The sequence below is a fragment of the Photobacterium sp. DNB22_13_2 genome (genome assembly GCF_052873915.1).
The window spans coordinates 1-57671 of the sequence record NZ_JBNNXU010000008.1; the positions used below are offsets into that span (position 1 = coordinate 1).

The 57671-nt window shown below is 44.2% G+C and carries 55 protein-coding genes and 1 tRNA gene (1 of these 56 running past the window's edge); 31 read left to right on the forward strand and 25 right to left on the reverse strand.

Annotated elements, in window-relative coordinates; translation table 11 throughout:
* Positions 1 to 129: 129 nt before the first annotated feature.
* A complete protein-coding gene (locus tag ACVA58_RS13590; protein WP_446510985.1) occupies positions 130 to 921 on the reverse strand; it encodes an oxalate:formate antiporter in 792 nt (263 codons plus the stop codon).
* A gap of 339 nt (positions 922 to 1260) precedes the next feature.
* Here ACVA58_RS13590 and ACVA58_RS13595 point away from each other — a divergent pair, with 339 nt between their 5' ends.
* The 3 genes from ACVA58_RS13595 (at position 1261) to ACVA58_RS13605 (ending at position 2464) form a co-directional block, all read left to right on the forward strand.
* A complete protein-coding gene (locus ACVA58_RS13595) occupies positions 1261 to 1446 on the forward strand; it encodes a hypothetical protein (RefSeq protein ID WP_446510986.1) in 186 nt (61 codons plus the stop codon).
* Positions 1447 to 1654: 208 nt separating this feature from the next.
* Positions 1655 to 1912 (forward strand): YdcH family protein, encoded by a 258-nt coding sequence (locus ACVA58_RS13600; protein ID WP_446510987.1) that lies wholly within the window; start codon positions 1655 to 1657, stop codon positions 1910 to 1912.
* A 261-nt stretch (positions 1913 to 2173) separates the two neighbouring features.
* A complete protein-coding gene (locus ACVA58_RS13605; protein WP_446510988.1) occupies positions 2174 to 2464 on the forward strand; it encodes a carboxymuconolactone decarboxylase family protein in 291 nt (96 codons plus the stop codon).
* Positions 2465 to 2780: 316 nt separating this feature from the next.
* Here ACVA58_RS13605 and ACVA58_RS13610 read toward each other — a convergent pair whose 3' ends face one another.
* On the reverse strand, positions 2781 to 4127 hold the full coding sequence (locus ACVA58_RS13610) for an endonuclease/exonuclease/phosphatase family protein (protein WP_446510989.1): 1347 nt from the start codon (positions 4125 to 4127) through the stop codon (positions 2781 to 2783).
* A 976-nt stretch (positions 4128 to 5103) separates the two neighbouring features.
* Here ACVA58_RS13610 and ACVA58_RS13615 point away from each other — a divergent pair.
* Positions 5104 to 6819, forward strand: coding sequence for an NAD-dependent malic enzyme (locus ACVA58_RS13615; protein ID WP_446510990.1), 1716 nt, complete (start codon positions 5104 to 5106; stop codon positions 6817 to 6819).
* 327 nt (positions 6820 to 7146) lie between these two features.
* Here ACVA58_RS13615 and ACVA58_RS13620 read toward each other — a convergent pair whose 3' ends face one another.
* Positions 7147 to 7473: a DUF3392 domain-containing protein gene (locus ACVA58_RS13620; protein ID WP_446510991.1), complete on the reverse strand. Its 327-nt coding sequence runs from the start codon at positions 7471 to 7473 to the stop codon at positions 7147 to 7149.
* A 113-nt stretch (positions 7474 to 7586) separates the two neighbouring features.
* Here ACVA58_RS13620 and ACVA58_RS13625 point away from each other — a divergent pair, with 113 nt between their 5' ends.
* The 5 genes from ACVA58_RS13625 to ACVA58_RS13645 all read left to right on the forward strand — a co-directional run bounded on the left by ACVA58_RS13625 (position 7587) and on the right by ACVA58_RS13645 (position 10707).
* Complete coding sequence (locus ACVA58_RS13625) at positions 7587 to 7724, forward strand: DUF2256 domain-containing protein (protein WP_446510992.1); 138 nt, start codon at positions 7587 to 7589, stop codon at positions 7722 to 7724.
* A gap of 39 nt (positions 7725 to 7763) precedes the next feature.
* Complete coding sequence (gene arfB / locus ACVA58_RS13630) at positions 7764 to 8177, forward strand: alternative ribosome rescue aminoacyl-tRNA hydrolase ArfB (protein WP_446510993.1); 414 nt, start codon at positions 7764 to 7766, stop codon at positions 8175 to 8177.
* 88 nt (positions 8178 to 8265) lie between these two features.
* On the forward strand, positions 8266 to 8706 hold the full coding sequence (locus tag ACVA58_RS13635) for a hypothetical protein (RefSeq protein ID WP_446510994.1): 441 nt from the start codon (positions 8266 to 8268) through the stop codon (positions 8704 to 8706).
* Between the two features lie 138 nt (positions 8707 to 8844).
* Positions 8845 to 9741 carry an aspartoacylase gene (locus ACVA58_RS13640; protein ID WP_446510995.1) on the forward strand — a complete coding sequence of 299 codons (897 nt, stop codon included), beginning with the start codon at positions 8845 to 8847 and terminating at the stop codon, positions 9739 to 9741.
* Between the two features lie 168 nt (positions 9742 to 9909).
* Positions 9910 to 10707: a PAS domain-containing protein gene (locus ACVA58_RS13645; RefSeq protein ID WP_446510996.1), complete on the forward strand. Its 798-nt coding sequence runs from the start codon at positions 9910 to 9912 to the stop codon at positions 10705 to 10707.
* A 492-nt stretch (positions 10708 to 11199) separates the two neighbouring features.
* On the opposite strand, the gene dcuC is transcribed toward ACVA58_RS13645, so the two are convergent.
* Positions 11200 to 12663 (reverse strand): C4-dicarboxylate transporter DcuC, encoded by a 1464-nt coding sequence (gene dcuC, locus ACVA58_RS13650; protein WP_446510997.1) that lies wholly within the window; start codon positions 12661 to 12663, stop codon positions 11200 to 11202.
* 11 nt (positions 12664 to 12674) lie between these two features.
* Positions 12675 to 13811, reverse strand: coding sequence for a beta-aspartyl-peptidase (gene iadA / locus ACVA58_RS13655; protein ID WP_446510998.1), 1137 nt, complete (start codon positions 13809 to 13811; stop codon positions 12675 to 12677).
* Between the two features lie 197 nt (positions 13812 to 14008).
* Here iadA and ACVA58_RS13660 point away from each other — a divergent pair, with 197 nt between their 5' ends.
* On the forward strand, positions 14009 to 14905 hold the full coding sequence (locus tag ACVA58_RS13660; RefSeq protein ID WP_446510999.1) for a LysR family transcriptional regulator: 897 nt from the start codon (positions 14009 to 14011) through the stop codon (positions 14903 to 14905).
* Between the two features lie 104 nt (positions 14906 to 15009).
* Here ACVA58_RS13660 and ACVA58_RS13665 read toward each other — a convergent pair whose 3' ends face one another.
* The 6 genes from ACVA58_RS13665 to ACVA58_RS13690 form a co-directional block, all read right to left on the reverse strand.
* Positions 15010 to 16605, reverse strand: a complete 1596-nt coding sequence (locus ACVA58_RS13665; RefSeq protein ID WP_446511000.1) for a BCCT family transporter — start codon at positions 16603 to 16605, stop codon at positions 15010 to 15012.
* Positions 16606 to 16744: 139 nt separating this feature from the next.
* Complete coding sequence (locus tag ACVA58_RS13670) at positions 16745 to 17059, reverse strand: DOPA 4,5-dioxygenase family protein (RefSeq protein WP_446511001.1); 315 nt, start codon at positions 17057 to 17059, stop codon at positions 16745 to 16747.
* Positions 17060 to 17145: 86 nt separating this feature from the next.
* On the reverse strand, positions 17146 to 17901 hold the full coding sequence (locus ACVA58_RS13675) for a glutamine amidotransferase-related protein (protein WP_446511002.1): 756 nt from the start codon (positions 17899 to 17901) through the stop codon (positions 17146 to 17148).
* An 8-nt stretch (positions 17902 to 17909) separates the two neighbouring features.
* A complete protein-coding gene (locus tag ACVA58_RS13680) occupies positions 17910 to 19073 on the reverse strand; it encodes an iron-containing alcohol dehydrogenase (RefSeq protein ID WP_446511003.1) in 1164 nt (387 codons plus the stop codon).
* A gap of 30 nt (positions 19074 to 19103) precedes the next feature.
* Positions 19104 to 20528, reverse strand: a complete 1425-nt coding sequence (locus tag ACVA58_RS13685; protein ID WP_446511004.1) for an aldehyde dehydrogenase family protein — start codon at positions 20526 to 20528, stop codon at positions 19104 to 19106.
* A 15-nt stretch (positions 20529 to 20543) separates the two neighbouring features.
* Positions 20544 to 21911: a glutamine synthetase family protein gene (locus ACVA58_RS13690; protein ID WP_446511005.1), complete on the reverse strand. Its 1368-nt coding sequence runs from the start codon at positions 21909 to 21911 to the stop codon at positions 20544 to 20546.
* A 492-nt stretch (positions 21912 to 22403) separates the two neighbouring features.
* On the opposite strand from ACVA58_RS13690, the gene ACVA58_RS13695 reads away from it, so the two are divergent.
* The 3 genes from ACVA58_RS13695 (at position 22404) to ACVA58_RS13705 (ending at position 24039) form a co-directional block, all read left to right on the forward strand.
* A complete protein-coding gene (locus ACVA58_RS13695; RefSeq protein ID WP_446511006.1) occupies positions 22404 to 23081 on the forward strand; it encodes a DNA alkylation repair protein in 678 nt (225 codons plus the stop codon).
* Positions 23082 to 23255: 174 nt separating this feature from the next.
* Entirely contained in the window at positions 23256 to 23606 is a 351-nt protein-coding gene (locus ACVA58_RS13700; protein WP_446511007.1) for a RidA family protein, read from the forward strand.
* Positions 23607 to 23721: 115 nt separating this feature from the next.
* Positions 23722 to 24039 (forward strand): DUF1496 domain-containing protein, encoded by a 318-nt coding sequence (locus ACVA58_RS13705; protein WP_446511008.1) that lies wholly within the window; start codon positions 23722 to 23724, stop codon positions 24037 to 24039.
* A gap of 126 nt (positions 24040 to 24165) precedes the next feature.
* On the opposite strand, the gene ACVA58_RS13710 is transcribed toward ACVA58_RS13705, so the two are convergent.
* The 4 genes from ACVA58_RS13710 to ACVA58_RS13725 form a co-directional block, all read right to left on the reverse strand.
* The gene (locus tag ACVA58_RS13710; RefSeq protein WP_166645346.1) at positions 24166 to 24330 is read right to left on the reverse strand and encodes a hypothetical protein; all 165 of its coding nucleotides are present in this window, start codon (positions 24328 to 24330) and stop codon (positions 24166 to 24168) included.
* A 347-nt stretch (positions 24331 to 24677) separates the two neighbouring features.
* Positions 24678 to 24977: a YfcZ/YiiS family protein gene (locus ACVA58_RS13715; RefSeq protein WP_446511009.1), complete on the reverse strand. Its 300-nt coding sequence runs from the start codon at positions 24975 to 24977 to the stop codon at positions 24678 to 24680.
* 264 nt (positions 24978 to 25241) lie between these two features.
* On the reverse strand, positions 25242 to 27167 hold the full coding sequence (locus ACVA58_RS13720) for a RecQ family ATP-dependent DNA helicase (protein WP_446511134.1): 1926 nt from the start codon (positions 27165 to 27167) through the stop codon (positions 25242 to 25244).
* A 140-nt stretch (positions 27168 to 27307) separates the two neighbouring features.
* Positions 27308 to 28891, reverse strand: coding sequence for a methyl-accepting chemotaxis protein (locus ACVA58_RS13725; RefSeq protein ID WP_446511010.1), 1584 nt, complete (start codon positions 28889 to 28891; stop codon positions 27308 to 27310).
* Between the two features lie 393 nt (positions 28892 to 29284).
* Here ACVA58_RS13725 and ACVA58_RS13730 point away from each other — a divergent pair, with 393 nt between their 5' ends.
* The 5 genes from ACVA58_RS13730 (at position 29285) to ACVA58_RS13750 (ending at position 34241) form a co-directional block, all read left to right on the forward strand.
* On the forward strand, positions 29285 to 30928 hold the full coding sequence (locus ACVA58_RS13730; RefSeq protein WP_446511011.1) for a methyl-accepting chemotaxis protein: 1644 nt from the start codon (positions 29285 to 29287) through the stop codon (positions 30926 to 30928).
* A gap of 135 nt (positions 30929 to 31063) precedes the next feature.
* Entirely contained in the window at positions 31064 to 32008 is a 945-nt protein-coding gene (locus tag ACVA58_RS13735; protein ID WP_446511012.1) for an SPFH domain-containing protein, read from the forward strand.
* The gene (locus ACVA58_RS13740; RefSeq protein ID WP_446511013.1) at positions 32005 to 32463 is read left to right on the forward strand and encodes an NfeD family protein; all 459 of its coding nucleotides are present in this window, start codon (positions 32005 to 32007) and stop codon (positions 32461 to 32463) included. The genes ACVA58_RS13735 and ACVA58_RS13740 overlap by 4 nt, the downstream gene beginning before the upstream one ends.
* Positions 32464 to 32767: 304 nt before the next feature.
* On the forward strand, positions 32768 to 33607 hold the full coding sequence (locus tag ACVA58_RS13745) for a 2OG-Fe(II) oxygenase family protein (RefSeq protein WP_446511014.1): 840 nt from the start codon (positions 32768 to 32770) through the stop codon (positions 33605 to 33607).
* Positions 33608 to 33782: 175 nt separating this feature from the next.
* Entirely contained in the window at positions 33783 to 34241 is a 459-nt protein-coding gene (locus ACVA58_RS13750) for a cytochrome C (protein ID WP_446511015.1), read from the forward strand.
* Between the two features lie 63 nt (positions 34242 to 34304).
* Here the strand turns inward: ACVA58_RS13750 and ACVA58_RS13755 are convergent, their stop codons facing one another.
* The gene (locus ACVA58_RS13755; protein WP_446511016.1) at positions 34305 to 35303 is read right to left on the reverse strand and encodes a YdcF family protein; all 999 of its coding nucleotides are present in this window, start codon (positions 35301 to 35303) and stop codon (positions 34305 to 34307) included.
* 235 nt (positions 35304 to 35538) lie between these two features.
* Between ACVA58_RS13755 and ACVA58_RS13760 the strand changes: the two genes are divergently transcribed.
* The gene (locus ACVA58_RS13760; RefSeq protein WP_446511017.1) at positions 35539 to 35934 is read left to right on the forward strand and encodes a VOC family protein; all 396 of its coding nucleotides are present in this window, start codon (positions 35539 to 35541) and stop codon (positions 35932 to 35934) included.
* A 61-nt stretch (positions 35935 to 35995) separates the two neighbouring features.
* On the opposite strand, the gene ACVA58_RS13765 is transcribed toward ACVA58_RS13760, so the two are convergent.
* The 3 genes from ACVA58_RS13765 to maoP form a co-directional block, all read right to left on the reverse strand.
* Positions 35996 to 37978 (reverse strand): flavohemoglobin expression-modulating QEGLA motif protein, encoded by a 1983-nt coding sequence (locus ACVA58_RS13765; RefSeq protein WP_446511018.1) that lies wholly within the window; start codon positions 37976 to 37978, stop codon positions 35996 to 35998.
* Positions 37962 to 38990 carry a glutathione synthase gene (gshB, locus tag ACVA58_RS13770; protein WP_446511019.1) on the reverse strand — a complete coding sequence of 343 codons (1029 nt, stop codon included), beginning with the start codon at positions 38988 to 38990 and terminating at the stop codon, positions 37962 to 37964. The genes ACVA58_RS13765 and gshB overlap by 17 nt, the downstream gene beginning before the upstream one ends.
* Positions 38991 to 39107: 117 nt before the next feature.
* The gene (maoP, locus tag ACVA58_RS13775) at positions 39108 to 39449 is read right to left on the reverse strand and encodes a DUF413 domain-containing protein (protein ID WP_446511020.1); all 342 of its coding nucleotides are present in this window, start codon (positions 39447 to 39449) and stop codon (positions 39108 to 39110) included.
* A gap of 164 nt (positions 39450 to 39613) precedes the next feature.
* Between maoP and hdfR the strand changes: the two genes are divergently transcribed.
* From hdfR to ribA, 5 genes are all read left to right on the forward strand, one after another.
* Complete coding sequence (gene hdfR / locus ACVA58_RS13780; protein WP_446511021.1) at positions 39614 to 40474, forward strand: HTH-type transcriptional regulator HdfR; 861 nt, start codon at positions 39614 to 39616, stop codon at positions 40472 to 40474.
* 339 nt (positions 40475 to 40813) lie between these two features.
* Complete coding sequence (locus ACVA58_RS13785; RefSeq protein WP_446511022.1) at positions 40814 to 40972, forward strand: hypothetical protein; 159 nt, start codon at positions 40814 to 40816, stop codon at positions 40970 to 40972.
* A 124-nt stretch (positions 40973 to 41096) separates the two neighbouring features.
* Positions 41097 to 41420, forward strand: a complete 324-nt coding sequence (locus ACVA58_RS13790; protein ID WP_446511023.1) for a DUF6916 family protein — start codon at positions 41097 to 41099, stop codon at positions 41418 to 41420.
* 84 nt (positions 41421 to 41504) lie between these two features.
* Positions 41505 to 41687 carry an ATPase gene (locus ACVA58_RS13795; RefSeq protein ID WP_446511135.1) on the forward strand — a complete coding sequence of 61 codons (183 nt, stop codon included), beginning with the start codon at positions 41505 to 41507 and terminating at the stop codon, positions 41685 to 41687.
* Between the two features lie 405 nt (positions 41688 to 42092).
* The gene (gene ribA, locus ACVA58_RS13800; protein WP_446511024.1) at positions 42093 to 43145 is read left to right on the forward strand and encodes a GTP cyclohydrolase II; all 1053 of its coding nucleotides are present in this window, start codon (positions 42093 to 42095) and stop codon (positions 43143 to 43145) included.
* 91 nt (positions 43146 to 43236) lie between these two features.
* On the opposite strand, the gene ACVA58_RS13805 is transcribed toward ribA, so the two are convergent.
* A complete protein-coding gene (locus tag ACVA58_RS13805) occupies positions 43237 to 43998 on the reverse strand; it encodes a substrate-binding periplasmic protein (protein WP_446511025.1) in 762 nt (253 codons plus the stop codon).
* A 79-nt stretch (positions 43999 to 44077) separates the two neighbouring features.
* Here ACVA58_RS13805 and ACVA58_RS13810 point away from each other — a divergent pair, with 79 nt between their 5' ends.
* Entirely contained in the window at positions 44078 to 46534 is a 2457-nt protein-coding gene (locus tag ACVA58_RS13810) for a response regulator (RefSeq protein ID WP_446511026.1), read from the forward strand.
* 78 nt (positions 46535 to 46612) lie between these two features.
* Here the strand turns inward: ACVA58_RS13810 and ACVA58_RS13815 are convergent, their stop codons facing one another.
* The 3 genes from ACVA58_RS13815 to ACVA58_RS13825 form a co-directional block, all read right to left on the reverse strand.
* Positions 46613 to 46921 (reverse strand): hypothetical protein, encoded by a 309-nt coding sequence (locus ACVA58_RS13815; protein WP_446511027.1) that lies wholly within the window; start codon positions 46919 to 46921, stop codon positions 46613 to 46615.
* A gap of 258 nt (positions 46922 to 47179) precedes the next feature.
* Complete coding sequence (locus ACVA58_RS13820; RefSeq protein WP_446511028.1) at positions 47180 to 48661, reverse strand: FMN-binding glutamate synthase family protein; 1482 nt, start codon at positions 48659 to 48661, stop codon at positions 47180 to 47182.
* 205 nt (positions 48662 to 48866) lie between these two features.
* Complete coding sequence (locus tag ACVA58_RS13825; protein ID WP_446511029.1) at positions 48867 to 49772, reverse strand: chemotaxis protein; 906 nt, start codon at positions 49770 to 49772, stop codon at positions 48867 to 48869.
* A gap of 387 nt (positions 49773 to 50159) precedes the next feature.
* On the opposite strand from ACVA58_RS13825, the gene ACVA58_RS13830 reads away from it, so the two are divergent.
* From ACVA58_RS13830 to ACVA58_RS13840, 3 genes are all read left to right on the forward strand, one after another.
* Entirely contained in the window at positions 50160 to 52511 is a 2352-nt protein-coding gene (locus ACVA58_RS13830) for a glycosyl hydrolase family 18 protein (RefSeq protein ID WP_446511030.1), read from the forward strand.
* Positions 52512 to 52669: 158 nt separating this feature from the next.
* Positions 52670 to 52849, forward strand: a complete 180-nt coding sequence (locus tag ACVA58_RS13835; protein WP_446511031.1) for a hypothetical protein — start codon at positions 52670 to 52672, stop codon at positions 52847 to 52849.
* 254 nt (positions 52850 to 53103) lie between these two features.
* Positions 53104 to 53178: transfer RNA gene (locus tag ACVA58_RS13840), tRNA-Gly, on the forward strand.
* A 244-nt stretch (positions 53179 to 53422) separates the two neighbouring features.
* On the opposite strand, the gene ACVA58_RS13845 is transcribed toward ACVA58_RS13840, so the two are convergent.
* Complete coding sequence (locus ACVA58_RS13845) at positions 53423 to 53641, reverse strand: helix-turn-helix domain-containing protein (protein WP_255045270.1); 219 nt, start codon at positions 53639 to 53641, stop codon at positions 53423 to 53425.
* 194 nt (positions 53642 to 53835) lie between these two features.
* Between ACVA58_RS13845 and ACVA58_RS13850 the strand changes: the two genes are divergently transcribed.
* Both ACVA58_RS13850 and ACVA58_RS13855 read left to right on the forward strand, forming a co-directional pair.
* Positions 53836 to 54048: a hypothetical protein gene (locus ACVA58_RS13850; protein ID WP_446511032.1), complete on the forward strand. Its 213-nt coding sequence runs from the start codon at positions 53836 to 53838 to the stop codon at positions 54046 to 54048.
* A 10-nt stretch (positions 54049 to 54058) separates the two neighbouring features.
* Positions 54059 to 55237 carry an Arm DNA-binding domain-containing protein gene (locus tag ACVA58_RS13855; protein WP_446511033.1) on the forward strand — a complete coding sequence of 393 codons (1179 nt, stop codon included), beginning with the start codon at positions 54059 to 54061 and terminating at the stop codon, positions 55235 to 55237.
* Positions 55238 to 55602: 365 nt separating this feature from the next.
* On the opposite strand, the gene xylA is transcribed toward ACVA58_RS13855, so the two are convergent.
* Positions 55603 to 56922, reverse strand: a complete 1320-nt coding sequence (gene xylA, locus ACVA58_RS13860; protein ID WP_446511034.1) for a xylose isomerase — start codon at positions 56920 to 56922, stop codon at positions 55603 to 55605.
* A 320-nt stretch (positions 56923 to 57242) separates the two neighbouring features.
* On the opposite strand from xylA, the gene ACVA58_RS13865 reads away from it, so the two are divergent.
* Positions 57243 to 57671: the start of a glycoside-pentoside-hexuronide (GPH):cation symporter gene (locus tag ACVA58_RS13865; RefSeq protein ID WP_446511035.1), read on the forward strand. 960 nt of this gene lie beyond the right edge of the window; the window shows 429 of its 1389 coding nt (coding positions 1–429); it begins with the start codon at positions 57243 to 57245; its stop codon lies off the right edge, out of view.

Genomic DNA, 57671 nt, shown 5'->3' on the forward strand with positions numbered 1-57671 from the left:
AGGGTCATCTGGTGATACAGATGGTTCACTCTTGTCGTGGTGAACAACGCTTCATACGACTTCAGGTCGCACGGACAGAAATGGGTTAAAGCATTCACTCTAACCCACTACACAACACGAAGTACTTTCCTACTTTAGGGCTTCAAGGTAAATAATGCTGGTTTGTTTAGTCTTATCATTTATTACAACGTCTTCTTTTTCTCTCAGTTCCAAATAGATAGCGATGCATTGCTCAAGTGCTGAAATCAAAGATGTTTTCTCTGGCATGGCGACAGTCTTTACTAGTTTTTTAGCAAACTCTGGTAGACGTTTCTCAATTGTACGCACCCCCGATGGCGTTAAGCCTGCTTGCTGTAATGCTAACGGAGAGAGTGCTGTCATACGTAGGAAAGAGATAAACTCTAGGGTTTCAAAGTATTCGCCACGAGCGATCTTGGTTGCTGCATAGTGCACCCAAATCCAGAATCGGTCTTCGATCCATTGAGCATCAGGCTGTGGGTAGTATGGTTGCTGAGTCGCAAATACATCACTTAAGCAATCACCCCGCTGCCAAAGTACCTGAGTATCATCAACTCGTACAGCAGCGTCAGGCAAAGAAACAAACTTGAAGTCTACATGTACAGGTTCACTCCCCTCAAATAAAGAAACAATCAGTCTTGGTTCTCCAACATGTTCACCAGTAAAAGCCGCAAGTAAACCCTCAAACTGATTTAAAATCTCAAAACGCTGCTCCATAACCTGTGAGTGATACTCAGGCTCAATAGCAATAACAAAATCCAAATCACTATATTGATCCATAGAATCTGTGGCATAAGAACCGCTACAGCCAATACCACAAATACGCGGGTCTTTAGCTAGCACCGCTACAATGTGCTCAAGTACAGTTTGATGAGAAGTAGGAAGGGATTTTGGAAACTTCATGGTTTTACCTATAAATTTGGTTGACTAGTTGCAACTGCTGGTGCGGTAAAATTTGCGCAGCATTGTAGAATCTCCAAAATCTCTGCAAAAAGCAATAGGAAATTTGATAACCCATAAAGGGGCATAAATGAGCCAGCTTGGGACTTCCCAACCAGATGTTGGACATAAAACATTAGTAATTCTTATAGAACAATAGAATACGAATCATTAGAAATATAAAAAATTGTGGCGTATTACCGAAAGCTAATGTTTCTTTATCGGCTGAAGCGCGTCTAGTTTGTTGGTTGCTATTTAGTCCTCTCACGCACAGAGACGCCTAAACCATTTTCGCCGCTTAATGTGACCATCAAAATTGATGGTGAAGTTTTGGCTGAAGGACAGGTTCCGAAAACAGCGCCAGCGATGTTCTCGTTCCATGATAGCACGGACTTAAGTTCTGCGGTTTCCGAAGCCTATTTCCATGATGCACCATTCGAATTTGAAGGGGGTATCGAGAAGGTTAATGCTAAGTACATTAGCCACTAATAGCTGAAAAACGCTGCCCATCCAACGAAAATGCGATGGAAGAGTTTTGATGAACACCTACCCCCAAAGAAAAGGCAAAGGAAACTCAGGTAATCGCGACTCGATTTTTCTTTGCAACGTTATTCCACTCGCGATAACGGCTAGGCCACAGTTTTTAACCTAAGTTGCCCCTATACTAGGTTGTAAGCCAACAAATGAGGGAATGCCGATGCTAAATGAAAACCATGCGTTTATTTTAGATTTTCCAGAACTCAAATTAGATATTGTTCAGCTCAACCACGATGATCCTGTGTTCAAAGCCGACCTCCAACGTTACCATGAACTTGATTATGACATTCGTCAGTTGGAAATCTCAGGTAGCCCGATTGATGACACCAGTATGCATGACTTAAAGCAACAGCGTATGGTTTTAAAAGACGTGCTCTATAAACAACTCACCCAACACCATGAGCAGGCTAATAACTAATATTAATTGAATCAGCTTGATTAAAGCCTCGTGATATAGCCGAGAACCTTTAAGTTACTTGGGGATATAGCGAGGCACCTCATGGCCATTCCAATCAGTAGTTATAAATGCTTTATCAGCATAGTTTGATTTGTTATTTAAATTAATGATAAACAAATAATAAATAAATATTTTGTCAATGATGTTGATCTGAAGTCTTCTTCGTTTGTTATGCTACTGTACACCTATTTTCAACAGACCTTAAACGACCAAGGAGGGGATATGTTAGGAAAACATCAGGAAGTTTATGGTGCGTTCTATCGTTCGACCCACGACAATGAGCACCTAGATACTAAAACAGAGTTACTAGTAGGTCTCGCGGCGGCAATGGCAATGAATTGTCTACCTTGCACCAACTATTATCTCAAGCAAGCCAAAAAGGCAGGGATCACTCAAGGGGAGATCTCAGATGTGACAGCCAAGGTCATGGCGGTATCGGCTGGGCAAAAAAAGCTGCAGATGCAGGAGGTGTTAGAGCGATACGAGATCGACTTGAGTACTTTTTCGAAGTAGACGTACTTGTAATACCGAGCAACAGGCGAATTAATAATTTGCCTGTTGCTCAATTTACTCATCATCCGTCCAGACATTCTTGAAGTCAGGCCATGAACAATCGGTCATCGAGACACCTTGTAAAACCCCTTGCCACCGCAGTGTTTGTCGGTGATGAAACAGGGGCGCTAACCAATTTTCGTATTGCATAGTTGTGGCTATTCACTCTTTGAAGTAAGGCGCAATTAGCTAGATTCCAATACAACAAAGCCTCACCATTTGGTGAGGCTTTGTTTTGATAGTTGATAGTTGATAGTTGATAGTTGAGAGTTGAGAGTTACTTATTCAAATCTAAGTCTACCCATACCATGCGGTGGTCAGAAGAAACGCCTTTGCTATTGCCTAACTCTTCATCAAAAACAAGGTTATAACCATCTTCGTTACCAGCTGGCCAGAACACACCAGAGTCTTTGATATCGAGTGTTGCGGACGGGATTACGTAATCAAGGCGCAGTCCACTTGTGCTAGTAATATTCTCAACATGAGGGGTATCTGGGTTGCGGGTACAGATACCTTCATTTAGACAGTACTCGCCACCATTGCTAGCAGGAGCATAGCTACCCAACGTGCCTTCAACATTCACCATGGAGTGGCTAATAAGGTTGGCGATCGTCTCACGATCACCATCGCCCATTTGATGATCAGCGTTCAAATCTCCTGCAACAACAAAGTTGCTGCCAGCTGTTAGGCCGCCATATACACCTTTGTCATCGTACATGTAGTTTTTGGAGTCGATGTAATCGTTCCAGAATTGTAATTCGGCACGGTTACGCTCGGTGTTGTGCTTCGCTGGATTGTCAAAAATCGGTGGTGCAGGGTGCGAAACTAAAAAGTGCACAACCTCTTTATCGCCATTGGCTTTAGGAATGATGACTGGAATATCGGCATGGTTTTTAGAAGACAGTGGGAATTGTGCCCATGCCTCATCACTGTACCAGGCATCACCGCAATTTTTACCTTCAGGTAGTTCAACATTGCAGTTTACAATCTCAAGGTTTTTCTCACCCGGCATGTCTTTCCATTTGAAGTGTTGGAAAGTACGCACGTTAGCTTCGTCGATTTCAAATTGGGAGAACACAGCAAACGCATATTGACCATGGTAGAAACCAAAGCCCCAAGCATCATCACCGGTACCAGAAGCTGAGCCATCAAGGTTCAAGTCATAGTCACTTGGTAGGCCAGTGTTAGTCGCGATGTTTTTCTTGTAGTTAAAAGCAATTGTCTTCTGGCCATTCTGAGAATGTGCCAAGTAATTGTCATGAAAGCCGTTTAGTGCATCCATGTTTTCGCCTTCACCGTCATTGTTGTACTCGGCTAGGACAAAGGCATTAGGGCGAACACGTTGGATGATCTCAGCAACGTTTCGAATTTGAATAACTTTTTCTGCAGTCTCACCTTCTTCTTCTGTTAAAGAGGCATCATCAGAGGTGTAACGCTTAATCAACTCTGATTGCTCCTCTCGAGTTAGTGACATCTCTGCCACCAAGTCTTCATAAGAAGCACGATCAAAAGAAAGGTTAAAAGTAGCAAAGCGGGCTTCAGTGTAAGTGCTAACAGAGTCGCTGCTGTTACAGCCAGAAAGTGCGGCAAGGGCAATAGCTGCCGCAATAAAAGTCTTCTTCATAGTCATTGTATTTATTGTCGTTCAGAGCCAAATGAGTGACAGAGGTTAAAGAAACTTTTTGCTCGTATCTGTTGATTCTCAAATTTTTGTGAAGCAAATCAAGTAAATTTTATGAGTTTGGTTGAAATACAATCAAGCCAATAAAAAAGTAACCGATTGCTTGGTTGAATTGCGAGCGTAAAACCGTTTGCCTACGGATTCTCGTTGTTTGTGACGTAAATTTGTCGCAATGCCATTTTTTTGACTTGAAATCAGAAACGGTACGTCGTACTATTTGTGTGTGGAAGGTGTGTTTCATTTGCGTGTTTACAGTGTCGACTCTAAACGCATGGTCGTGAGTGTAAAATGGACAATATGAGAGTAGAGAAAAGAATAATGAAAGTATGGCGACTAATTAAAAGTGCGATGCGTATTCCATTTGCCAAAACCTAACATGAAACAGACATAAAATTTACTTTCTCCTGAAAAATACAATCAGGATTCTGGCATATTAATTATCGAACTATTCCAAATATAAACTTGTTGGTTATCTGTATGTGTGATTATTGTAGTGGACGCCTGGTTCAAGTGCGTCGTAGTTGGATTCAAAAGTTAAAGTTTAAATCAATATGGAAATGTGTTGACTGTGGCAAAGAGAAAAGACTATGAAGGATAAGCAGTTAGTACGAGTCCTTGTAAAGAATAGGTCAATAAACTTGCTTAATAAAACAAGAAGTAAGCATATGGATAGAAAATCAACTAAGTGAATTTACTTCTCAATGATTAGTTTGTACAACAGAAATAATGAATTACATTAATACTTTAGGATTGGGATATTCAGACTCAATGGTATGTGTTGCCTCGGAACATTATTGTTCTTTTAAGACAAACCTCCTGCTGTCACATTTTTAGTTGTTCATAAGGTTTACAATTTGTTGACTTTCTCCTTAGAAGAAAGCCCGAAATAACAATGAAAATAATGTGAACGGAGGATGAGATGACGATAGGAAAATACCTACGTTGGAAGGATGAAAGCGGCAATGAGTTTAGACCCGTATCGCTAACAGGCACTGAATTGCTCAATGATCGTACTCTGAATAAAAGTACTGCATTCACCTATGAAGAAAGAGAAGCTTTTCAGTTAGATGGTTTGCTACCACCACGTGTCCAGACTTTTGAAGATCAATTGAATAGGGTATACGACGGCTTTAAAAATGCTTCAACCGATATTGAAAAATACCTCTTCTTGCGTGCCCTTCAAGATAGGAACGAAACCCTCTTTTATGCGCTGCTTTCTAAGCACGTAGAAGAAATGACACCAATTATTTATACCCCTACAGTCGGCAAGGCCTGCCAGGAGTTTAGCCACCGCTATCAAAAAGCCCGCGGCCTTTATATCACTGAAGACAATGTCGAAAACATGGATGAGCTTGCTCGTCATTTCACCGGCAAAGATATAAAAATAATCGTGGTAACAGACAGCCAAGGCATCTTGGGGCTCGGTGACCAAGGGGTAGGTGGTATGGGTATTCCCATTGGGAAACTGTCTTTATATACCTTGGGAGCTGGTATTCATCCTGCTCATTGTTTACCTATAACATTGGATATTGGGACAGATAACCAAGATTTACTTGATGACCCTATGTATTTAGGGGTTCCTCGCCGACGTCTGAGAGGCGAGGAATATAAAGCCTTCATTAAGAAGTTTGTGCATCAGGTTAAGCGTAATTTCCCCAAAGCGGTTCTTCAATGGGAAGACTTCAGTAAATCTAATGCCTTCGACAACCTTTCTGACTACGAGGAGTATTTACCATCGTTTAATGATGATATTCAGGGGACAGGGTCGGTTGTATTGGCCGGTATTCTGGGGGCGACCAAAATAAAGGATGAGACGTTAGCCGACCAGAGATATGTGGTTTATGGCGCGGGGGCTGGCGGTGTTGGCGTTGCTGACCAAATATTCGCAGGCCTGCTCAAGGAAGGTTGCTCTCATGCGGTGGCGCGAGAAAAGATCTTTATTTTGGACTCGCAAGGTTTGGTGTTTGACGACCGTGAAGGGTTGGATGAATACAAGAAACGCTACGCGAAACCGAGAAAGATGGCCCAAGGCTGGAGTGTCGCTGAGGCTGGCAAGGTATCATTAACTGAGTTAATTGATAACTATCCTGTAACGGTACTCTTGGGTACCAGTGGCATTGGTGGCGCTTTCAAAGAAGGCCATATCCAGAAGATGATGGAGTACACACAGCGGCCGATGATCTTCCCACTGTCTAATCCTACCGCGAACTGTGAGGCCTTGCCTGAAGATATATACCGTTGGAGTGATGGCCTAGCTATTGTGGCTACAGGTAGCCCATTTGGTGATGTGAATTACAATGGCCAAGATTTCCGCATCGGTCAGGGTAATAATGTCTTTATTTTCCCTGGGGTGGGGCTGGCCGCAATTGTGTCCCACACCGAAAAGGTGACGTTGGACATGTTCACTACGGCTTCTTATGCGTTGGCGGAAATGGTTGCGGATGATGATTTGGCCTTAGGCTGTGTTTATCCCCGCATCAGCAATTTGAAGCAGGTATCTTTGCATGTTGCTACCCGCATTCTGACTGATATGCAGGCGAAAGACCCTAAATGTGATTTAGCAGGCAAAGATATTATTCACGAGTTGGCTGAGCATACTTGGGAGCCTATCTACCTACCGTATCGTAGGGTATAAAATTACACGATGGATATAGCCCGGCGACTGCCGGGCTTTTTACATTTTATGCCAAAGATTTAGCATTTCGGGCCACTTTTCCAGAAGCCGATCTGTCTCTTAACTGCTTGCTCTGTATTAGGGGTAAGATATTGTTAAAGCTTGGTTAATCTTTATATTCCAAGTCCAGTGGCAGTCAAGGAGGTTCGTTATGCATATGTCGTGCTTTCTATCAAAATTAAAGCAGCTCATCGTATTCTCATTTGTCGCGGTATCAGGCATTGGTCTGTGGCTGATGATGATGTTTTTCATCTTCAAACTAGCCGTATAACAACGATAGCGTCTTGGTTAGACTTGTTGACGGTGTCGCTGGGCCCAAACGCCGATGACAATAAACAAGGCCGTGATAACCGTAATAAGCCAGTGGTTAGCCAGCTGGCTTAGCTGCGTCGACAATAATGGAGCAGTGCATACAATAAAAAAGCCGTAACCAAAGGCATTAATCAATATAAAAATCATCGTTCTGACTACAAAATTGGTGCCGACTAGCTGTTTTCGCATAAACCGATTGATATCAGCTGCAAACATTACCAGTAAGCAGGTGACCACTGCAGTGGCGATATCATCAATCCAAGGTCGGATCCAATTACCGACATCTGTAATCAGTGAAGCCATAAATTCCATAAGATTTAACCCCGAATACCGCACAACTCGCGAATACAGCGGTTGAGCGGTTTTACGTTATTGATCGTAAATAGAAAAGACGACCACTATTGCGTGAGGGTTAAATGAAAAAAAGTCATCTGCCGCAAAAAATGTGCGTAGTCTGTGGGCGCCCGTTTAATTGGCGCAAAAAATGGCGGCTATGTTGGGATAATGTTCGTTATTGTTCAGAGCGTTGTCGGCGACACAAACTCATCAAGTAAAGGTATACTATCCTCTGAACCCTTTTTTATTTTAGTTTTATGATAGAAATTTCTAATTCAGTCCAATTGGGTGATTGGGAAGTTGAGTTGACACCAATACGTGCCCAAGGGGCTGGTGGACAAAACGTCAACAAAGTCTCATCAGCCATTCATCTTCGCTTTGATATATCGCGCTCGTCATTGCCTGCTTTCTATAAAGAACGCTTGTTGGCACTGTCCGATAGCCGGATCTCGAAAGACGGGGTCATTATTATCAAAGCCCAGCAATATCGCACTCAAGAGCTGAATCGGGAAGATGCGTTGAACAGATTGGTTGCTATGATCAAATCGGCGGTCGTACAACAGAAGGCACGTCGTGCAACGAAGCCGACTCGCAACTCGCAGAAAAGGCGAGTAGATAAAAAAACGCAGCGTGGTCAGACAAAAGTGATGAGAGGCAAGGTGAAGTTTTGACTTGTATTGCAAAATCAAGGTTTAACACTAATGTTGTAATTTAATTAGCGTTACATTTGAAAGCCTAAACTGTTCTAGGGAGATAAGGATGTCTGATAATAAAACCCAAAAGTTGTTGCAGCTATTTTACCGCGAATCGGAACGAGTCAGGTTACTGGATCTGGACAGATTACCGACGCCCGATAGCTCGGAGCAAGATGAGCTGCAAACATGGTTAGCAGGCAAGCGCGATTTTTCTCTGACAGAGTTAACCCAACAGCATTGGCTCAAAACCTGCTCAGCAGGGTATATCACTGAGCTATTACTCCACCCGAATGGTAGCCTGGAAGAATTTACATTGTTTAGAAGGCAGAAAACCCGTGGTGAGTGGCAGTTGGTTAACGGCATGCTAGAGCTGACTATCTATAAGGACGAAAATCGCTACACTTGTACTGTGGTCGCCAGTCAAGGAAGCAGTATTCACTCAGCCATTGAATATAAAAATGGCCAGCTACATTCCTACCTGAAATTGGCCCAAACACGCCCTTAATGGGGTTCGTGTGTATCGATGGCTGGCACGACCAGCCTCATGCGAGTCAATTATTATGCAATTTTAATGGAAAATTATCAGCGAACCTGTTATCTGTGGGTATGTATATTTTCACTATAAAGGCGAGTTTGAGCAAAAATGACAGGGAAGAAGAAGTTGAATACAGTCGCGATTGTTGGTGGTACCCATGGCAATGAATTCAGTGGTATTTACTTATTGCGTAAATGGCGTGACGCACCACAGATAATTGAGCGTGAAAGCTTTTCTGTAGAAACCGTTTTTGCGAACCCAAAAGCGTTTGAAGAGAACAAACGTTACCTTGATTGTGACATGAACCGCCAGTTTGCCATTGAAGAGCTTAACAACCTTGAGCTAGCCAATTATGAACAAAGCCGTGCGAAGGTTATTAACGCACAGCTAGGGCCAAAGGGCGCGGCAAAAACCGACTTTATTATCGATCTGCATAATACGACCAGCAATATGGGACCATCTCTTATCTTGCTTCAGACCGATGTTTTTAACCGACAGTTGGGGGCGTACGTCATTGCAAAGATGCCAAGTGCTGTTGTGGTGTTGGAAGACCATGTCCCGGTTCATGAGCATGGTTTCTTGAGCTCTATTACTGAACAGGGAGTGATCGTTGAAATTGGCCCTCAACCACAGTCCGTCATTCGCCAAGATGTCCTAGACTGGATGGAAGAAATGACTGGTCATATTTTGGATTTTGTCGATTTGCATAATCGTGATGCCTTACCGGAACTCCCGGCTAGCTATGAAGCATACCGATACCATGAAACGTTGAAATTGCCTGAGAATGAGAATGGTGAGCGCATTGGAATGGTCCACCGAAATGTGCAAGATTCTGACTTTAAAGTACTTCGTCATGGTGACCCGATTTTTACTTTGTTTAACGGCCAAGAGATTTGCTGGGAAGGGGATTACGAGGCGTACCCGCATTTTATCAATGAAGCGGCTTACTACGATAACAACCTAGCGATGTCGTTGGCAAAACGCGTTGTTGTTGAAGTTAAATAAGAATCATTTTAAGCAGTAGTCAGACCTCGGCTACTGCGTTGTAATTTTCTTACAAAAAAGATATGAAATAACTTGATAATATTTGGTGGTTAAGTAGCTTATCAGTTCTATCTATTATTGAAATTAATCAATGCATTCTGATTTTTAACCTTAACTAATTAAAAAATAATGAAAATCACAGATGAGCAATATGTTTATGCGCTAGGGCTTAAGAATATAACCAGTCCATTCCCTTGTGCCGTTTATGATGAAGATGGTCACTATACTGCGGTTAACAAGCCTTACGAAGACATTTTGGGGTTGAAGAGTGAACAGGCTATTGGGGTGAAAAATTCAGAAATTCAAAGTAATTTTAGTGATTTTTCCAAGGTTATTGACATCCAAAACAAGCATGTCTTAGAGAGTAAAGAGTATCTTTTTTCAATAAACATAATAAAGATCGGCTCAACTTGTAAGGCATACTACGTATCTAAACGCCCGATAATCAATGCATCTGGTAAAGCTGTTGGTATTGATGTCAGTATGTATAATACTGGTTTTATATTTACTTTATACTCTGCCTTTAATGATCCTAATGTTTATTATAATCAAGGTTCTAATATTGACTTTAATGCGTCTAGACTGTGTGAAAGTTTCACACCGCTGCAGGAAACATATGCCTATTTCATTATGTGTGGTTTCTCTAATGAATTTATCAGTACCATTCTTAGTAAGTCCATTAAGACGGTAGAGAATAACATGGCTAGGCTCTTTGATAAGGCACAGCTTCGTTATAGTATGGATATAAACAGTAGAAGAACACTCCGTGATTATTTACTGCAAAACAGGATTACTAACCTATCCCCGGCTGGGATAATGAATAGTACTATTAAAACCCTGACCACAGTACCAAGCTATTGCCCCGACGACAAAATCTGTCTGTCTCACTTACCTCCAATGTTTAATGACTTTGGTAGGGATATCTGAGTGCTAAGCTAACCCTTGGCACTTTCTAGTTACTAAGGTACCCGTTACCGTATTGTCGCTGTCAGCCCTAAATTCGTTCTAATGGATATCTCATTTAGAGCAAAGTCGTAATTTTTTGTCACTAATGACAAAAAATTGACTTGTCTAATGCCATTGGTATGGCATACCATATGCCTGCTCAAGGATGACACAAGATTTAGGGTTTAGCTTTATATATTTAATAACAAATAGTTAGGTGTTAAAGTGTGTCAGCGTTGTAATATCCAAATGGTAAAGATGCACCGTAATTGGTGGCAAAAAATGAAGTACAAATCACTATGGAAATGCCCAGAGTGTGGTAACTCGATGTCAATCTCTTAATCATCACCTAGATTTGGCCATAAAGTATGAAAACAGAAAAGCCGTAGCAATTGCTACGGCTTTTCTGTATAGGCAGAGATTTATTGGTTAGTCTATGTCTGCGATTGTAGTGTCAGTTACAAGTACCGGGGTTCAAGCTTGAGCCTGTGGTTGTTGCTTGGCGCGAAATTTCATTATTGCTATTCCAGCGAGGGACAGAACAATTGCCGCTGCAAGGAAAGGTAATAACTCCATGATTTGCCCGCTACGGGTAAAGGTGATCATTAACATGATCAACCACCCGCTGATCATTGGGATCAGGGTGCGGCGTACAATATCAAATGGTGATAGACCTGAAATACCGGCAACGGCAATGATCACGCCTGCAATTGGTGAGATTGTTCGACCAAAGCCTGCTGATAGCTGAATTGGAAGGATCATGTCTGCCACATTGGTCCCGATTTTCTCCGCGATTTGTGGCACCATTGGTGCGAATGAGAAGAAAGCGGCATTCCCCGAGCCCATCAGTGCTGAAATCGTAAAGGTGAGAATGGCCATAAACAGTACAATCACGCTTGCTGCAAAACCAGCGCCACTGGCTAGGTTTAGCAATGCGTCGATAGCACCGATAGATTTGAGGCCCATGGCAAAGGTTTGGCCAGCAATGATAAGTGTCACGACAGTGGCGAATACCTTTCCCATGTCATTAAACACACCTTGTAGCTTCTCAAATACAGTTCGAGCTTGACGGTGACGCAAGTACTCACAACTCAAGCTGATAAATATACTGAGCAAGATGGCAGTGGCCATACCTACGTTGATGGTACCTACACCCATTTGACTGAAGGTTATCATAAAGAACAGAGGAAGCATTGGTAGAAGTATGTAATAAAGTGGGGCGTTTGGATTGTTATCTTCAACTTGGCGGTCTACTTTTGAAATGGTCGTTTCAACGCCCAGTTTTTTATCAAAATACCGCTGAGTAAGGGCATGAATAGCGGCAACAGCGACAACCAGAATGCTGATTACTGGAAGTTGATCGTTGATGAAGTATTCAGTGATATCTAATCCGGCTGTTTGTGCCGCTAAAATCGAGTTTCCAGAGCCAGGCCCAAATTCAATTGCGCAGGTACTGGCTAGAACTGCGGCAACAGCTGCCTTGCTACAACCCAGGCGAATTAGTACAGGATATAAGGTGGCCATTAGTAGTAGACCGAGTCCGGTGGCACTAGAGATAAATAGTGCGAGGCATTGACCCAAAATAAATGCCATCGCCAACATGAGATAAGGCGAGTTAAGCTTCATCAGTGGTTTAGATGTTACCCTCACCATGGCCTGACTGGCACCAATAGCCGACATCAACATGGCAAAGCCACCAATCAGCATGATTTTCAGACCTAAGCCGCCGGCGCGGTTGCTAAAAGTATTGCTGATGTATTCGAAAATATCGAAACCGATCCAGCCGGTGGATTTATCGACAAAACTAGCGTTGTTGGTAAAAATAGCCACGATCATCATGGCGATACCCGTTGTAAAAAGGACACCTTGCGGGTTGTAGTTTTTGAGGATAAATCGTCCAGCGATCACTAGTCCTATAAGGGCAATTAACAAACTCATTTTCGTATTCCTTACTCAAAGTTTCCTGTTACCTGCATCTCGCCGTGAAGCATCATGGTTTTTCCTTGGGCTATCACGCTGTCAAGACTAAAGTCATCGTTGAATATACATAGGTCGGCATCACAACCGATCTCTACTCGGCCTTTCTTAATACCCAAAGAATCAGCAACATTAGCGCTTACCATGGCAATAGAGATCTCGGGGGTAATGCCTGAGTCAATCAACTTAGGTAGTATCAATAAGTTGCTGTCAACATCGGCGGCGGCCATACCAACGAGCGTGCCGGTGTCATCAAATTTCGGTAAGCTCCCGTTACCGTCAGAGCTGATGGTGATGTGGTGGGCTTCAACGCCAGATTCCATGGCATATTTCACGGCTTGCTCTGGTGGGGTGAAGCGACTGCCACCGGAAGTGATGTCTACATAGCCCCCTTTGCGGGCAAATTCGATAGCTTGGTTAAATAGGTGCTCGGTACGCGCAACATGGGTTGGAGAAAAATGATGAATAGGCAGGCCCATGGAAAGCAGTTCATTGATTTGCGCGAACGGATTATCCAAACCGCCCATATGAATGTGCATTAATCCTCGCTTGCCCGACAGCATGCCAGCTATGCGGATATCCGATACGGTACGAGCTAATTCTTCGGTGGTTGGGAATGAGCATCGATGATCTGCAAGGGCAATTTTGACGCCGAGGATAGCGGGAATGAAGGCGATGTCATCACGAACCGAGCCTGTAATGGTTTTGGTCGGAACTTCATAGGAGCCGGTGTGCATGAAGGCGCTAATGCCTTCTTCCCGTAATGCGGCGGCCTTGGCATATAAGTCTCGCGGAGAGCGAGAGATACCATCGGTCCCTAGTACACCAACGGCGGTGGTGGTGCCTGCTTTAATCAGTTTACTTAGCGTTACTTGCGGTGTACGACTGGCAAAGCCAGCTTCGCCGCCACCTCCTGTAAGGTGGAGATGCTGGTCTATTAATCCAGGCGTAACAATTTTTCCCTTACAATCGATGACACTCACATCTTTAAGCGCATTAACTTGCATTGATGGGCTAATTGCCAGTACCTTGCCGTGAGAAATTAGAATATCCGTCCTGCCAATAGGTAACGGGGAATAAAGCTCAGTGTTTTTAAGTAGGGTAAACATAGGTTGCTCTTTCGTTATTAGTTTAAGTGATGCTTAGTCAAGCAAGCTGCTTTGGCAGAAGGTACTGTTGTCACCAGTCCTACTGCCACGCAAAGGAGATTAACCTTATTTTTAATGTGAGTATTTTTATTTCTATTGCTGTTTTCGAATGAAACTATTCATTGAGATCATAGCGTAAGAAATGGCAGGGAGAGTTTATGGATTTCAAATGGTTAGAAGACTTTATGAGCCTAAGGGAGCTAGGTAACTTCGGTGCTGCTGCTAAGGCGAGGCATGTTACTCAGTCGGCTTTTAGCCGCCGTATACAGGCGCTGGAGTTGTGGGTCGGCACACCCTTATTTGATCGCACTTCGTACCCTATTACCCTGACAGAGAATGGTGAAAAATTCGTTCCCTATGTTGAAAACTTACTTGATCAGATCAAGGTGACTAAAGAAGACTTTGCTCAGGTATCATTAAAGACAGATAACACCGTACGTATTGTTAGCTTGCATTCGTTTGCTGTTAATCTGTTGCCAACTTTGTTTCGACAGGGAAGTGCATATTTTCACGATTTGAATTTGGCTATTAACCCTTCAGTGCAGGGGATAGATAACCATTTTCAGGCATTATTAGATGGCTCGAGTGATATTTTGTTTGCATATAACACGCAGGGAATGCGTCCATCTTTTCTCATTGAAGACAAGGTGGAAAAGCTGCTAGTGTCACAAGAAGAAATCATTCCTGTTATTGCCCCTGCTCTGTTGGAACAGCACTCTGTAGGGCAAGACTATCCGTACTTAGCTTATTCAGAGCATACATTTTTATATAACGTTGTGGCGCCTCTAGTAGAGAAAAACCAGTGCCCCCTAAATCAGGTATTTGAAACTACGCTGACCGAGTCTTTAATTAAGATGGCGGTTAACGGGTATGGTGTTGCTTGGGCTCCGAGGCACGCGATTGAGTCTGAGTTATCTGAAGGGCAGCTAGTTAGGGCATTTTCTGAAATATCAGAATTGATGATCACCCTTGATATTGTCTGTTATCGCTCGAAAGACGCGACTAGAAAATCGATTACTCAGTTTTGGCATGGGTTAAGCCAGGTTGTGGCTTAACGAACGAATATACACAATAAGCTGTTAATATTTGAGAGGAATTCAAGCAAAGAAAAAGCCGTAGCAATTGCTACGGCTTTGTTGTTTTAGCAACGGCTTATAGGTTAGTTAGCGTAAGCCGAGTGGTAAATTTTCAACTCACTACGCATACCCAAGAGCAAGCTGATACACATTACCATTAAGATGATGGTAAATGGCAAGGCGGTCGAAATAGCGCCAGCTTGCAGTGCTTGGATTGCTTCTGTTCCACCAATCCAAAGCAGCATTGCCGCGATAGCACCTTCAACGGTAGCCCAGAAAATACGCTGAGGAACCGGGGCATCCATTTTACCGCCAGCTGTGATGCTGTCGATAACCAATGATGCTGAGTCAGATGACGTGATAAAGAAGACCATGATTAGGGCAATGGAGATCACTGACAGCGCAGTACTAAACGGTAGTGCGTCGAATGCATGGAACAGTGACAATGTGACATCGGTTAGACCATTTGTCCCAAGCTCACCCACTTTGCTCACTACTTGTTCAATAGCTAGACCACCGAAGGCTGACATCCAAATTAGAGTGATAGTGGTAGGGATGAAGATTACTGCAGTAATAAACTCACGCACAGTACGTCCCCTTGATACTCGGGCGATAAACATACCGACACATGGTGACCAAGAAATCCACCACGCCCAATAGAAGACGGTCCAGCCGTGCATCCAAGCTTCATCTTCGCGACCATGCGGATTACTCAGCGGAAGGATATTCTCGATGTAGCCAAGCAGTGCTGTCGGAAGGGTTTTCAAAAAGGTCGATAGGGTGAGTACGATAACGAAAATCAGCAAAGAGAAAGCAACGAGTATATTAATATTACTCAATACTTTAACGCCGCCATCAATGCCTCGGATAACCGAAAAAATAGCCAATGCAGTTACAAATGCGATAACCGCCAATTGAATACCTAGGCCATTTTCAATACCGAAGACGTGGCTAAGGCCACTTGCGGCTTGCTGCGCACCTAAACCTAACGAAGTAGCAAGGCCAAATAGTGTAGCCAATACGGCAAGCACATCAATGATATGACCAAACCAACCCCATGTTCTGTCACCTAGCAATGGGTAAAATACTGAACGGAATGAGAGTGGCAGACCTTTGTTGAAAGCAAAAAATGCCATAGATAATGCAACAACGGCGTAGATAGCCCAAGGGTGCAAGCCCCAGTGGAACATGGTTGCCCCAAGTGCAGCATATGCGGCTTCTTCTGAGTACGCTTCAACACCTAAAGGTGTTTCGTACCAACCGGTAAAGTAGGCTGTTGGCTCGGCGACACCCCAGAACATCAATCCGATCCCCATCCCGCCAGCGAACAACATCGCAATCCAAGAGAGGTTTGAATGATCAGGTTTTGCGTCATGGCCACCGATACGTATTTTACCGAACGGTGAAATGATGAGGCCAAGACAGAATATTAGGAAGAGGTTACCGGCCCACATGAACATGTTGTCGAAGCTACCGATGATTTTCCATTTCATGCCATCAAGAGTGGCTTTGGCGGTCTCAGGGTCGCTGACTAAAAGAGCAATGAGAAAGAAGATGATGAGGCCAGCGCTTGCGCCGAAGACAGGGTTGTGAACATCAAATCCCCATTTCTGAATGTTGTCCTGACCGACGGTATAGTCGGTATTATCAATACTGTACTTATCCTTAGTGACAGTCATTATTTCCTCAATTGTTTAGAGTGCAAAGTAAATTTTGTCGGCTATGCTAACAAAATCAATCAAGAAAACCAAATTATTGAGAGTTTTGTCACTTTTGATGCATAATTCTGACGCTAATGCGCGGGTTTTTGTTAAGAACTCAAAACAATATATCGACCTTGATTGGTAACGTTTTACCTAGCCAAGTTGCCTCGGTTGTGTGATCTGAAAGTGCATTATTGGTAACAGGGTGGATCAGCACTGAGAGCTTACTGCGGTTGATTTTCAGCCATTCGATAAAGTGATGATTACCATGGCCAAAATGTACTTCAAACATAGGCTTGCTGTGTGGCCCAACTTCACGATTAACCAGTGGAAAAATGGCTTCAATATCTTCGCGCTGAGCGATCTCTTGGTATAGGCGCTTCGCAGTGTTGATTTGGTGCTCATCAAAATAGATATGGGCGTGGTACATGGAGTGCTCCTTTATCTCAGCCATTAGTAATGAAATATCATTGTAAGCTGTGAGGAAAAAGAGACGAGTTGGTTTGTTTGAAGGACTTATTCGGTTTTATTGAAGGTGTGAGGCTCGTTGATAAACTGCCAGTAGCGGAAGAACTGGATGATCCACCGGGTCACCTGAAGGTGGTCTGTCGGCTGAACCAACGAATTTAATGCGCTTTGATATGTTGCTGTTGGATAAGTGTTCTTTCTGAGTTTCAATAAATCGAAAAGGTATTCAGGGGTAAATTCTGGATGTCCCTGGATACCGAGAAAATGATCGCCGACTAACAGGATGCTGTTTGGGCAAAAATTACTGCCAGCGAGGGTGATACATTCTGAGGGGGAGCGAAGGACCTGATCTTGATGACTTACCAGCAGGGATAAGGTTTCAGCTGGTTCGGTTATCCAAGGGCAGCGTTGTGCTGCTTTTAAATCAATGGTTATTTGTGTTGCGCCAATTCCCCAGCCTCGTTCTGAACATACCACTTCCCCGGCTAACGCTTGCGCGATCATTTGATGGCCAAAGCAAATACCGACCAGTGGGACTTGCTGAAAGTAGAGTTGGTGGATGAACCCTTGGAAAACATTTATCCATCGGCTTTGTTCATAAACACTGTATCGGCTACCACTGGTTAGATAACCGTCGCACTCACTCAAGGATTGTGGGTATTGACCGTCAATGACTCGATAAAATTGAAGTGTGATATTTGGGTCGACAGCGGCGAAAAGATTGGAAAACATGGTTGGATAGTTTCCATGCTTACCCTGTAACTCGGGCCTAACATCATCACACAGTAATACACCTAATTTCATATGGCATCCTATAGATCGAACGTGCCGTTGAGGGCATGGTAAAACACGTTTTCATATTGTTCTTGAGATAGGTGGATGGGGTTTCCACAGGCTGCGGGGTCCAGTACAGACTGTGCAGCAATGGCTTTTTTATCCTGAGTATTAACGTCTAGATCAGATAAGGTATGAGGGATATTAAGTTGCTTACGAAGTGCGAGTATCCATTCAAGAACACCGTCAAATCCCTCTTTTTCCAGCTCGAGATAATGGGAAAGCCTCAGCATCTTTTCATGAAGATAGTGCCGGTTTGCACACAGTACATAGGGCATTAAGACGGCGTTTAGCAGGCCATGGTGTAAGTTGTAGCGCGCCCCGAGGGTATGAGCCAAAGCGTGCATCGCTCCAAGCCCCTTCTGAAAGGCTGTTGCCCCCATGGTTGAGGCTATTAGCATCTGAGTTCTGGCTTGAAGGTTGTTACCATCGATATGTGCAATAGGAAGATAGAGTTTTATCAGCCGCATTCCCTCGATAGCAATCGCTTCAGCCATGGGATGATAGCTGGGGGAGCAGTAAGCCTCAAGATTGTGAGATAACGCATCCATTCCTGTGGCTGCTGTGAGGTGTGGAGGGAGTTCGATGGTTAGCCGCGGATCAAGTATCACTTGTACGGGAAGCATCTTCGGATGGAAAATAATGCGCTTGGACTGACTTTGAGTATCAGTAATGACCGATGCCCTGCCGACCTCTGAGCCCGTTCCTGCGGTGGTTGGCAATGCGATGACTGGGGCGATAAGGCTAGACTCGGCTTTGGTCCAGTTCTCGCCAACATCTTCAAACTGCCATAAGGATTGCTGTTGTTTAGCAACCAAAGCGATGGCTTTGCCGATGTCGATGGATGATCCCCCACCAATGGTGATAACGCCGTCATGATTTCCTTTTAAAAAACATTCTTTGCCATGCTCCACCTGCTCGCCTGTGGGATTGCCTGAATACTCACTAAAAATAGAGCTCTGTAAAGTAGCTGTTTGGCAAGATGAGAGAAGATCTCGGATAGCTTGAGTATCGGTTAGTGCGGGATCGACAACGAAGAGGGGACGTTGGATTGACCGTGTTTTACATATTGAGGCTAGCTGCGAACTGGCATGCTCGCCAACAAGAATTTCTGTAGGGTAGTGCCAATGCAGCTGAGTCATAGATTAGTCCGGTATGTTAGGTGATACGATTCATTCGGTCGGATGCTTAAGGTGAAATGACTTGGGACGAGTTAATGTTTCGAAACCGAGTATTGATAAAGCGTAGCCTTTTCCTGAGTGTTTGACTCCTGTCCAAGCTAGGGCGGGATCCAAATAATCGCAGCGGTTGGCGAAAAAGGTGCCGGTCTCGACTTGCTCGCCAATACTGATCGCCCGGCTTAAATCAGAGGTAAAAACACAGGCGGTTAAACCGTATTCACTGTCATTCATTAAATCGACAGCTTCTTGATCTGAATATACTCTTTGAATGGGCAATACAGGTCCAAACGTTTCTTCTGTCATGATTCTCATGTGATGATTCGCATCCGTCAACAGCTGTGGAGCGAGGTAAGGGGTGCCGGGTTTACTGTTTGGAAAACAGGCTTCTGATATATGTATTTGAGCGCCTTTTTGCTGGGCATCTGTAATTTGTTGGCGGACATGATCGGCCGCTGATACCGAAACTAAAGGACCCAACGTCGTGTCTTCATCGAGTGGAAAGCCCAATTGATATTGATTAACGAGTTGGACTGCCTTTTCGACAAACTCATCATGCACCCGATAATCAACATAAACTCGTTCAATGGCACAGCATGATTGCCCGGCATTATAGAGCGCACCGTCAACAATGGTGTCAACGGCGAGGTTTATATCTGCGTCATTGCAGACGTAGGCTGGATCGTTACCACCAAGCTCAAGGCCAAGTCCGTGAAAATGGCCGGCTGCTGCGATCTCGACGTTTGCCCCGCCAGTGACTGATCCTGTAAATACCACGTGCTGAATTTGCTCACTGCTAACAGTAGCTTCGGTTGCATCATGGCTTAAGAACAAATACTGGAATATGCCTTCAGGCAGTTGAGCTTCATCAAAAGCTTGTTGGAATCGTTGGGCACAAAGAGGTGTGTGGGAAGACGGCTTTAAAATCACACTATTACCTGCTAGCAGGGCCGGTATGATTGAGTTGATAGCGGTGAGGTAGGGATAGTTCCAAGGCGAGATCACCAATACTGTGCCCAATGGTTCTCTGGAGATATAACGAGTGAAGCCCATTTTTTCAGGAAGTTTGATGGTGGCAAGTGCTTGCTCACTATGCTTTATCATGTACCGAGCCCGCTCTTCGACACCTTTTAATTCACTACTGCTATGCCGTATTGGTCTACCCATCATCCAACTCAGTTCGCTGGCAATCATATCTCGGTGGCTAAGCAGCGCATCGATAGCCCGACTGCAGTAGTCTTGTCGTTGAGCTAAAGGCTCTTGCTTCCACATCTTTTGTGCGATGTTCGCTTTATCCAATGTTTGCTGGATATCTTCGGGAGCCGCCATTGTCACTGTCGCGACAACACTGCCATCGGCTGGAGAGATCGTGTTCTGGATAACTCCTTGCTGCCTATTGTTTTTGGCTGAATGGTTCAAGCGCCTTTCCTTGTGTTAAATAATCTCGAAGTAACGGCTGAGCTCCCAGTCAGTTACGTGCTTTCTAAACTCTCTATCCTCCCATTCTCGCGAAGCGGAAAAATGGTCGACAAATGCCTGGCCAAAGAGTGAAACTGCAGCTTCAGACTGCTTAAATTGCTGAGTGGCATCCCAAAGCGTTCGGGGTAAGGCGAGAGTGTCACTGTGAGTTTGTTGGTAAGCATTTCCTAAGACTGGATCCGATGGCTCCCAGCCCTGTTCAATACCAATCAAACCGGATCCCAACGCGGCAGCCAATGCTAAAAATGGGTTGGCATCTGCCGCTCCAATACGGTATTCGATGCGTTGTGATTTTTGAGAGCCGGTGATCACTCGTAGTGACGTAGTACGGTTTTCGATACCCCAAGTGGCATCAGTTGGGGCCCAAAATCCGGGGATCATTCGGCTGTAGCTGTTAACAGAAGGTGCGACCATACACAGTAGCTCAGGCATCAGACGTTGTTGACCGGCGAGAAAATGCCGTTGTAGGGTGCTCATTGAATGATCTTGATCACCATCGAAGAATACACTCTTGCCGTCTTGATCTTGCAGAGAGAGATGAATGTGGCCACTCTGACCAGGATAGTCATTACTCCATTTAGCCATAAAGGTGGCCATGAGATCATTCTTCTGGGCCAGCACTTTCATGTAGGTTTTAAACAGTGCCGCCTTGTCGGCCGCATGACAAGCGTGGTCGACGGCAATCGCGGCTTCAATTACCCCTGGACCGGTCTCAGAATGGATCCCTTCAATGGGAAAGTCCATGGTCTCGGCCATCGCAAGAATAGATTGATAGAGTTCGGAGTAGGTTGAGTTTCGTATCATCGAATAGCCAAACCAATCGGGTGTTATTGGCACTAGGTTGCGAAAACCTTTTTCGCGAACAGAGTGGGGAGTTTCACGAAAGAGGAAGAACTCATACTCGAAAGCAGCCTTGGGGAGAAGTCCCATGGATTTGGCTTTATCCAATACTCTTCGTAGTGTTGCCCTTGGGCATACCGACTCGGCTTCTCCGGCAAACTCAGCCATAAACAACAGCATGCCATCTTCACCCAGTACATCGCGGCAACTTGAAGGGATAATTCGTACTGGCGCGTCGGGATAGCCTGTGTGCCAGCCTGTGTATTGGGTATTGTCATAGAGCTGATCTTTAACGTCCCATCCCAAGACAACGTCACAAAAGGCAAAACCAGTATCGAGGGAAGAAAAGAATTTCTCCTTAGACATGTACTTGCCGCGCATCACGCCATCGTTGTCGAACAGCCCAACCTTGACGTGGCTGAGTTTACGCTCCTCGATGATCTGCTTGGCATCGTTAACCGTTTTGACCTCTCTTGGCACCATAAGCGGGTATCCCTTCTGTTGGCTGAGCGGTGTTAAATTGAATAGGCAATTATGACTGTAACTAGGATTTTTTTATTATTGATATAAACCTAGGAAGAGGTCGGACATTCGTCAACTTTATCAATAGGGTGAAAAAGTCTTAGGTATACCCAAGTAACCTCAAGGTGTTTGATTCAGCGAGAATTACTTGAATGATAGGCAAGGCAGCGAATTTGATGATCTAGTGGCTCTAAATCAATAATCGCTAACACCGCCTAGTATTCAAGTAAACTCGCCCTTTGAGAGTTCATCAAGGCGCCCATTTCTGTGTCAAATAACCTCGAAATAGACTGCTATTCCATTCAGTTATTTTCCTTGAACTGAACACCTTGATGAAGCTCTGAATTTTACAACTTGAGGTCACTTGGGTATGAGACATTGGTACTGAGCCAGTAACTGTGTTCCAATATCAGCAAAATATATTAATGATAAGTAAAGAAAAGGAAGTTATTGATGTCACTTGTTATTCCGATGGTGATATTCATGCAGCAGCGAATGGCCGAAGCGGGTAATGCCGATGATGCGAAAGCCATGCAAGCGTATATGAAAACCGAACAGGATTTTTATGGTGTAAAGGCACCAGAGCGAAAAGAGATTTTTAAGCAAGCCCGAGAGCATACTCAGATCACTTCTTTCATTGAGTACAAGCGATTGGTGCTTTGGCTATGGTCGGGTGAAAATCGCGAAGAGCAATATCTCGCGATGGATGCTGCTGAGTATTACAAGTCGTTTCGTACCCTAGAGGCATTTTCCGTTTACGAAGAAATGCTTACAGAAGCAAGCCATTGGGATACGGTCGACAAAATCGCCTCGAACCTTATCGGCCCGTTGGTGCAAGAGCACCGCGAACTTGAGGATGTCGTCCGCAGTTGGCGTCAGTCAGACAGTATGTGGCTACGTCGTGCCTCACTGCTTATTCACCTCAAACACAAGAAAGAGACAAACCTCTCGTTGCTTGAAGAAACAATTCTGATGCTAGCCGGTGAGCAAGAGTTTTTTATTCGAAAAGCGATTGGTTGGGTGCTGAGAGAATACGCTAAGACGGATGCAGAATACGTGAAGTCCTTCGTTCAACGCTACCAAGAACAATTGTCTCCTTTGAGCCAGCAAGAGGCGTTGAAGAATCTATAAACACTCAAGTCGCTATCAAATTGATAGTCATAAATTCTTTTTACTGAGCAGTGTGCAGTTGTTAATATAGCGCTGAACCGTAATTAACATAATTACATTATACCCAAGTACCTTGAAGTCACTTGGGTATATATCTGGGCCGCTAGGCCCCAATAACATAAGAAGGCATTTATTGTGATTGAACGTCAAGAAACTGGTCAGCGTATGAGCCGTATCGTAAAGCATAATGGTACTGTTTACCTATGTGGCCAAGTCTGTGCAGATGCGACACAAGGTATCACTGAGCAAACTCAAACCATGCTAGATAAAGTAGAAACGCTACTGGAACAAGCTGGCAGTGATAAAGAGCACATGCTTTCTGCGACAATTTACATCAAAGACATGAAAGATTTCGCTGAAATGAACGCGGTATGGGACAGCTGGGTGCCAGCAGGTCACGCTCCAGCACGTGCATGTGTTGAAGCGAGCATGGCGCGCGATGTGTTGCTAGTGGAAATCTCCGTTGTCGCTGCAGTTAAAGAATAATCGCTATTAACGAATTATCATCTCATTGCTTAAGTAAAAGATTAATTGGGTCGATAATAATAGCTAAGGGTTAGTTGTGTGTGGGCTCTAGGTGTTTATCAAGGAGGATGTGGTAATGAAAAAGCGGAATTCGGTATGGCAGGCTTGTTGTAAATGCACTTCCCGTTCTCAGTTTATTGTGTTCACTTTGTTCTTGCTATTGGCGATGCCAGCGTCATTGCCTGTCATGGCAAAAGAGATATCGGTAAAATCCCAGCCTAAATTGAGCCTTGAAGGGACATTCAATACTCAGCGTGTTTGCTTCTATCAAGGGCAGTCATACTCGTTGGGGGCAGTGATCGCCATTGAAGGCGTGCTGATTGAATGTCAGCCGGAGAAACACTTTGAAACCAATGGTGCCCTCAAGTGGGTCAAGGTTGAAAAGAAGCTGTAGTTAAAGATTTATTTGACGACATCGCGCCACAATAATTAGCCTATAAAGAAAATGCAGCCATATCCCAAAGGGCAGGCTGCATTGTCGTAACAGGGGGAACTGTTACTTGAATATTGAATGTCTGGATTAGCGAATAAGGCGACCTGAATCAGGACCAAGTTTGCCGGTACCGCCTTCATGGTGAGCAGTTTTAGCTCCCATTTCTTGCATCAAAAACTCTTTCAATGCCGCAGATTCGCGCTCGTTAGTTGGTTTCCAGTTAGAGATCACTCGTGCTTTATTGCTGTTCATCGAATATTTCCTTTTCTATCCATGATATGGATTCAATATCATGTGCTTAGTGATTCATAGTGTTGCTGTCATTTTCATACAAAACGAGATCAATTTCCACTATTAATTCGTTCTGCGAATGCACTTTGTTTGATACTCATTGATAACAGAGAATCGCTTTTAGGCATATCTGACCAGTGAGCTGGGAATATATGCAAGCAAATAGAGTAACTATGTCCATATTGAGTGCTTTATTAAATATAGCTGTAAAGTGGCACAAAAAAAGCCGATACCATGAAGGAATCAGCTTTTCTGAATTATGAGAAAAATGTTGTAAAATTACACAAATTTTCAGTTTACTAAGCGAATTAACGCATTAGTGAGCGTGTTTTAAGCTCAAAAATCAGTTTTTCTGCACTGCACTCGAATTGGATACGTGCCGTTAGTTCTGTGCTGTCATCTTTAAGCGGGCTAACTTCATGCTTGAAGTTAGTATTAACTTCTTTAGCTAGCGCAAGGTAGTTAGCAAGTTCAGCTTCTAGAGCTGCTTTATCGCCACCGAAGATTTTTACATCAGCAACATCATCATTTTCTTTAATGATGAAACCCATCTCAGCAGATACACCGCAGGCTTCGCAGGTTTGGTAATCTTGGCTTTCGTTTGTCATGGCGTTTACTCTATCTCCATTTATATTGTACCCAAGTAACTTTAAGGTGCTTGGTTACCTTTCGGTAGCTCTGCATTTTGCAATTTAAAGTCACTTGCATTTATGTGGACATCATAAAACTTTGTGATGAAGATCGCTACGGGGGAATGTTATTTTTCATAATACAAATGATATCAGCGAGCGGAAGTTGTCTTTCATCTTGGAAGGAGGGTGGAGTATACCCAAGTAACTTCAAGTCACTTGGGTAGATATGATTTATCCCAGTTAGCTAAGGTTTGGATAAAGCTGATGAATTTGAGTCAGTGTTTGCTGGAAAGGGTACTGCTCCATTTTGCCAAAACCCGATAGCTGGCGAGCTTTAATCGCGTTGTGAAGTGGGCTTGTCATTCCGCATAGGAAACGGGTGAGAGCGGCTGCTGAAGGAGTTACTGGGCAAGCGGAAATAAACGGGTCGCACCATGCTTTAAGCATATTCTCCGATACTTCAGCTAACTGGTTATCAGATGGCAGCTTGGCAACGCTACCACGGCATGCCGAGCAATGACCACATTGTTTTGGGGCTTGGTGATCTGCAAAGTAAGTTGCTAATTCATGGCTAAGGCACTGCGGGCTTTCGAAGAAAGCGAGCATGTTGTCCAATCTTGCGATTTCACTCTGCTCTTTGGCTTTAAATAGCTGATACAAGCGTGCGGCTTCTTCGTTGATGTCGAAGTTTGGATTAGTAACACGATACACATCGGTCATCTGTTTGCTTTCCAAAGCAACCCAGCCTTTTTCACTGAAGTAGTCGATTGCGGCAACAACACGTTTACGCTCTGTTTGGGCGGTTTGCCATAAAGCATCGAAATCAACTGTATGCCAGGTACGTGCTTTTGGCGAGCAGGCAAAGATGTGGCTAACGAAGCTTTGTCGTTCGCCTTGGAATTGGTTGATGATAAATTGCTGATCGACAAGTAATTTGAAGCGGTAGTCGGCAAAGTAGGTGTACTGAGGCTCAATGACTTGGGCCATTTCCAAATATACCAGCAGGGTTTTCAACGGCAACATGCGGATATTACTTTCCTTGGAGAGCCGCAATTGCACCACTTCCCACTGAGGAGCATTTTGTTGGATTTGCCCAAGTACTGTTTCTATCGCAGACTGATCGGGGGTGTCGCCGTAAACGAAGTTCTCCAACACATTTAGCCCTGACTTGCTGCCTAGCAGTATGCAGTCGGAATGCTGGCCATCACGTCCAGCCCTACCGATTTCCTGGCTGTAGTTTTCTATTGATTTGGGAAGATCGAAGTGAATAACTCGGCGAATGTCGGCTTTGTCGATCCCCATACCAAAGGCGATGGTGGCAATCGTACATTGGTGTTTGCCCGCCATGAAATCACTTTGAATTTGTTGGCGGCGATCGCTGTCCATTCCGGCATGGTATGCTTGCGCCATGATTCCTTGTTGTTGCAGTGCGGCTGCGAGCTCTTCTGCTGTTTTTTGTAATGTTACATATACAATGCTCGGCAGTGACGGATCGCTAGCTAGCGTATTATACAGAGTGGCTAGTTTGTCAGACTCTGAGGTCGGGGCGATGGTCAAATCGAGGTTTGGGCGATAGAAGCCGGTGATCACAATGTTGTTATCTTCAATCCCGAATTTTTGTCCCATATCACTGATAACCGCAGGGGTTGCCGTCGCTGTCAGCAAGAGCACCTGTGGGATATTCAGCAACTGGCGATACTGAGGCAGCTTCAGGTAATCTGGGCGGAAATTATGTCCCCACTCGGAAATACAGTGGGCTTCGTCGACCACTAATAATGAGATCGGCACTTGGGAGATAAATTGACGAAAACGCTCATTGTTCAGCCTTTCGACTGAAATCATAAGGATCTTTATGGTACCGGAGCGTACCCCTTGCATAACGCGCTGTGTTTCTTCCCAGCTCTGACTTGAATCGATGGAAGCCGCTTGAATGCCTTTGCTGTGTAAGAAGCTGATTTGGTCTTTCATCAACGCCAATAGTGGCGAGATAACCAGTGTTAGGTTCGGAAGCTGCAAAGCAGGTAACTGATAACACAGTGACTTGCCCGAACCTGTGGGGAAGATAGCGGCAGCAGAATGGCCTTCAATGACTTTAGTTATCACTTCATCCTGGCCGGGACGAAGATTATCGAAACCAAAATACTGTTTAAGGTTATTGAGATACATGGGCAGTTTATGTTGATGGGGCAATATACCGATCATACCTAAGTATGGGGGGATTGCCCATTCGGTTAGCTTGTTTGCTATCGAATTCATGTTGTTGAACTAATGATAGCGATGAGATACACACAGACTGTGAAACAGCCCTAGTGATTCTTGAATCTGTCCGCTAATAGGTAGAAATCATCAACCCGGCGCTTGATCTCTGCACTGCTTTGCTCGACTTGGTTCACGCCCTCGAGGTTTTGCTGGGACGTGTCGGCTAAAGCGTGGATATGTTCACTGGTTTGCTGGGCATAGGACTCTTGGCTTTGTGCCGAGGATGACACCTGGTCGACAAGCTCATTGATGGCCTGCATGTTTTGCTCAACTGCGCCCAATGCTTCAGCCCCTTGGGCGGCTTGGTCAACACACAGCAAGGTGTCGTTATGGTTGTTCTTGATCAGCACTTGCCAATTTTCGATAGTAGTAAGCATATTGCCAATACTGGTCTGAATTTGTTCTGTTGCTGATTGAGTACGAGAAGACAGAGCGCGAACCTCATCGGCAACGACAGCAAAACCTCGGCCATGTTCACCGGCACGGGCTGCTTCGATGGCAGCGTTGAGGGCAAGTAAATTGGTTTGATCGGCAATACCACTAATTTCTGACATTACTGCACTGACGGTACTGGCCTCGGTGCTGAGTTTGTCGGTTGCATCAGTGGCGTGGCGCGCTTGGGTCGAGAGTGCATTCAGACTTGATTGGGTTGCATCGAGCTGATTTCGGGTGACGAAGCATTGGTCACGAGTCAGATCCAGAAGCTGGTGGCTCTCGTTAGCGTGAACTGAAATGGTCCGTGCAGAATCGGAAATATTGTCGATTGCTGTCGCGATATGCTGAATAGCTTTGTTTTGTTCGCCGATAGCACTATTAACCCGGCTGGTGGTATCACTTAAATCGTCGGCTAAATCATGTAAAGGCGCGGCAGAATCCGTCATTCTGCCTAGTACTGTCCGCATTCCTGCGGATGCCATTTTCAGGTGGTAGTCGACGACCGAAAATGAATCACTTCCAGAAAAAATGGTTCGGCTGAGGCTGTCATATTGTGATTTCAAGTGCGTAATTTTTGACGGCGTACCGAACAACTCTTGACGGAACAATGCGCCCAAGACTATAGAAGGGGAAAGCGAGACCAAGGCAGGAATGCCTATACCGCTTGCCTCCAATGTCATCGCAACGGGAAGGGCACAAGCGGCTAACAGTAACCCATATTTCACTGGACTAGGCAGGTTGAGTGACAGGCGTTTTCTCCCACGTTCCGTTTGGAGTAACTGCTTATATGCCGTTTCAGCTGTTTTCACCAGCTGGGCATCAGGTTTAACCCTTACTGATTGATAACCTATGACTTTGCCATTGTCATAAATCGGTGTGACGTAAGCGTCCACCCAGTAGTAACCACCGTTCTTGGTGCGGTTCTTTACAATCCCGCGCCAAGCATTTTTGGCTTGGATCTGTTGCCACAGATCCGCAAATGCCATCTTTGGCATGTCTTGGTGGCGGATAATATTGTGATTTTGCCCGAGTAATTCTTGTTCTGTATACCCTGCAACACGGCAAAAAGCGGCATTACTGTACGTAATAACCCCTTGAAGATCAGTGGTTGAGACTAATTGTTCACCTTCTGGGAAGGTTACTTCCTGATTGAGGTTTGGCTGGTGGTTAGTGTTAACTATTGGTGTTGAGCGCATCACTAGATAACCTTTGTATGTGTCTGTTTTTACTATTGATAAGACCATAACGATGTAATTAATGGAATTTGTTTGTGTGGTTTTTGTGTGTTTTGTTAACTCGTGCGGGTTTGTTTGTTAAGCGTAGCGTTTAGTTGCTTTGGGTGGCTAGGGGGGGGAATAACAGAAGTTGAGTCAGCGGTGTCTCAACTTGAGTGGGAAGATATATTTTGTAATGAGTTTAGTTACATAAATTGTAGAGGAAATAAGTGCGACTATCGGAGGGTGTTAAAATGATACTTCAAAATATACCTTGCTGATTTTTAATCTTTTTACTGTGTTTTTTATAACAAATAAACGGTAATAGGTTATTGATACAGATATAGGTAAATAATAATACATTTGGAGTGTGCTATGTCTTGGATTCACCATCTAAGCTTTCGTTGGAAGTTTCTGATCCCCGTCATTTTTGCTGTCACCATGTTCGTGGTGTTTTTTGCCTTTGTAGTATCAGTCTCCATTGACCAAAAGCAAATTAATTATTTTCTAGACCATAAGATTGAACCGACATTGGCGCAAATGGATCAGGGATATCGAGATCTTTATCAATTAAATACCGCTGCTCAGGGGGTCGTACTTGCCTCGGGTGATAAGGGCTTTCTTGCTTATCACATCGAGCTGTTTGAAGATAACGAGCCGAAGGCGCTGGGGAGGTTATTATCAGCGCAGTCACTGGTTGCCGACGGTTCAATTGCTGGTCGTAACCAAGCTGCTCTGAATGCGATTCAATCCAGATATCAACTGCTTGTTAAGCATTACACAATTATCGTTAATGACCCATCTCAGGCAGAGGAATATTATTTTACCAACCGTGAAACAATGAACGAAGGTTTTACCGCTTTAGTTGATGAGTTCATGTTGCTGAGATCGACGATCGAACAAAAAGAAGCGTCAGTAAAGCAGGAGTTGGTAGATAAAGTCGACTGGGCCACAATTCTGTTAGAGGTGGGAGTGATAGTTACGGCTTTGGTATCCCTAGCTGGGACTTGGCTGTTGTCCAGTATCATTATTTCTCCACTTAAGAAGCTCACTGTAGCCATGAATGATATTGCCAGTGGGGATGGTAATTTAACGCAGAGAGTCAAAGTAAGTAGCAAGGACGAAGTCGGACAGCTTGGCGAAGGTTTCAATGCGTTTGTCTCCGAAATTCATCATACGATTATAGATGTCTCGGCGACATTACAGGTTGTACAAGAAACCACTGGAGATATTCAGAATGAAACCAAAAATGTTGCTATTCATGCAAACGCGCAACAGGAAGAAAGCGCCCATGTCGCCACCGCAGTGCATGAGATGAGTGCGACCAGCGATAATGTCAGTCAGCACGCACGTGAAGCTGCACAAGCGAGTCAGCATGCCAGTGAAGAGTCTAAAGCAGCCAAAAACGTTCTCGAAAATGCGGTGGGTTCTATTCACCAATTATCTGAGGATATTGAAGGGTCTAACCAGGTGATCACCGAGCTAGAGCGTGATGTTGCTAATATTGCCTCTATTCTGGATGTCATCCGTGGCATTGCCGAACAAACGAATTTACTGGCGTTGAACGCGGCGATTGAAGCGGCCCGTGCCGGTGAGCAGGGAAGAGGCTTTGCGGTTGTAGCTGATGAAGTACGTTCACTTGCGAGCAAAACACAAATGAGTACCGGCGAAATTCAAACGATGATTGAGCGTTTGCAACATGGGGCTAAGCAAGCGGTAGCTGCAATGGAGCGTAGTCGTGAGAGTGGAATTACAACTGTGAGCCAGGCAAATACTGCCAATGAATCTTTGGATCTCATCAGCCACTCTATCGAAGTGATTAACGAAATGAACCTGCAAATTGCGACTGCTGCGAACCAGCAGAGCCAAGTGAGTGAAGATATTAGCCAGAACGTCCAAAAAATAGCGGATAAAAGTCAAGAAGTGGTCGGGAAGGTAAGTGCAACGGAAGAAGCCTTTATACAACTTGCAACGCAATGCCAGAAATTGCGGCAGCAAGTTGGTCGTTTCCAGGTTTGAAAACCACTGATTGTTAGCGAAGCCCCACGACTGTGGGGCTTTTTTATTGAAATTCAGAGAGGTAGCCATTGTACTGAAATAGTTGCATACGGTATTCTGGTTATTAACTGAACGTTGTTTATTAAGGAGAGCAACATGCCGTACGATACTTTGGTCACTGTCGGTATCTTTATCGTCGTAGCAATTGTATTTATTGCTTCAGGCGTTAAAACCGTTCCACAGGGTAGTGAATGGACCGTTGAACGGTTCGGACGTTATACCAAAACACTACGTCCTGGTTTGAATTTGATTGTGCCTTTTATCGACCAAGTTGGTAACAAGATCAATATGATGGAACGAGTGCTGGATATTCCGGCGCAAGAAGTTATTTCACGAGATAACGCCAATGTGACCATTGACGCGGTGTGTTTCGTGCAGGTCATCGATGCGCCGAAAGCCGCTTATGAAGTGACCGATCTTGAACATGCCATTCGTAACCTTACTCTCACCAACATCCGTACTGTACTGGGTTCGATGGAACTCGATGAGATGCTATCACAGCGAGATACCATTAATGGTCGACTACTGACCATTGTTGATCAGGCTACAAACCCTTGGGGGGTTAAAGTCACTCGTATAGAAATAAAAGATGTGCAGCCGCCGGCTGATCTTACTTCAGCAATGAATGCACAGATGAAAGCTGAGCGTAATAAGCGAGCAGAGGTTCTGGAAGCTGAAGGGGTTAGACAGGCTGAAATTTTGCGAGCTGAAGGTCACAAGCAATCTGCAATCTTGCGGGCGGAAGGTGATAAGCAAGCCGCTATTTTGCAAGCAGAAGCTAGGGAGCGAGCGGCAGAGGCAGAAGCCAGAGCGACGGCTATGGTGTCCGATGCCATTGCCAACGGGGATCTTCAAGCTGTGAACTACTTCATTGCCCAAGGATATACTGATGCGTTGAAAACGATAGGCCAAGCTGAGAATGGTAAAGTTATTATGTTACCTCTGGAAGCGACTGGCCTTATGGGGTCAATTGCGGGTATCACTGAAATCCTCAGCCAGTCAGGGAGTAGTAAAGAAGGAGAGAAAGGTAAGCAGGCATGATCACGTTACTTGAGCAAATGAATATCTGGCATTGGCTGGCGCTGGGGCTGGTTTTGTTGCTATTGGAATTACTAGGTACCGCAGGTTATCTGTTATGGCTAGGCGTCTCGGCTTTGTTGGTAGGAGGGATCTTGTTCTTCCTACCGTTAGGTTGGGAAATGCAATGGATGACCTTTGCTGTCTTTTGTTTGTTCACGACATGGTTGTGGTGGCGTTACCAGCACAAACAAGATAAAGCCGGTGACGAGCAGCGCAATTTGAATCAACGCTCCGAGCAATTAGTTGGCCAAACGTGCGTACTGGAAAATGACTTTCCGCTCGGGCAAGGGCGCTTGCAGCTCGGTGATACGACGTGGACTGCTAAATCAGAGTCCAACATACCTGCAGGCACCTTGGTTGAAGTAATAAGGGTCGAGGGTATCGTTGTCATCATTCAAGAAAAAGTGAGTCAGTAAAATACACTATCTGCTGGCAATTCGCGGTGGTGGCGCATAATGGTAAGTTTATGTTTGCTGCTGCCGCTATATTGAAGGCGATTCAAAAGTGTTTGTTATTTGCTGGTATTGCCTCTGCTTATGCAGAGGCTTTTTTTTGTTTATTACTGTAAACAGATTGTTTCCTAATTGGCGGTGTTGGTGAGTAAGTGCAAACGATAAAATGCAATGCAACCGATTACGTCGGTGATAGATACCAAGCAACGTGAAGTCACTTGGGTATAAAAATAACGAGTTAGTCAGTCAGATAGAAGAAGATAAAAACATGAAATTGGAAGCTGTAGATTATAACGCGCCCGATGCCGCCGAGCGTTTTGTTGAGTCACTTCGAAATACGGGTTTTGGCGTTTTGAAAAACCACCCGGTCCAGCAGCAGCTTGTTCAGTCAATATATGATAATTGGGACGGTTTTTTTAACACGGAAGAGAAAGAAAACTTCCGCTTTAATGTTGATACTCAGGATGGTTTTTTCCCTTCAGAAGTCTCTGAAGTCGCCAAAGGGCATAGCAAAAAAGACATCAAAGAGTATTTTCACTACTACCCTTGGGGTCAGTGCCCTGATGCACTGAAAGCCGAGTTACAACACTACTATGAAGAAGCCAATAAGCTAGCAAGTCAGCTGCTAGGCTGGGTAGAAGAACACTCCCCGGTTAACGTTTCAGAGCTATACTCCCAGCCTTTGTCATCAATGATTGATGGCAGTGAAAAGACCTTGCTACGCGTGCTTCACTACCCGCCATTAAAAGGTGATGAAGAACTAGGTGCTATTCGTGCTGGCGCGCATGAAGATATTAATCTTTTGACGGTACTTCCTGCAGCGAATGAGCCGGGACTTCAGGTACTGACAAAAGAAGGTAATTGGTTAGATGTACCATGTGATTTTGGTAACTTAATCATTAATATTGGTGACATGCTACAAGAAGCATCTGACGGTTACTTCCCGTCAACGACTCACCGAGTGATTAACCCTAAAGGTGCGGATAAGACCAAAGCGCGTATTTCATTGCCGCTATTCCTTCACCCGAAGCCTGACGTTGTGCTGTCAGAGCGCCATACGGCGAACAGTTACTTGATGGAACGTCTGCGAGAACTTGGCGTAATTTAAGGCTTCTAGCAAGGCAAATAAGCATAAAAAACCAGCCTGCAGGCTGGTTTTTGATTTTAATCAATTAGGCATTAAATAGCTGCTGATCTGGCAACTCTCTCATTCAATCTCCTTCTACACTTATCATAGCCACAGAATCTGCTGACAAATCTAAGCAAAAAACAGGTGGTGATTTATGAAAGTTTTCCCATTGCTAGTTGGTACTATATTGACCGTTGCACTGACCGGCTGTGAACCGCCAGAACGCGGAAATACTGCTACGTTTACGCTGCCTGAGGGTAACGTCGCTCACGGTGAAGAATTGTTCCGACACTATCAATGCTTGAGCTGCCATACTATGGAAGGCTATGAGCGCCCTGAAGTGCTGGATGAATCCGGTGTCAATGTCGCGTTGGGCGGTAAGGTACCGAGCCTGAAGAAATACCAGGAACTGGTCGTTTCTGTTATTAATCCATCACACCGAATTGCCAAGGGGTATGAGCCTGAAGAAGTCATGCGCTCGGGTGAGTCTATTATGCCAAGTTATAACGACGTAATGACAGTTACAGACTTGGTTGACCTTATTACTTTCCTTGAAAGTAAGTACGAGCTAGAGCCTTTTGAATATACCCAGTATGAAGGGTTTTATTATTAATTTTCACCGGCCCGCGAGGGGTTTGGAAATTAGGCCCATGACGGGCCTTCTTTTTATCTTTGATCATATTTGCCGATACTCGCCACAAACAAACGCTGCCAACCCATAACCCCGCAGTGCATCAATGTAGCAATTGATGCGTGTTTGTCCTGTCGGGAAGTCAGTGGGTGATAATCCATCGGTAACGGCGAGATGGTCAAAAGCCGTGTGAGAGCCTTGTCTTTGTTCTTCGACTCGTTTCTGGCTGTGCTGAATGGTCTCGAACAGTATTTGTGAGCGGTGCACGTGAATTGATGCGCTAACCAAAGTGGTGTGCTGGATTTGATGACGTTGCAAAATCTCTAGGCTGTGCTGGGCGTTTTCTATGGTGTTGGCCGCTTTATCTTCTTTAATTACTCTGCTGCCGTTAATTCCATTTTCGACCAACCAGGCTTTCATCTGTTCGGCTTCGGTTATACCTGCAGTCTCAACACCACCAGTGACAATGACTAAGCTGTCTGGTGACTGGGTGGCAAGCTTGAGAGTGTGTTCCAGTCTCTGTATCAATGGATTAGCAATAGAGCCGTCGTTATTGAGCTTATAGCCTAGCGTCACAATGGCATGGCGTGGAGTTGGAACATGAACCGAGTCAATGGGCTGGTGTCGATAACAGATAGGCTGCCTCAGGTTGCTTTCAATAATAGTAATGACGTCAGAGACGGCTTGGGCGCATTGATTATCAATATGTGCTAGTTGTTCGATATGTTCAGCGACATGCAGCAGTTTTTTTTGATAGTGATGCCATACCGCAAGGTAGCCATGAAGCATGACTGACTGTTGGTAACTAGCGGCTAACAGCGCCTGACTGTAGCAGTTTATCGCGTGATCTATATTCCCTTGGAAGCTATTCATATTGGCTAAGGTCATGAGGATATCAGCTTTTCCGGTATCCTTCGCCAAGCACAAAGCTTTAGATAAGTAATGCTGCACGGCTTCAAGGTTCGAAACGGCTTTGCCGCCTAAATTGAAGTTGTGGCGACTGGGGCTATTGTAGGCGTCCAGTGCCCGTTGGATATTGTCCATATTTATTCTAAACACCTAGTCTGTTTGCTTTTACTTTATCGGTATATCGTATCCTTCATACAGAGATATACAAAGCGCCGGAATTGTCAAAAACTCAGAAAAACAGAATATTAAATTTTGGTACTGTATTTTTTTTGTCTAGGAGTGGTATTTAGGGAACGGTTTAATTAGAAGGGAAAATTGGCTGATTTGGGCTAGCTTTATATCAGGTGTGCACGTTGATAAGGAGAGACGGATGGCAAATGTTTTCGAGCAGCATGGCGCATTTAGCTGGACTGAATTAATGACAGATGACCCTGAAAAAGCGATTGAGTTTTACCGCCAAGTCATCGGTTGGGAAGTTGAAGCTATGCCAATGGAGGAGGGGACTTACCATATTGTCAAAGCGGGAGGTCAACCTGTTGGCGGTATCATGGGCAAACCACTCGGCTATGAAAATATTCCCAACCACTGGGGTAGTTATATTACGGTTGATGATGTTGATGCTACGATAGAAGCTGCGAAGGCTGCGGGCGGATGTATTGTCTATGAGCCCAAAGATATTCCCGGTGTTGGCCGCATTTGTGCCATCAGCGATCAAGACGGTGCGATTGTTTCTGTCATTGCTTACGAGCAAAAAGAGTGTGAGTAAATTGATATAACAGAAAGCCGCGAGGAATGATCCTCGCAGCTTTTTGTTTTTTAAGCAGAAGTTACTTAATGCATTTTAGCATGTAGCTGATGATAGGATCGCTGGTATCCGTCATTGCTAGTGCTTTCGGCATATAAGCCGGTTTTTTGAGGATCTCACGGGTGATCAACTCATCAAGCAATGGCTTGAACTCAAAACCGGTTTTACCAATAAACAACGATGTTAGATCTTCATTGGCATAGGCATGTAATGCATCTTTCAATCCTTTCAGATAGAGGTAGTCTTTGGTGAAGCCTCCTCCACGATACGCGCGAGCCGTAATGGTGAAGGCTTGATCATTACTGATCCCGTAATCATGTTTGAGCACATGGAAGGTCTCATTAAAGCTTTCACCTTTGACCATCATATCGACGGCCACTACACGTAATGCCAGCGTTTTTAAACGGTGTAGTGGGAAGCTTCCCGACAAATGCTCACACAATATCGCCAAGCCTTCTTGGGTATGGGTGTTACCCGGTAAACCCAATTTAAGCACTTTCAACGGCTGCATATCGGCATTTGCGCTGGTCACTAGGTGAACTCCTAGTTCATGGTGGATAAGCGCATCAAGGTCCTTACGGTTGAATTTTGCCGTTTGGTTAACTTTGATTGTCCGGCCACTCACCATCGCGCGTGCGATCAGCTGCTTAGAGCCTGCAATTTTACATTTCACCCCATATTCATCTGCGGCCTGCTTGAAGGCCTGAATTGCTTCTTGGGCTGAAATGGTTTCTTCTTCAGGCTCGCTATATTCACAGGCGTGCAAGATAAAGTTCGCATTGGCGATATCGTTCTGATCCGGCTGGCCATAGTAGCGCAGCGAATTGTATAGAAACTCATCGCTCCCAATGCTGGTCAGCAAGTCGATACGAACGGCCAGCTGATCAATCACCTTGCGGTACATCGCCTGGATATCCGCATCGCGAATATCTTCCACCGGTAAACGGTATAGCTGTTCGCGGAACTTGAACGGATCCAAATCCAGCTGCCTATAGGTAAAGTTAAGCTGGTAATCATAAGGACGGTGCAAGAACCGGCGTTTTTCCTGTTTGATATTAAGCGGATTGATATAGCTAAGCGTATTCACTCCCCTTGCAATCGAAAACAGTTGGCGATCGAGCTTAAGTACTTCACGCGGTAGCTTAGAAGCCAATACGTGGCTGCCTGTCAGCTTCTTGATCTTAGTACGGCGCAAAATGGTTTCAGCAGCGTGCTCAGTCAACACGTTTTTCATCTCAGCGCGTAGCTTATCGATAACCAACGGGAAGCTTTCACCGCGTGCCTCATCCATGAAGACTTTCTTCACTTCCAGTGGCATGATCAGCGTATTGGCGAAATTGCTTTTTACAAAGCTGGCTTGATAACCCATACCTTGGAAAACATCATTCACCTCGGCGGTGATCTCAATGTTAGGTAGCTCGATGTTGCGAAGCTTACCGACCAAACTGTCAATTTCTTTACGCCAGCGACGCGTGTTGACCTGCCTTGTGCCGAGGTTGAACACAGGGACATCACGGTCAATGCGCTGGTAGTTGTACGAATGAACATCATACAACAGGCAAAGACCGAACTGGCTTTCCAGCGTGTCAATCAGACACGCTAGAATACGGTAATAGCCGTTATGCTTTGCCAGCGAAACCGCACGCTCTTCATCGGTGAGTGCCGTTTGCCAAACCGGTTTGCCCCATGCTTCATCATAGATGCAGTTTTCAGGCGCACGGTTTAAGTCGTACTCGTAGCGCGAGTCTTCACCTTGAAGAACGATAGGCAGCGAGGAAATGAAATCGCCGGTGAAGGGATCTTCCTCGAAGTAGCGCTCTTCTTCGGTGAGCAAACAGTTTGGCATTAGGTCGCCGCGCAAGCGGTGACCATGATGGATAGCAGTAGCAATGTAAGGTTGATACTCGCTGATGCGAATAGTCAAGCTTCCATCGTTAAGCTGGGCTTCAAACGGAATTTGCTGCTGGATCCTTTCCAGAATCTCCGCTTCAGAAAGTTGTAGCATCGGCAATCACCTGACGAAATTCATTTTTACGTGTAATGCTGACTTCTTTTGCCTTGACAACGGTTTCAGCAAAATCAATAACTTGAACTTGCAACTTTGTACGGTTCAAGCGGTTGATACGGGTAATACCACCTGGGCTCAACACGTTTACTTCAACCAGTTTGCCGTTGATAACATCCAAGCCTACAAAGTAAAGACCATCGCGAACCAGTTTTGGGCCAATGTGTTTACACAGACGTAGCTCTTGCTTGGTCAATGCATGCTTCACTTCTTTACCGCCAGCATGAATATTGGATCGCACATCACCTTTGGCTGGCACGCGGCGCATTGCCCCGATAGGTTCACCGTTTAGCATCATGATACGTACATCACCTTCTTCAGCACCTTCGATGTAGTCCTGAAGGATGACGTAGTTCTTGTCGTCCCCGATGTAGAAGTCCAATAGCGATTTTACGCTCGACTTGGCGCTTTTCTCTACCAAGATAACGCCTTTACCACCGTAGCCATTCAGCGGCTTCATGATCATGCGATCATTCGGGGTTTCTTCCAGCACGCGTTCTAAGTATTCACGGTTTTTCGATACATGGGTCACCGGGATGAACTCATTGTTCGGATCAGGCAGCGATGTCGTGTACAGCTTGTTATTTGCCACACGCAGTCCGTCGATGTCGTTCATGATAAAGGTGTGATCACGAACCGAGTCGAGGAAGTTCAGTGCCATGGTGTCAAGCGGCGGGTTAGCACGCATAAAGATGACATCAAAACCTGCCAACGGTAACTGGACTTTACGAAACTCTGCTTTGCGGTAAAAACTCGGGATATTGCTAGATACCTCCGTCTGTTTCAGCACCTGGCAAAATGCGATAGCCGTGCTGTGTCGCATGGTCAGATTATTCGGTGTTGTAATGGCTACCGTGTGACCGCGTGAGGCAGCCTCGTGGATCAGACGCAGTGTCGAGTCATTCTCTGGCTCAACTTTGTCCCACGGATACATAACAAAACAAATTTTCATAGCAGTCGCCTAATTACTGTCAACGTTGACAGGGGTATAAAGAAGTAAGCCATCGCACAAAGGGTGGATGGCTTATTCGTAATAGTTAATAGTGAGAGCAAAAGTGCTTTACTCAGTTTAGATCTCGATGTCAGTCTCGACATCGTCATCATCAAAGTCGTGAGCGTTCTGTTTTCGTTGTGAAACGCACAGGGTGTAACTACGTACTTTGTTAGTGGTTTTGTTCACGTATTTTGACCAGCACTTGGCATAGCTGGTTTGAATCTCTCTACTGCCGTTGATATCGACAAGAAACTCTTGTTCATTAACCGTTTCCGGTATCAATGAACCATCAGCGAGGCCACGCATAGTGCGACCAAAGTTTTCGAGTATTTGAGCTTCGCCAATGGTGAAAACACCTGAGCGGTTGAAACCTCGTGGGAAATTTTTATCGTCGTAAAATTTGCCTACACTTCTCATTGAATATGCTTCCAAACGTGATTTGCGCTGATATTCTTTCAGGTTGTTGATCTTGTAAATCAAAAGTTTTTCGTCGTATCGATTAAAATTTTTGATTAAGATGAAATGACATCAAGATGTATTATGCTTCCTTTAACCCTTAATCTTCGTCGTCGAGGACGCTAGTGGACACAGAACTCCTTAGAACCTTTCTTGAAGTAACCAAAACACGCCATTTTGGTCGTGCAGCAGATAATTTGTTTTTAACGCAGTCTGCGGTGAGCTTTCGTATACGCCAGCTTGAAACCCAGTTGGGGAATGACTTGTTTTCCCGTCAGCGCGGTAACGTGCATCTGACTGCCGCCGGTGAACGTCTCCAGCCTTATGCAGAAGCTATTTTGCAAACCTGGGGACGGGCAAGGCAGGATGTGGCATTGACTGAGACGCTTAACCAGCAAGTGACGATTGGGGCCTCATCATTGTTCTGGGAATTCGACGGTATTTCAGATTGGATAAGTCGGATCTATCAGCATGTTGATGGGCTAGCGTTGCGACTGGAATCTATTCCCCGTCAAAGTTTGGCAAAGCAACTGTTGGATAAAAGCGTCGATGTGGCAATCACCTCTGAGCCGCCCAAGATTGAAAACCTGCAAGTGACTAAGGTACGTGATTATCAGTTGCAGTTAGTGACCAAAGAAAAAGGTTGCACGATGGAGAGGGTTAAGTCACTTCCGTTGGTGTATCTCGATTGGGGCACGCGCTTTTCGGTTGAGCATAGCCGGATTGTCGAGCTTCAGAAGACGCCAATTATGCATACCCATTCGAGCAAGATGGCGTTGGAGTTTTTGATCAACAATAACGGTGTGGGTTTCCTACCTTCCCCCGTTGTGGCTGCCAGTGTGCAGGACGGTTTGTTGTTCCCTGTGGAAGAAGCACCAGTGATGGAGCAGTCGTTGTATCTGGTATGGCGAGAAGATACCGAAAAAGCCGAGATGCTGGAGTCTATGCTAGCGGTGCCATTTAACCAAATTATTGAAAGTGTGTAGCTACAACCGGATTGTTGTGGGTATCAGAATATTTAATCGTCGGCAGTAAAATTACTTGTTGTACATAAAATGTGGTGATCTCCTATTCTCTCGACATCTCCTCTAAGTTGGAGGAGATAGCGATACGAGAATATAGATGTATATCACAAATGGCATTATGGGATTGATGACCTTGATACTATTTGTCGCCGGTCCGATGGTATTTAGTATTTTTGTCATAATCCAAAGTTACACTTCGATAAGGTTTGGTAGTGATATTTTGCTGTTGGCATGTGTCGTTGCCAGCGTTCAATTAATCTGTATTTGTTATTTACTCTGGAATGGTTTCAGGAAACAAGCATGGCTAAGTTAGATCAAAAATTCTCTAAAGGGTCTAAGTCAAAACACAACTTCGATTTTGAAGGTGATTTTCAAGATTTCGACCAATCATCAAAGAAGAAAAAGCGCCGTATCGCACGCCAGCGTGACGCTTATCCGGAGTATGACGACAGCTATTGATTTAATGACTCGATTTAACCGGTTGATGTAACGATAAAGGGGGCCTAATGGCGCCCTTTGTGGTTTTTTAGGGGGAGTGGTTTACGCTTAAAGACAGAAGAATGAATGTTGAGGGGCTAACGCAATGTCTAAAAACCCAATGTCGATGGATAACGTACAAAAATTAGTTGGCGAGCAGGTTAAGGTGTTTGACCAATCTGGCCACGAGGCAGAATTCACCGTCAGCGAGGTCACTCAGCAACCTCGGCACGGTTTTGATGATCTCGGCCGGTTTATTGAACACTTTGTGATAACTTTTCAAGGGGATGGCAGTACTCATCTTCCTGATGGACATTATCACTTTAAGCACCCAAAACTAGGAGAGGTCGAGTTGTATGTTATACACAAGCATGATCATGACTACGAGGTGTTGGTGGAAACAGAGTTGGTCATAGGCCAGTTTAGTTGATGTGTCTTGATCAATATTTCTTGTTGCAAATCATGTATACTGCCTCCAGTTTGAATGTATGTACTGCAAAACAAGAGTGAAATGATGCTAGACAATATTTCTATTCCAGAAGATATCGAGCAAGAGCCTGAATTGGCTATCCCTTCTATTGACGAGCAAAAGCGCATTGTTGAAGAATTAAAGCGCTTAGAAGAAGCAGGTGAACTGACACCTGAAGTGCTTGAAGAGTTTATGACCGGTAAACGCACTGCACCTGAAAGCGAATAATGTAGCCGAAGCCTTAAATATTGAGTTTAAGGCTTGGTACTTGAAAAAGACATGAACACGGCATCAAGAGCTATCTTGGTGCCGTTTTTTATATGCTTCTTACTTCCTTTTCTTTAATGCCCATACTTTATTGTTGAACGCAATGTGCCCTCACTGACTATTTGAGAAGGCAGACTTTCTAATACTTAAGAATTATTTTATGGTGAGATTTATTGGATAATAAACAAAAGTTTATCTGTAACTTATTAAATTAGAATGACTTTTAATTTTTTGTGAATTATTGGCTAATAAAATAGTTTAACTTTTTTGTTGTGGTTATCATACTTTAACTATACTTAATTGTACGCAAAAGGAGGCATTACAATATCATTAGTTGTAATTGTTCATTTATTAGGAGTGCAATGAATGATTGAAGAAATTCAGTTTTATGAGCCCAACGAAGATTATGGATTTTTATCAAATTTTGCCGATAGTCCGATTCAGTTAAGTGACGTTATTTGGCCTACCAGTGAACACTATTACCAAGCTCAGAAGTTCACTGACACCTCTATTCAACAAGAAATATTACAATCCTCAACCCCTGATAAAGCATTTCTGTTAAGTAGAAAGTATGCACATTTAGTAAAGACGGACTGGATAGATGTTCGTCATTCGGTGATGAGATATATCGTTTTTGAAAAATTTCGTCAGAACCCACATTTTACCCATTTACTGGTAAGTACTGGTGATAAGCTATTGACGGAGCACTCCCATAAAGATAGCTACTGGGGGGATGGCGGTGACGGCAGAGGTCAAAATGAACTTGGCAAGATACTCATGGAAGTGAGGGATTACTTCGCTGAGCAGGAGCCGTTTAACTATGTCCACTTTGTTGATAGTGCGAAGCTTCCAACCCAATGGGGCACGTTTAGGATGTACGGTTTTGTAGAGCATGCAACAGGAAAAGAGCACCTTGCACTTGTCTATGGTGATCTGAAAAATGGTGAGCCACCATTGATACGTTTGCATTCTGAGTGCTTGACCGGTGATGCTTTATTTAGCGCCCGTTGCGATTGCGGCTTTCAGCTATCAAGGGCGATGGAGAATATCGTAAATGCTGGTAGTGGTGTGCTCTTTTATCTAAGGCAAGAAGGCCGAGGAATTGGGCTAATTAATAAAATTCGTGCTTATCATCTTCAAGATAACGGTGCAGATACTGTCGAAGCCAATGAAGCACTCGGCTTTGCTGCTGACATGAGAAATTACTCTTTCTGTAAGGGAATGTTGAGCTTTTTAAATATTGAGTCAGTCAAACTAATGACAAACAACCCGAGAAAAGTTAAAGCTTTGGAAAAGGCAGGAATAAACATAGCGGAGCGTGTGCCATTGCAAGAGGGGAATAACCCACACAATAAGGGCTACTTGAAAACTAAAGCCAATAAATTAGGGCATATGTTTGATAATACATTCATTAAATAATGCATTGAGAAATGAAATAAAATGAGTGTAATAAAGCCATCTTGAATAAGATGGCTTAAAATTAATTAGTTGCTCTATCATTGCTGAGTGATTATAAATATTTTTTAACAATAATATCAATCTTTCCTGTTGATCGTAATATGTTTAATCTTTTATTGATAAATGCCTGTAGTTCTTCATCCATTTTAGGATCAAATGCAAGATAAATGGGGTAGTCAGGGATCACCGTATTAAAAGGTTGTAGAATGTAATTTGCTTTATCCTGATCCTGTTTTTTTAAGTTATATTTAATTCGCGATTCCATTTCCACAAAGGCGGTATCTCCAGGGATTTTATTTATCACCCTAAAGGCAGCACTATAGTCTTTAACCCTGAGTTCATCGACTGCTCCATCTTTGATATAAGGCATAAGCTCTGGGTAGTCAAAGCCATGTAACAAGACAATGACTTTATCTTCCAAGTCTTGCATTGTGTTGAAGTTAAATGGACTTGCTTTGCTACTGACTAACACATGTTGAACATTGTATATCGGGGAGTCAGATAGATTTTTGGCCTGGACGCCTCCCCAATTAGGGCTACCATAGGTAATCCAGTTTGCTTCTTCCCCTGCTTCAAGCAAGGTTATCATGCGGTTGAAGGGATAGGTGTGGTATTTTATATTGTATTGGCTTTGCTCGAATACGGCTTTGACAATATCGGTAACAATACCTTCGTGACTATTCCCGCTTTCAATCTGAAAAGGTTCGGCTTGTTTAGCAATGACATAATAGTTGACTGCTTCAGCATTGGTTTCGGTAGTATAAAGTGGGAGGGTGAACACGAAACCTAACGAAAATATTGTTTTTTTATCCATTTTCTATCCTTGTCTAATTATTCCATTTTGAAGGTCTATTATTAGGTTAGTAGAGGAATAGGAAGATGCGAGTTTAAGGATGAAGGACGTGACAAGATCGTTAAAAAAAATTCGTCAGCTGAGCTTGGCTAAGCAGTTATTGTTTTTGATTGTCTTGTTGAGCTCCCTGTTTACTTTATTGTCAACTACGCTGAGTTTGTATCTAGAGTATAAAGGTGAGTTAAAAGAGATAGACAATCGGTTTATCCAAATCCAGGATAGTTACCAGTCCAGTCTGACGTCGAGCTTGTGGGTGGAAGACCGCGAGTTGTTAACGACGCAGGCAAAAGGGGTGTTGAGCCTGTCTTCCATTTCTTACGTCAAAATTTTCGACCGTGATCAAATAATCCTCGAACTTGGAGAGCCCCTTACTGATAGTGTTATAGAACGGCAGTGGCCGTTGTCCCATCAAACAAGAAAGAAAGAGTTTGCTCTGGGAACCTTAGTAGTCCAATCAGATCTCAAGCCAGTTTATCAGAATCTCTATGATACGTTTCTATTGCTGCTATTTGGTCATAGCTTCCAAATATTCTTTATCTGCGTTTGCATTTGGTTTATTGCATACCGGCTTGTTGTTCAGCCGCTGATGAAGATGTCTATTTCGGTTACCAAGTTTGATGAACAAAATGTTCCGCTCCCTGTGAAGTTAACGCAGCGCTGGTTTGATGATGAAATTACGACCTTAGCCACGCAGTACAATCGTTCCGCAGAACACATCCGACACCACTACAGGGAGTTAGAAGCTGCAAGGGAAATCGCAGAGCAAGCAAACCTCAAAAAAAGTGAATTCCTTGCCAATATGAGTCATGAAATTCGTACCCCGATGAATGGGATCATTGGGTTATCGGGCTTGATGCGTGAGATGGAGATGTCAGCAGTACAAAAAGAGTATATCAATATGCTGCACACTTCTTCATTGTCTCTGCTTGATTTGATCAACGATATCCTCGACTTTTCAAAAATTGAAGCGGGCCAACTGGAGCTGGAGACTGTCCCGTTAAATGTATTTGAGTTGAACAAAGAAGTTGAGTCCCTGTTTATAGTCAAGGCGGCAGAGAAGGGACTGAATTTTACATGTTCGGTTGAAAAAAGTATTAGCCCTATGCTAGCTGGGGATGGGGCTAAGTTGAGGCAAGTCTTAAATAATTTAGTGAGTAATGCGATTAAGTTCACCGAGAAAGGACACGTCTCACTTACTATAGAGCAACAGAAAAGCACGAAGGATTATTGTCGAGTAAAATTTTCAGTCGCTGATACAGGCATTGGAGTTGCAAAGGATAAGCAAGACACAATTTTTGAAAAATTTCAGCAGGCAGATGGCAGTACGACAAGGCAATATGGTGGCACAGGTTTGGGGTTGGCGATCTGCCGGGAAATGGTCAAGCTGATGGGAGGGGAGGTCAGCGTTGAAAGTCAGCCCGGCGAAGGTAGCACTTTCTCTTTTGTGATCGACTTACCATTTGAAAAAGTGACTATTCCTGTAGAAGAGCGATCTATTTTTGAAGGGCTGAACTTTCTACTTGTCGACGACAGTATGTTGAATATGCGTATTACAACGGTGCAACTTGAAGCCTTTGGTGCAAAAGCGGTAAGTTGCCTCGATCCTAATATGGCTATCCCGATGGCTGAAAAGGCCATGATACAAGGGGGAGGTTTCGACGTGGTGATCATTGATAAGTATATGCCACTGCTTGATGGTTTTGAACTAGCCAAGCTGCTGCAGCGGCATTTTGGGGTTAATTGTCCGAAGTTAATGATGATTTCTGCAGCGCCAGAAATGAATGATGAAGAGAAAGCGCTAGGTCTTGGTATAAAATCTTTTCTCACCAGGCCTTATAAAGATGCGCATTTGAAGTGGGCGATTTTGAAGTTGGTCTCTCCACAATCAGGCGCTGCAGATAAAGAAAGGGTACTTAATTCAGTGCCATCACGCTCCGATGAGAATACTGTTTGTGCTCAACCTCAAGAAGTGATGAAGGAAGGGATAGAAGACACGGTGCAACACCCTGTGTTGAAGAGTAAACCCAAACAGCGTGTCGATGGCAGTAATGTTCATGGTTCTGAAGCATTAAAAGAAAGCGTTAAGAACAGCGAAGTTTCCCAGCAAGGCGAACCAACGGTAAGGGTGTTGGTGGTTGAAGATACTCTGATCAACCAGAAAGTGGCGAGGATGATGTTGGAGAAAGCCGGTGCGATTGTTGAAGTCGTTGAAAACGGCCAACTCGCGGTGGACATATACCAAGAGAAGCGCTTTGATGTAATATTTATGGATTGTCAGATGCCAGTTATGGATGGTTTTGAAGCGACTCGTCAGATCCGTGAAATAGAGAAGCAAACGGGAGGGTTTACCCCGATTGTGGCTCTCACTGCCAATGTAGTGAAAGAAGAAAAAGATAAATGTTTTGCTGCTGGTATGAATGACTTTGTGTCAAAACCTGTCTCTTTGCAGATCTTGAAGCATAAGCTTGAACAGCATGCATCTGTGCCAGTCACTTAACAGGTGTGTTTAGAAGGAGTAGGACTCATTTAAAAACAGCGCTCTTTGAGCGCTGTTTTGCTTACCTATCATTTGTCTTTAACTCAGGGACCAATCTTCTCTCAGAAGCGATAGATGTTGGTTGTATAGGGTAATCACAACCGTCAGGGTATTGTTGAAGGTATCTTCGGATATTTCATCAATCACGTAGAAATCGCTGCTTTTGTTTTTTAGTGAGCTATCTACTAGTAATTGAAGGCTGTCATTGATATCACCATCGATGGTGAGCGTTTCTACAGCGTTAAGCTGTATGTTTTGGACTTCAATAGGGACAAGCAGCTCAGGGGTAGCGAAAGAGAATGCGGATGCTGTCAGTAATGCAATAGCTGCGAGTGTGCGGGATACCATGATTCAATAATATGTTGTCAGTCAGTGAGGTTACTTTGACATGGCTTCGGTCAGGAAATGTCAGCGTAAGGTAAAAACAGTTGAAAATACGCCCTTGAGTGTATTCAAAGGCGCTGGTCGCTAAAAGTATATTAAAACGGCGTTCATTTTAGTCTGAATATAAAGATTAAGTTTTGAAGTGGTGCTTATTTAACCATTGAATTCATTGAAACGTTGTTGCCCAATTTTGTGTGGTGAGTTTGTACTAACAGCAACAACTTATTGATGGTTCTCATAGAGCTTATCCAGTGCAATGGATAAGCCGTTCTCTGTCACTACCCGAATGTGTGACTTATTTAGTAATCTCGCATTAGTGACTCCACAGGAGTGGGCGATCACACCCAGACCGTAATTAATGTATTTATTGTAATTGGCGACTCGTTGGGTTTTGTCTTCCACATGGAGCCCTTGCTGTAGTCGCTTGTTGTGAGTTGTAATGCCTGTTGGGCAGGTGTTTTTATTGCATTGCAGGGCCTGGATACAACCAAGGGCAAACATATGACCTCGAGCTGAAACAACAAAGTCCGCCCCTAGGGCAATGGCCCAAGCCACTTTTGATGGTGTGATCAGTTTGCCAGAAGCAATGACTTTTATTTGATCTTTTAGCTGGTGTTTTTCCAGTCTGGCGACAACAAGCGGTAAACTTTCTTTTAGCGGCAGGCCGACATAGTCGATAAGCGGTTGAGGTGCAGCCCCCGTACCTCCATCCGCGCTGTCGATGGTAATAAAGTCCGGAGCACTGTCTTTCCCTCTGCGTTCAATTTCTTCCAAGAATTCATCAAACCAAGTTAACGAGCCGATAACGGATTTAAACCCGACGGGTTTTCCTGTGGTCTGCCGGATGAAATCAATCATATCGAGTAAATCACCAACAGTGCGGATATCGATATGTCCGTTAGGACTGATCGAGTCTTGCCCTTCGGGAATGCCACGAATTTTAGCAATTTCAGCGGTGACTTTACCGCCGGGTAATATCCCACCTTTACCGGGCTTAGCCCCTTGGCTCATTTTGATTTCAAACATTTTGACTTGAGGGTGATCGGCGACTTCTTCTAGCTTCTCTTTGCTAAGGTGACCTTCTGCGTTCCTCACGCCGTATTTGGCTGTTCCAATTTGGTAGACAATGTCTGCTCCACCTTCTAGGTGGTAGGGGCTTAATCCGCCTTCTCCAGTGTTCATCCAGCACCCAGCTATTTTGGCGCCGTGTGACAATGCTTGGACTGCGGGTTTGGATATCGCGCCGTAGCTCATACCTGAAATATTAAAAATTGACGTGGTGGTATAAGGAGTGCGGCAGTTGGATCCTATGGTTATGGGGGCGGGGGTAACGGCATCCTCTTCCAGAGTTGGAAAGGCACAATTCATGAACATGATGGTACCGGTTGGTTCAAGGCTTCGAGTTGAACCAAACGCGAGAGTCCGGTCAACGTTTTTGGCGGCTTTGTATACCCAGCTTCTTTCCGCTCGGTTGAAAGGCATCTCTTCTCGATCCATAGCAAAAAAATACTGGCGGAAAAACTCCCCTTGTTTTTCGAATAAATAGCGGAAGCGGCCAATTACAGGGTAGTTATGACGGATAGCATGCTTGTTCTGGCGGATGTCGGCGATGTACATGTATATCACTGCTACTACACCGAGCCCGATAAAGATGATGAATAGCCCTGATAGAAAGTTAATACCAAAGATTAATGAGTCGCCCATAGTGCCTCCAAGATGAAAACTCGATCTATGTTCAATGGATGGGTATTAGATTAGTTTAATCAGGAATAAAGAACGTACTGGTGAAGATTAATTTCACCTTTTTATTACGATGCTTTTGCTGAGGGAAAGGAGGGCTATAAAGCCAAACAAGAACATTTGGCTTTTATGTGGGAGTGTATAGCTCCCGGATTTGACGGTATCGTGTTTATGCCACAGTTAAGCTGTTCTTCTTTTCAGCGCCGCGAAGCATGGCATGGATGAGCTCATTGGCTTCAAATTTGGTCAGAGCTTCATGTGCGCCTACCTGATGCGCTTGCGATACGCTGATCTCGCTTGAAAGTGAGGTATGCAAAATTATATAAGCATGCGAGAGCTGAGTTGTGTTCTGTACCTCAAAAGCAAGCTCATAACCATCAAGCCCTGGCATTTCGATGTCACTGACTAGGATGTCAAATGGCGAGCCAGCTCCTGCTGCATGCTTGAGCATCTCAAGTGCATCATGGCCATTAGTTGCAATAAAATAAGGTACGGAAATACTGTCGAGAGCCTGGGATAATTGGCGTCTTGCAACTGCTGAGTCATCAACCAGTAGAATCTTCAGTGGTCTCAATACTTCACGTTCCATGTCGGTCAAAATGGGTTGTAAGCTATCAGGATTATCCGGAAACACTTTCGACAGAAGTAGCTCTACGTCCAGCAGTTGGACTAATTTATTATCAACTTTGGTAACACCGGTAACGAATACATTCTTACCTAGAGCACTTGGTGGCGAGTCAATATTGTGCCAATTACATTCGGTAATACGGTCAATGCCTCGCACAAGAAAGCCTACCAACATACGGCGGCAGTCGGTAATGATGATGTAGCTGTTTTTGAGCTCATCTTTAGAAAGTGGGGGATAGCCCACGGCTTTTGCCATATCAATAACAGGGAGGGTATCGCCGCGCAAGGTCGCAGCACCCAAGACTGTCGGGTGCGAATGAGGGATTGCGGTTAACGGGGTATAAGGAACAATTTCTTTTACCTTGAGTGTGCCGATGGCAAAAGACTGCAGATGGGTCAGTTTAAATAACAGCATCCCCTGAGATTGATTTGTTGCTGCTTTAATCATTGTCCAGTCCCTTTTTAATAGTATTAGTCACGCTAACATGCGGTGCCCCAAGCGGTATATTTTAGCGGTTAATGGTGAGGATGGAACAGGCGGCGGTAGATAAATGGTCGGACTTTGATCTTTAGCCATATAGATAAGCGATATATTTCCCCTCTATCATTCAATGTGTTGCTATGTGGGCGAATTTTGAACGGCTATCGATGTTTTGTCGCTATCTTGCATGATTATTTCATATTGATTTGAGATGACATTAAAAATGCCACTAAAAGTATCACTTCGCTTTCACACATCATAAAAACCTAGCTAACACTTAATGGAACTTTTTTGAGGGCGAAAAAAATGTGCCTTCAATTTTTACTTCCAATAACCATTACGTGGAGAAATAAAATGCAAAAGGGATTACACCTGAGTAAGTTGGCATGCGCTATGGCAGCCATGCTGATGGTCGGCACTGCCTCAAGTGTCCAGGCCGCTCCAACCCATGACAAGAATGTCATTGGTTATATTACTCAGTGGGAAGCATGGAAAGGGACTAATGCTGGATTCAGTGTGAAAGGTGAAGCAACACACTTGAACGTCAATATGGATATTTACTCTATTTTGAACTTCTCTTTTTTTGGGGTAGCTAAAGATGGTTCACTTCATAGCGGCGATCTACGCAATAAAAATATCTACCAACCGAGCGTGGATCAAGAGCCGGGATCATTACTTCACCCAGACGTATACTCTAGCTGGGACTTCCATATTTTGTGGGGCGAATTAGAGTATATCCATCAGTTCCCGGGCAATGAAGCTTGGGAAGCCGATGCTCTGCGCAAAGTTCAAGAGCAAGGTTTTGTTAAATCAGGTAACGGCTGGCTTCATACGCCAAGCGGTGTTTCTGGCCAAATGCCTATCCCACTTAAGAAAGCGGGTGGTGCTCCCGGCCTCATTGATCTTGCCCATCAGAAAGGGGTGAAAGTGATGGCATCATTGGGGGGATGGAGTATGTCAAAGCATTTCCCCGAAATGGCGGCGGATCCGGTGAAAAAAGCCCGTTTCTTGACAGATGTCGATAAATTGATGGCATTGGGCTTCGATGGTATCGATATTGACTGGGAATACCCAGGAACTGGTGGAATGAACTTCCAGGGTAACCCAGAAGACTACGGCAATTTTGAACTATTAATAGAAGATATCCGCGAGCGTATTGGTCCTAACAAGTTGCTGACAGCGGCATTTTCAGCCTCTACAGCGAAACTCGAAGGTTATAATTGGCCACGCTTGGTCGCATCGATGGATTACTTCAATATGATGACCTACGACCTAAATGGTGGGTGGTCCAATGTCGCGGGGCACAATGCACCGCTATATCCATACCCAGAAGAAGAATATCAGGATCTCCAACTTGACCATCTACGTGCATGGATGGCCGCGAAAGGGATCCCATCAGATAAAATCAACTTCGGTGCGGCTTTCTATGGTCGTGGGGTTCAAACGACAGAAGCAACGGCGTATGTTGGGGCGCCAACAGACAAACGTACAGTGAACTTCAGTGTTGATGGTCCTACTGAGTCAGCTGTTGATCTAGATAACTGGAAAGACTTTGAAGGGCAGCCAAACTACAACTACATTATGCAGTCCGCGGGCTGGGAGCATAAGTGGGATGTCAATGCTAAAGTACCGTATGCTGTAAAAGGTAAATACTTCCTGAGCTATGACGATGTGCCTTCGATCGAGAAAAAAGCGCAGTATATTGTCGATAACCAGCTTGGCGGTGTTATTGTCTGGCAGGTACATGGCGATATAAAGTGTGAGGGCTCCTTTGTTAGCTATGGTGCCAAGCTTAAGCAATGTACTAACCTCAGCTCACCATTGGCTGAAGCAATCGACAAGGTATTCTCTGCTGGTGGTGGTACGGTAAACACGGCTCCCGCCTTGACTGTACCAGCTTCGCAGAATGTTGATGCAGGTGCTGTGATTAGTTTTGCTGTGTCAGCGACAGATGCAGAGAGCGATCCCCTGAGCTTTACCGCGACCAATGCAGCCGTGATTGATAACGGTGATGGTACAGCGACTGTCACTTATCAAGCCCCCAGTACTGCGACTGACACGCAAGATACAGTTACGGTGGAAGTATCTGATGGACGTCAGTCTGCAACGAGTTCTGTTGTTATCAACGTCAAAGGTAGTGGTATCGTTGATAATACGCCGCCAGTACTGACTACGCCGGTGAATGCGACTGTGAAGAGTGGACAGAGCGTAGTGATCAGTATCCAAGCGGAAGATGCCGATGGTGACCTACTGACTTTCACTGCTTCTGAAGGCTCCGTAGCAACTACCGAGACTGGTGCTGATATTACTTTTGTTGCACCTACTGTCACTGTCGATACCGTTGTTGATGTGACTGTTACTGTTTCTGATGGCATTGCCAGTGAAACTGCGATGATTGCTGTGACAGTACAAGCCGATTCGACCGGCGGTCAAACGACTTGGGATCAAAATAAGGTCTACAACACTGGTGATACAGTGCTGTTCAATGGTGTGAAATATACCGCGAAATGGTGGACCAAAGGTGAAGAGCCGGGTAAAAGTTCTGCCTGGGAAGCATTTGATGACGGGAGTGTGGGCGAGTGGAGCGCAAGCAAAGCCTATTCAGGTGGCGATCAAGTAACATTCAATGGTCAAACATACAAAGCGAAGTGGTGGACTAAAGGAAATCAGCCTGGTAATGCTGGTGGCCCTTGGCAGCAAATGTAATTTCGATCACTTAACTGGTTGATTAGCTCATCACTTAATGTCTACAGACTTAGTTCAGGCCCGCAATTTGCGGGCCTTTTTCCTATTCGCAGGACAAGTGAGCGCTTGACCACTATATTTAAGGTGGTGAAAGGGCGTTGATTAGAAGGTAGACGGATATGGAACTACGTAATAAGTCAGGCGACATTGCAAAGCTTGCCGATAACCTCACATTAAAAGAAATCGTGGATATGGGCTTCTCGTTAGATATCTGCGATGAAGCATATGATTCGAACGAGCACTGGACAGTAACGGGTGATTCAGACAAAGGTAAAGCGGGTGAGTACCCTTCAAAATGATTTACTGTGTCTTGTTAGGAAAAGCCAACAAAAGGTTGGCTTTTTTTGGCGCTGAAATTGTTGACTGCGGACTTGCCAAACAGCAAAAGGTTGTACGTTATCTGTACTTATGTGGTTGTTTATTAAGCATTTGACTCGGTTGTTTGTGATCTGGGTCACGCACTGGCAATCAACACTTCTTTTCCCTGCCAGTTGTGCCAATATAGCAACTGTTCGATGCACATCACCTTTGGCTCTAAGCCAAAACCCAATAAGCGGGCATCGTATAATGGCTATTACCTCAGCCTTCCAAGCTGATGATGCGGGTTCGATTCCCGCTGCCCGCTCCAAGCCTCCTGTCTTGTAATACCCAATCTATATATTTGAAAATAAAGCGCTTAAGAGCGTGTTTTGCTGTGTCTGGCGATTAGAATTACAGTTGTGCTACAAGCCAATTGATACAGTTGGGGACCACAAAGGGACCAAGGTGGGGACCACATTGGATTTACTGGCTAATAGAAAGATGCATTTCACTTTGCGAAATAACATCAGCTCAATATAACTATTTCTAATGGCTGAACCTGGTTAAGTACATCAATCTTCGGTTTGTTCGTCATCAATCACTTCTAGTAAGTCACCAACCTGACAATCTAGATAACGGCATAGCTTTTCTAAAGTATCAAAATCGATTCGGTTATTTGTTTCATGATAGAGGCGAGTAACAGTATTTCGGTTAATGCCAGCATCTCTAACAATATCAGCAATCTTGAGTCTTTTGGCTCCCATAATGGCTGAAAGGTGGCACTTAATCATTTTCTATTTCCGCAACATATTGATATCCAGAGTATAACTTAGGATCAGTGCCAGGATCTAGCTGCTTTCAAGGGCTAATTGTTACCTTGCTAGACCTTAAATGTACCTTTAGAGGTACAAAAAGTGCTTGACGAGTATTCTCTTGAGGTCGATAATAACCCTCAAGAGGTACAATAAAACACTTTGGAGGTTTTATGAGCTTTACCTATCTAACAACCGCAGAACTATCCGCGGTCATCAAATATGACAAGAGGGTCATTCGTGAGCAGTTAAAGGATTCTGTTCTGTTTGAAGGTATTCATTATATTCGTCCATTTGGTGGTCGGAAAATCCTTTTCATCTGGGAGCGCGTTGAAGAAGAGATGTTGAATGGTGTGACAGCGTATTCTCTGACAAATGGAAATTGAGAGGTGAAATATGGGAAGCATCAATGTCAAAAATAATAAGTTGTATCTGGATTTTAGATATAAAGGGCAACGGTGTCGTGAGTATACCAAGCTGATTGATAACAGTAGTAATCGGCGCCGACTCGGACAGTTACTAAAAAATATTGAAGCAGAGATCATCCTTGGGACTTTCGACTACGCCAAATATTTTCCGAAAAGTAAAAAAGTCGAAAAGTTTGCTGTACTGGCTGAACACAAGCATAAAGCAAAGGCATATTTTGAGTCACCAGATGCCCCAAGGCTAAATGAATTTGCTGAGATCTGGTTATCTGAAAAGCATATTGAGTGGCGCAAAGGACATTATGAAGATGTTGACGGTATTCTTAGAAAGTACATCATACCCATGTTCGGTAGTAAGAAGATCAGCGCCATCACCAAGCAACAAATCTTAAGCTTTCGATCTACACTCGCCAAAGTTCCAGGTCGAAAGGGGAAGGTACTTAGTCCATCTCGCATCAATCATATCATGACGCCATTAAGGATGATGCTAAATGAAGCCGCTGATCGTTATGAGTTTACTTCGCCTTGGAAGAATATAAAAGCGTTAAAGGTAGGACGTACTGAAGTTGATCCTTTCAATTTACAGGAAGTAGAGCTGGTGATTCAAAATGCACCGGCTAACTTCAAGACCTATTACATCACGCGTTTTTTTACCGGACTCAGAACTGGTGAAATTGATGGTTTAATGTGGAAAGACGTCGATCTGAAGAACAAAACTATCACGGTCAACCAGAGTTTGGTTCGCGGTGAATTGTCGGATCTTAAGACAGAGGGTTCTTACCGTGTCGTGATGCTGCCAGACAGGGTAGTGGAGACATTAGCCGAACATAAGATAGTTTCATCTCTCAAATACAAATACGTTTTTACAAACACCAAACATCAGCCTCTTAACTATCAGGTGATCTCCCGTTCGGTTTGGTACCCCACACTGCGTAGAGCAGGACTACGCCCAAGAAATCCCTATCAAACCCGTCATACTTACGCGACGTTATTGTTAGCATCAGGTGAGTCTCCTGAATGGATTGCAAATCAGATGGGTCACACAACAACAACTATGCTATTTCGTGTTTACTCGAGGTATGTACCAAACCTAACTCGCCGCGATGGCAGTGCATTTGAACGGTTTCTCCAGCAAGGAGGTCACGTATGAATTATTCAGTTTTAGCAGTCCACTGCATCAGTATATGCCTTGATGTTGTTTGTAATCAAACGTTTAGAGATTTGAAGCATGAAGATATAAACGCTAAATTCAATAAGTAGCAAAGCAGGGTGGTATTTCAGACAGTAACACTTTTTCAAAGTAATTTAAGCCGCAATATTGAAAACATCAAGAGACTATCGTAGGTTTGAAAATAACATAAGTTAATCTTTCGAGAAGAATAGGCGGTGTCAATAAATTGAATCGCTTACTAAATATTAATATTATGTGTTCTGCTGTTTGATGGAAAAATAAAAAGCGCTGCTATATAAGGCAGCGCTCGATTGACATTTAAATCAGATTAACCGGTTCAATGACTACTTGTAGATATAACCGTTCACAATATTTTCTAAGTACTCTTGGCGGCCTGACTCCTTAGTTGGTGACAGATTATTTTCAACACTGTACCTAGCCAATGATTCTAATGAGTGGTCACCAGATAGAATTTTTCTACCTAGGTCTTCGTTCCAGCCCGCATAGCGCTGTGCAATATTTTTAGAGAGAGTGTCGTTTTCTATCATATCTGCAGCGCGCTCTAGAGCCAAAGCCATGGTATCCATCCCGCCTATATGGCCATGGAACAGATCTTCTGCGTCGATTGAAGGGCGGCGCACGCGCGCATCAAAGTTAAAGCCACCTGTAGTAAAGCCACCCGCTTTGAGGATTTCGTACATCACGAGTGTGTTTTCTTCAACACTATTTGGGAACTGGTCGGTATCCCAACCTAGTTGAGCATCACCGCGGTTTGCGTCGATAGAACCAAATAGGCCTAATGATGTTGCGGTCGCTACTTCGTGGTGGAAACTGTGTCCTGCAAGTGTTGCATGGTTTGCTTCAATGTTAACTTTGATTTCATTCTCTAAGCCGTACTGTTTTAGGAAGCCATATACACTAGCGGTGTCGTAGTCGTATTGATGCTTGGTTGGCTCTTGAGGTTTAGGCTCAATCAAGATAGTGCCGTTGAATCCGATTTTGTGCTTGTGCTCAACGACCATCTGCATGAGTCGGCCTAGTTGTTCGCGCTCTTGACGTAAGTCTGTGTTGAGTAATGTTTCATAACCTTCGCGTCCACCCCAAAGTACGTAGTTTTCACCGCCCAGACGTTGAGTTGCACCCATAGCATTGAAGATCTGTGTTGCTGCGTAGGCAAATACTTTAGGATCAGGGTTAGTGCCTGCTCCAGACATGTAACGAGGGTTAGAAAATGCGTTCGCGGTACCCCATAGCAGTTTCAAGTTGGTTTCCGATTGTTTTTGTTCTAACACGTCAACCATTTTTTGGAAATTGTTAACGTACTCTTTAATCGAATTTCCTTCTGGAGCGACGTCGGTATCGTGGAAACAGTAGTAAGGAACACCTAGCTTCGAGAAAAACTCAAATGCGTGGTCAGCCTTCATCATTGCCATTTCCATCGCATCACCATTTTTTAGCCATGGACGATCAAAAGTACCGGCACCAAATACATCTGAACCGGGCCAGCAGAAGTTGTGCCAATAACAGGCGGCAAAGCGTAAATGATCTTTCATGGTTTTGCCAAGAATCATTTTATCTGCATCGTAATGACGGAAAGCCAGTGGGTTGACTGTTTCACGACCTTCGAATTTTATCTTGCTGATGTTTTTAAAAAAATCATTCATGTTGTAAATGGCCCGTTAAATTCTGATAAATGGTATTCAAAGAAATAATCAACGCTTTTAAAGCTCTCATCAATTGTTTTTTTTAATATTCTAATTTAGCTATTTATTAAATGTGCTTTAGCGCTCAAACATAAAACAAACTTAACGTAATGGCTTTAAGTTGTTGTTTTTAATTGATTTTTGTTTTTAGGTGTTCTTGTAATTCTGATGTTTATCACAAATGGTAAATATCGTAAGATGATTGCGAATTTGTGTAAATTGAAATGGCCGGTTGAAAAAGGAAAAATGGTCGGCAAATAAAATGTACCTGGAGAATAATAATGAGCGTGAACATACTGTCCGTAAGAGAAAAGATTGCTTACGGTTTGGGAGATACGGGCTGTAACTTTGTCTGGCAAACAGTAATGTTGTTCTTGGCCTACTTCTACACTGATGTTTACGGCTTATCCCCAGCTCATATGGGGACGATGTTTTTACTGGTTCGTTTCATTGATGCTGTGACTGACCCTCTGATGGGGTCCATTGTTGACAGAACCCAATCGAAATATGGTCGCTACCGTCCATACCTACTTTGGATGGCGATTCCTTTCGGTGTCGCATGTATGCTGGCATTCTACACACCTGATTTTGGCACAACCGGAAAAATCGTCTATGCATATGCTTCATATATTTTCTTAACATTGATGTATACAGCGATTAATGTTCCTTACTGTGCAATGGCTAACGCATTATCTAATGATTCGACAGAG

Coding starts and splice junctions, on each gene's coding strand:
- ACVA58_RS13590 (WP_446510985.1), bottom strand. CDS start 921: ATGAAGTTTCCAAAATCCCTTCCTACTTCTCATCAAACTGTACTTGAG.
- ACVA58_RS13600 (WP_446510987.1), top strand. CDS start 1,655: ATGCTAAATGAAAACCATGCGTTTATTTTAGATTTTCCAGAACTCAAA.
- ACVA58_RS13605 (WP_446510988.1), top strand. CDS start 2,174: ATGTTAGGAAAACATCAGGAAGTTTATGGTGCGTTCTATCGTTCGACC.
- ACVA58_RS13610 (WP_446510989.1), bottom strand. CDS start 4,127: ATGAAGAAGACTTTTATTGCGGCAGCTATTGCCCTTGCCGCACTTTCT.
- ACVA58_RS13615 (WP_446510990.1), top strand. CDS start 5,104: ATGACGATAGGAAAATACCTACGTTGGAAGGATGAAAGCGGCAATGAG.
- ACVA58_RS13620 (WP_446510991.1), bottom strand. CDS start 7,473: ATGGCTTCACTGATTACAGATGTCGGTAATTGGATCCGACCTTGGATT.
- ACVA58_RS13625 (WP_446510992.1), top strand. CDS start 7,587: ATGAAAAAAAGTCATCTGCCGCAAAAAATGTGCGTAGTCTGTGGGCGC.
- arfB (WP_446510993.1), top strand. CDS start 7,764: ATGATAGAAATTTCTAATTCAGTCCAATTGGGTGATTGGGAAGTTGAG.
- ACVA58_RS13635 (WP_446510994.1), top strand. CDS start 8,266: ATGTCTGATAATAAAACCCAAAAGTTGTTGCAGCTATTTTACCGCGAA.
- ACVA58_RS13640 (WP_446510995.1), top strand. CDS start 8,845: ATGACAGGGAAGAAGAAGTTGAATACAGTCGCGATTGTTGGTGGTACC.
- ACVA58_RS13645 (WP_446510996.1), top strand. CDS start 9,910: ATGAAAATCACAGATGAGCAATATGTTTATGCGCTAGGGCTTAAGAAT.
- dcuC (WP_446510997.1), bottom strand. CDS start 12,663: ATGAGTTTGTTAATTGCCCTTATAGGACTAGTGATCGCTGGACGATTT.
- iadA (WP_446510998.1), bottom strand. CDS start 13,811: ATGTTTACCCTACTTAAAAACACTGAGCTTTATTCCCCGTTACCTATT.
- ACVA58_RS13660 (WP_446510999.1), top strand. CDS start 14,009: ATGGATTTCAAATGGTTAGAAGACTTTATGAGCCTAAGGGAGCTAGGT.
- ACVA58_RS13665 (WP_446511000.1), bottom strand. CDS start 16,605: ATGACTGTCACTAAGGATAAGTACAGTATTGATAATACCGACTATACC.
- ACVA58_RS13670 (WP_446511001.1), bottom strand. CDS start 17,059: ATGTACCACGCCCATATCTATTTTGATGAGCACCAAATCAACACTGCG.
- ACVA58_RS13675 (WP_446511002.1), bottom strand. CDS start 17,901: ATGAAATTAGGTGTATTACTGTGTGATGATGTTAGGCCCGAGTTACAG.
- ACVA58_RS13680 (WP_446511003.1), bottom strand. CDS start 19,073: ATGACTCAGCTGCATTGGCACTACCCTACAGAAATTCTTGTTGGCGAG.
- ACVA58_RS13690 (WP_446511005.1), bottom strand. CDS start 21,911: ATGGTGCCAAGAGAGGTCAAAACGGTTAACGATGCCAAGCAGATCATC.
- ACVA58_RS13695 (WP_446511006.1), top strand. CDS start 22,404: ATGTCACTTGTTATTCCGATGGTGATATTCATGCAGCAGCGAATGGCC.
- ACVA58_RS13705 (WP_446511008.1), top strand. CDS start 23,722: ATGAAAAAGCGGAATTCGGTATGGCAGGCTTGTTGTAAATGCACTTCC.
- ACVA58_RS13710 (WP_166645346.1), bottom strand. CDS start 24,330: ATGAACAGCAATAAAGCACGAGTGATCTCTAACTGGAAACCAACTAAC.
- ACVA58_RS13715 (WP_446511009.1), bottom strand. CDS start 24,977: ATGACAAACGAAAGCCAAGATTACCAAACCTGCGAAGCCTGCGGTGTA.
- ACVA58_RS13720 (WP_446511134.1), bottom strand. CDS start 27,167: ATGTATCTCAATAACCTTAAACAGTATTTTGGTTTCGATAATCTTCGT.
- ACVA58_RS13725 (WP_446511010.1), bottom strand. CDS start 28,891: ATGCGCTCAACACCAATAGTTAACACTAACCACCAGCCAAACCTCAAT.
- ACVA58_RS13730 (WP_446511011.1), top strand. CDS start 29,285: ATGTCTTGGATTCACCATCTAAGCTTTCGTTGGAAGTTTCTGATCCCC.
- ACVA58_RS13735 (WP_446511012.1), top strand. CDS start 31,064: ATGCCGTACGATACTTTGGTCACTGTCGGTATCTTTATCGTCGTAGCA.
- ACVA58_RS13740 (WP_446511013.1), top strand. CDS start 32,005: ATGATCACGTTACTTGAGCAAATGAATATCTGGCATTGGCTGGCGCTG.
- ACVA58_RS13745 (WP_446511014.1), top strand. CDS start 32,768: ATGAAATTGGAAGCTGTAGATTATAACGCGCCCGATGCCGCCGAGCGT.
- ACVA58_RS13750 (WP_446511015.1), top strand. CDS start 33,783: ATGAAAGTTTTCCCATTGCTAGTTGGTACTATATTGACCGTTGCACTG.
- ACVA58_RS13755 (WP_446511016.1), bottom strand. CDS start 35,303: ATGGACAATATCCAACGGGCACTGGACGCCTACAATAGCCCCAGTCGC.
- ACVA58_RS13760 (WP_446511017.1), top strand. CDS start 35,539: ATGGCAAATGTTTTCGAGCAGCATGGCGCATTTAGCTGGACTGAATTA.
- ACVA58_RS13765 (WP_446511018.1), bottom strand. CDS start 37,978: ATGCTACAACTTTCTGAAGCGGAGATTCTGGAAAGGATCCAGCAGCAA.
- gshB (WP_446511019.1), bottom strand. CDS start 38,990: ATGAAAATTTGTTTTGTTATGTATCCGTGGGACAAAGTTGAGCCAGAG.
- maoP (WP_446511020.1), bottom strand. CDS start 39,449: ATGAGAAGTGTAGGCAAATTTTACGACGATAAAAATTTCCCACGAGGT.
- ACVA58_RS13785 (WP_446511022.1), top strand. CDS start 40,814: ATGGCTAAGTTAGATCAAAAATTCTCTAAAGGGTCTAAGTCAAAACAC.
- ACVA58_RS13790 (WP_446511023.1), top strand. CDS start 41,097: ATGTCTAAAAACCCAATGTCGATGGATAACGTACAAAAATTAGTTGGC.
- ACVA58_RS13795 (WP_446511135.1), top strand. CDS start 41,505: ATGCTAGACAATATTTCTATTCCAGAAGATATCGAGCAAGAGCCTGAA.
- ribA (WP_446511024.1), top strand. CDS start 42,093: ATGATTGAAGAAATTCAGTTTTATGAGCCCAACGAAGATTATGGATTT.
- ACVA58_RS13805 (WP_446511025.1), bottom strand. CDS start 43,998: ATGGATAAAAAAACAATATTTTCGTTAGGTTTCGTGTTCACCCTCCCA.
- ACVA58_RS13810 (WP_446511026.1), top strand. CDS start 44,078: ATGAAGGACGTGACAAGATCGTTAAAAAAAATTCGTCAGCTGAGCTTG.
- ACVA58_RS13815 (WP_446511027.1), bottom strand. CDS start 46,921: ATGGTATCCCGCACACTCGCAGCTATTGCATTACTGACAGCATCCGCA.
- ACVA58_RS13820 (WP_446511028.1), bottom strand. CDS start 48,661: ATGGGCGACTCATTAATCTTTGGTATTAACTTTCTATCAGGGCTATTC.
- ACVA58_RS13825 (WP_446511029.1), bottom strand. CDS start 49,772: ATGATTAAAGCAGCAACAAATCAATCTCAGGGGATGCTGTTATTTAAA.
- ACVA58_RS13830 (WP_446511030.1), top strand. CDS start 50,160: ATGCAAAAGGGATTACACCTGAGTAAGTTGGCATGCGCTATGGCAGCC.
- ACVA58_RS13835 (WP_446511031.1), top strand. CDS start 52,670: ATGGAACTACGTAATAAGTCAGGCGACATTGCAAAGCTTGCCGATAAC.
- ACVA58_RS13845 (WP_255045270.1), bottom strand. CDS start 53,641: ATGATTAAGTGCCACCTTTCAGCCATTATGGGAGCCAAAAGACTCAAG.
- ACVA58_RS13850 (WP_446511032.1), top strand. CDS start 53,836: ATGAGCTTTACCTATCTAACAACCGCAGAACTATCCGCGGTCATCAAA.
- ACVA58_RS13855 (WP_446511033.1), top strand. CDS start 54,059: ATGGGAAGCATCAATGTCAAAAATAATAAGTTGTATCTGGATTTTAGA.
- xylA (WP_446511034.1), bottom strand. CDS start 56,922: ATGAATGATTTTTTTAAAAACATCAGCAAGATAAAATTCGAAGGTCGT.